Origin of the sequence: Variovorax sp. CF079, from assembly GCF_900101545.1 — a bacterium.
Classification (GTDB): domain Bacteria; phylum Pseudomonadota; class Gammaproteobacteria; order Burkholderiales; family Burkholderiaceae_C; genus Variovorax.
Genome location: NZ_FMZU01000004.1, coordinates 1 through 55,646 on the forward strand (window position 1 = coordinate 1; position 55,646 = coordinate 55,646).

Below are 55,646 nucleotides of genomic sequence, written 5' to 3' on the forward strand. Positions count from 1 at the left end.
ATGCCGCCGCAGCGCACGCGCACCTGCAGCTGGCCGAGGCCGAGTTCGGGGGTGTCGACTTCTTCGACGCGCAAATCGCCGGGGGCGTGGATGACGAGTGCTTCCATGTGAATTCTCCTTGGCGGGTTCAGAGCGTGGCCGTCACGCCGCCGTCGACGTACAGGATGTGGCCATTGACGAAGTTGGAGGCATCGCTTGCGAGGAACACCGCCGCGCCGACCAGGTCCTCCACGTCGCCCCAGCGGCGCGAAGGCGTGCGCCCGACCAGCCAGGCGGTGAATTCTTCGTTCTTGACCAAGGCATCGGTCAGCTCGGTCTTGAAATAGCCCGGCCCCAGGCCGTTGACCTGGATGCCGTGCTGGCCCCAGTCGATCGCCATGCCCTTGGTCAGCATCTTCACTGCGCCCTTGCTGGCGGTGTAGGGCGCGATGCCGGGGCGGCCGAGCTCGCTTTGTACCGAGCAGATGTTGATGATCTTGCCGCGCTGTCGCGGGATCATCCGGCGCGCCACCGCCTGGCCGACCAGGAACACGCTGTCGACGTTGGTCTTCATCAGCTCGTGCCAGTGCGCTTCCTCGAACTGGTCGAGCGGGCCGCGGCGCTGCATGCCGGCGTTGTTGACGAGGATGTCGATGGCGCCGATGTCGGCCTCGATGCGTTCGATGGCCGCGCCCACCGCCTCGCCCGAGGTGACGTCGAAGGCGGCGGTGAAGACGCTGAAGCCTTCCTCGCGCAGCCGTGCCGCGGCCTGTTCGAGCTTGTCGGCGCTGCGCGCGTTGAGGATCACGCGCGCGCCGGCGCCCGCCAGTCCGCGCGCCAGCGCGTAGCCGATGCCGGCGCTGGAGCCGGTGATGAGGGCGGTGCGCCCGCTGAGGTCGAAGCTTTTGAGGACGGGATTCAAGGCGGTGTCTCCATCAAGGTGCGTGTGTTGCGTGGCTGAGTAGCGCAGTATCGCTTCGCCGATCGCGAATGAGCGCAACGGTACGCAAGCCCGCCGGTCGCGACCAAGACGAGATCGCTCTGGCTGTATAGCAAAAGCTTATGCGGGGCGCGCAGGCCCATAAGCGGATGCGACACCCCTAGAGCAAAGCCGTCTTGGCTTCCGCGCCGGGACAGGCCTACCGTTGCGAATATCGCCACCGAAGAGGAAATCCCGTGAGCCCGTCCCGCATCTCGACGCGCATCCGCCGCATCAAGCCGTCCCCGAGCAGCGCCGCTGCAGATCGTTTTGCCGAGTTGCGCAGGGAGGGCCGGGACATCATCAACCTGGCGATCGGCGAGCCCGATTTCGACACGCCGGCCCACATCCGGCAGGCCGGCTGCGAGGCGATCGAGCGCGGCGAGACGCGCTACACCCCGGTCGCCGGCACCCTGGCCCTGCGCGAGGCGATTGCGGCCAAGCTCCAGCGCGAGAACGGCCTCGCCTACAGCCCGCGCGAGATCATCGTCACCTGCGGCGCGAAGCATGCGCTCTTCAATGCGCTGTCGGTCACGGTGGAGGAGGGGCACGAGGTGATCGTGCCCGCGCCGTTCTGGGTGTCTTACCCGGACATCGTGCTGGCCTGCGACGGCACGCCGGTGATCGTGGCCTGCCGCGAGGAGGACGACTTCCGCCTCACGCCCGAGGCGCTCGAGGCGGCGATCACGCCGGCTACGCGCTGGCTGGTCTTCAACTCGCCGACCAATCCGACCGGCACCACCTACACCGGCGCCCAGCTGCGCGCGCTGGCCGACGTGCTGCTGCGCCACCCGCAGGTGATGGTGCTGACCGACGACATCTACGAGCACATCCGCTTCGACGACGTGCCGCCACGGCACCTGCTGGCCATCGAGCCGGCGCTGCGCGATCGCACCCTGGTGGTCAACGGGGTGTCCAAGACCTATGCGATGACCGGCTGGCGCATCGGCTATGCGGCCGGCCCCGCCGACATCATCGCGGCGCTGGACATGTTGCAGTCCCAGTCCACCAGCGGCGTCTCGTCGGTGAGCCAGGCGGCGGCCGTGGTGGCGCTGAATGCCGAGCCCACCTTCCTGCCGGAATGGGTGGCGACCTACCGCAAGCGGCGCGATACGGCATTGCGAATGCTCAACGCCATTCCCGGCATCCGCGCCCGCGCGCCCGGCGGGGCCTTCTACCTCTACCCGCACTGCGGCGGGCTGATCGGCAAGCGCACGCCCGAAGGCAAGACGCTGGCGACCGACAACGACGTGGTGATCCACCTGCTGGAGGCCGGCGGCGTGATGGTGCTCGCGGGCACGGCCTATGGGATGTCGCCCTACTTCCGCATGTCGACCGCCACCAGCGTCGAGCAGATCGAAGAGGGCTGCCGGCGCATCGCCCGCGCCGTTGCGCGGCTGAGCTGATGCCGCGCCCCATCAAGAACGCTTATACGTGAAGACGCATGACGTATTGGCCCGCCGGCAAGGGCCTTCCTATCATTCTTCCAACCCCTTTTCATTGATTGGAGCACTGCGATGAGCTGCCACCCCACGACAACGACGAACATGCGCGCCGCGGCCTGGATGGCGCTCGTCGCGCTCTCCGGTCTTTGCGCCTTCACGTCCGCGCGCGCACAGGGCGCCGACACCTTCAAGATTGGCATCATCAGCCCCATGAGCGGCCCGAACGCGCGCTACGGCGCCTTCGCCAACAAGGGCGCCGCGCTCGCCGCCAAGGAGATCAATGCCGCCGGCGGCGTGCTCGGCAAGAAGATCGAACTGGTGAGCGGCGACAGCCAGTGCGTGCCGGCCGAAGGCGTGGCGGCCACGCAGCGCATGATCAGCCTGGAGAAGACGGCGATCATCATCGGCGACGTCTGCAGTTCGGTGACCCTGGCGATGCAGCCGATGGTGGAGGAGTCGAAGGTGCTGCTGGTCAACGCGGCATCGTCCAACCCCGACATCACCCACAAGGCCGGCGTCGGCGGCTTCAAGTGGACCTTCCGCAACTACCCGACCGACGAGGTGCGCGCGGCCACCGTGCTCGAGTACGCCGCCAAGACCAAGGGTTTCAAGAAATACGCTGTGCTCTCGGTGGACAGCGACTACGGCCGCGGCGCCATCAAGTTCACCAAGCGCTACCTGCCGAAGTACGAGGGCGCGGAGATCCTCAGCGAGGACTACTACAAGGATTCGGAGACCGACTTCCGCTCGGTGCTCAGCAAGATCCGCCGCTCCGGCGCGCAGGCCATCATCCTCTACGGACAGGCCGACACCACGCCGATCATCGCGCGCCAGATGCTCGAGCTGGGCTTGGCCGGCAAGGTGGCGCTGGTGGGCAACGGCGAGTTCAACACCAAGGAGACCATCGCCGCGGCGCCCAAGGTCATGAACGGCGCGGTCGAGGCGGCGGCCTGGCTGCCCGAGGTGCCGGCGCCGCGCAGCCTCAAGTTCGTCGACGACTACCAGAAGGCCCATGGCGGCGAGATGCCGAACAACCACGCCTACACCCACTACGACACGCTGCAGCTGATCGCGCAGGCCATCAAGAGCGCCAACAGCCTGAAGGGCGAGGACGTGCGCAATGCGCTCGCCAAGATCAAGTACGACAGCCCGATGGGCATCGTCACCTTCGACGATCACAACCAGGCCGTGCTGCCGATGGTGCTGCTGGAGATCACCGACGGCAAGCCGGCCATCAAGGGAACGATCACCACCAAGATCGACTACGCGGTCAAGTGAAGCGCCGACTTCATCCGCCCGCCGGGACACCCACGTGAGTTCCTTCATCCTCGAGCAGATCGTCAACGGCATCATCACCGGGTCGGTGTACGCGCTGGTCGCCGCCGGCATGACGATGATCTTCGGCGTGCTGCGGGCCATCAATTTCGCCCACGGCGAGTACTACATGCTGGGCACCTTCGCGGCCTGGTGGGTCATGTCGAAGCTGATGGCCGACTACAGCCTGGCCATCGTCGGCGGCGTGGCCATCGTGTCGCTGATCGCGGTGCTGATCGGCCGCAGCGTGATGCAGCGGCTCATCGGCCAGCCTTTCCAGGCCGGCGTGCTGGCCACGCTGGGCCTGTCGCTGATCCTGCAGAACGTCGTCATCCTGGCCTTCGGCGGCGGCTACAAGGTGTTCTCGGGCGGCTGGATCGAGCCGATCGAGCTCGGCGACTTCGGCATGTCGCAGCAGCGCGTGATCCTGGTGGTGGTCACGCTCGCCGTGTTCGCAGCGCTCGAGTGGATGGTGCGCAGCACGCGCCTGGGCCGCTCGATCCGCGCGGTGTCGCAGAACATCGAGTGCTGCCAGGTCAACGGCATCGACGTCGAGCAGGTGGTGCGCCGCACCTTCCTGATCGGCGTCGCCATCGCCGCGCTCTCGGGCATCCTGACCGGCCCGATCAACGTCAGCATCTACGGCGGCATGGGCGAGTCGATCACGCTCAAGACCTTTGCCGTGATCGTGATGGGCGGCATGGGCAACGTGCGCGGCACCCTGATCGCCGGCTGCCTGCTCGGCGTGGTCGAGAGCCTGGTGGCCGGCTTCATCGGCCTGCAGTACCGCGACTCGGTCGGCTTCGTCGCGCTGCTCCTGATGCTCATGCTGCGGCCGCACGGCCTGTTCAGCAGCAAAGCCCGCTTCTGAGCCCATGAGCTTCTGAGATTCACGAATGGAACGGACGACGATGTCAATCACCACGCTGGATACGCCCCGCCTGCCGGCCGCACGGCTGGCCACGGTGAACTGGAGCGCCTGCGCGCTGGCGATGGCGGCATTGCTGGCGGCGCCGCTCTTCCTGGGCGACTACTACCTGCACGCGATGGTGCTCGCGATGATCTTCCTCTTGCCTGCCTTGGGCCTGAACCTGATCCTCGGCTACACCGGCATGCTGTCGCTGGCGCAGGGCGTTTTCTTCGGCCTCGGCGCCTACGGATCGGCGCTGATGTCGATCCACTTCGGCACGCCTTTCCTCGTGAACTTCCTGTGCGCCGGCCTGCTCGCCGGGCTGGTCGCGCTGCCGCTCGGCATCCCGGCGCTGAGGCTGCGCGACACCTCCTTCGTGATGTGCACGCTCGGCATGGTGGTGATCGCGCAGGTCGTGTCGAAGAACTGGGTCGAGCTCACGCGCGGCGACATGGGCCTGTCGGGCGTGCCGCGGCCGACGCTGGGCTTCGGCGATGTGGCACTCACCATCGTCAGGGCGCCCGAGTACTTCTATCTCGTGCTGGTGCTCGCCGCGCTGGCGGTGGCTGCCTTCGTCGCGCTGATCCGCTCGCCGGCCGGCCGCTGCATGGTGGCGATCCGCGACAACGAGACGCTGGCCGAATCGCTGGGCGTGCCGACCTGGACCTACAAGCTGATCGTGTTCATGCTGAGCGCGGTGTTCGCCGGCCTCGGCGGCAGCCTCTACGCGCACTTCTCGACAGTGGTCAGCCCGCTGGTGTTCCAGGCCTACTACTCCAACACCATTCTCATCATCGTGCTGGGCGGCGGTGTCGGGAAGGTGCCGGGCGCGATCATCGGCAGCTTCGTCTTCGTGGCCGTCTCGGAGGCGCTGCGGATCACGCCCGAGCTGCGCATGGTGATCTACGGCTTCGTGCTGCTGGGGCTGGTGTTCCTGTTCCCGCAGGGGCTGGCACCGCTGTTCCATGGCGCGGCCGAGCGCATCGCGCGCATCGGCCAGGGCGGCCGCAAGGAGCAGCGCGATGTCCGCTGAACACGCCATGCTGCGCATCGAAGGGCTGCGCAAGAACTACGGCGCGGTGGCTGCGCTGCAAGGCGTGGACATCGAGGTCCGGCGCGGCGAGGTGATGGGCCTGATCGGGCCCAACGGCTCCGGCAAGTCGACTCTGTTCGACTGCTGCACCGGCCTGCAGAAGAGCGACGCCGGCCGCGTGCTGCTGAAGGGCGTGGACATCACGGGCTGGCCGATGAACCGGATCGCGCGCGAAGGCCGGTTCCTCCGCAGCTTCCAGAAGACGGTGGTCTTCCCGACGCTGGATTCGGAAGAGAACCTGGTGCTCGCGGGCCAGATGTCGCGCTTCCCCAGCGTGCTGTCCACCTTCTGGATCGGGCCGGCCGCGCAGCGGCGCGTAAAGGCGCTGCGCGAACGCGCCCGGGAGCTGATCGAGGTCTCTGGCCTCTCGCGCGTGGCGCACCAGCCGGCCGGCCACATGTCCGGCGGCCAGCAGAAGCTGCTGCAGTTCGCTTCGATGCTGATGCCCGAGCCCGAGCTGATCCTGCTCGACGAGCCGCTGGCCGGCATCAACCCGGTGCTGATCGAGAAGGTGATCCAGTGCATCGAGCACGCCAACCAGACGCTGGGCGTGACCTTCGTCGTCATCGAGCACAACACCGACGTGCTGATGAACCTGAGCCATCGCGTGGTGGTGCTGCACCAGGGCGCCAAGCTGGCCGACGACACACCCGAAGCCGTCGTGCGCAACCCGGAGGTCATCGAGGCCTACCTCGGAGGCTGACATGGGAGACCCGACCATGGAACTCGAAATCGACAAGCTGTATGCCGGCTACGGCCACCTGGACATCCTGCACGGGGTGGACCTCAAGATCCGCCACGGCGAATTCATCGCGCTGCTCGGGCCCAATGGGGCCGGCAAATCGACGCTGCTGAAGTCGCTGTTCGGCATGACCACGCACAAGGGCGGCGCGATCCGCTGGAAGGGCAAGGACATCGCCGGCCTGCGGCCGCAACAGATGCTCGCGCACGGCATTGCCTACGTGCCGCAGGGGCGCTGCAATTTCCAGCTGATGACCATCGACGAGAACCTGGAGATGGCGGCCTACACCCTCAAGGACGGCGACCTGAAGGGCGAGCGCGAGTACGTCTACGACCTGTTCCCGATCCTGCGCAAGCGCCGCAACGAGCTTGCCGGAAACATGTCCGGCGGCGAGCAGCAGCTGCTGGAGATGGCGATGGCGGTGCTGCGCCGGCCCGAGATCCTGCTGGTGGACGAGCCCTCGGTGGGCCTCTCGCCGCAGGCGATCACGCTGGTCTTCAACGAGCTCAAGCGCCTGCATCAGGGCGGCCGAACCATCCTGCTGGTCGAGCAGAACACCCGCAAGGCGATGCAGGCGGCCGAGCGCGCCGTGGTGCTTCGCCTGGGCAAGGTGATCTGGGACAGCCCGGTCGGCGAACTGAGCAACGCGGACCTCGGCGAACTGTTCATGACGGGCCGTCGCGCGTCGGACGCGGCGCCGGCCTGAGCGCCGACATCCACCGAACATTCAAGGAGCTGAAAAGCATGAAACTGGCATTCGACACCGGCGGCACCTTCACCGACTTCGCCATGACGGACGACGACGGCACGATCCTGCTGCACAAGGTGCTGAGCACGCCGGACGCCCCCGCGCGCGCCGTGCTGCAGGGCGTGGACGAGCTGCTGGCCAAGGTGCGCGCGAACCACGCGGGCAGGGCGGACACGCGCGGCACGCTGCAGATCCTCGGCGCGACCACGGTCGTCACCAACGCCGTGCTCGAACGCCGGGGCGTGAACACCGCGTTCATCACCACCGACGGCTTCCAGGACATGCTGCGCATTCGCACGGAGGGCCGCTACGACCTGTACGACCTGCGCATCCAGTACCCCGAACCGCTGGTGTCGCGCGAGCTGTGCTTCGGCGTGGTCGAGCGCATCGCCGCCGACGGCACCGTGATCACGGCGCTCGACGTGGAGGGCGTGCGCGCCATCGGCCGCACGCTGGTGGAGCGCAAGGTCGACTCGGTGGCCGTGTGCCTGCTGCACGCCTACAAGTACGCGCAGCACGAGCGGCGCGTGGCCGAACTGCTGGCCGAGGTGGCGCCGAAGATCTCGGTGTCGCTGTCGTCGACGGTCTGCCCCGAGGTGCGCGAGTACGACCGCGCGTCGACCACCGTCGCCAACGCCTACACGCGGCCGATGATGGTCGGGCACGTGAGCCACCTCGAACGCGAGCTCTCGCAGCGTGGCATCGACGGCCAGTTGCTGTGGATGACATCGAGCGGCGGCGTGGTGCCGAGCTCGGCCGCCTCCCGCACGCCGGTGCGCCTGATCGAGTCGGGTCCGGCGGCCGGCGCGGTCGCCGCCGCCGACTATGCGCGCCGGGCCGGCGAACCGAGCGTGCTGTCCTTCGACATGGGCGGCACCACCGCCAAGCTGTGCCTGATCCCGAACGGCCAGCCGATGGTGGCCAACGAACTCGAAGTGGCGCGCCACGCGCGCTTCCGCAAGGGCAGCGGCTTCCCGCTCAAGATCCAGTCGATCCACATGATCGAGATCGGCGCCGGCGGCGGCAGCATCGCGGCACGCAACCGGCTCGGCCTGCTGGGGGTCGGCCCGCGCAGCGCCGCGGCCGCGCCCGGCCCGGCCTGCTATGGCCGCGGCGGCACCGAGCCGACCGTGACCGATGCCGATCTGCTGCTCGGCTACCTCGACGAGAAGTCCTTCCTCGGCGGCGACTTCGCGCTCGACCGCCCGGCGGCAGAGGCCGCGATGGCGCGCCTGGCGAAGGAGCTCGACATCACCCCGCAGCGCTGCGCCTGGGGCATCCACGACATGGTCAACGAGAGCATGGCCGAGGCCGCCTCGATGCAGGCCACCGACAGCGGCGTGGACCCGCGTGCGCTGCCCTTGATCGCCTTCGGCGGCGCCGGCCCGGTGCATGCCTACGGCGTGGCGCGCAAGCTCGGCATCCGCAAGGTGATCTGCCCGCTGGGCGCGGGCGTCACCTCGGCCATCGGCCTGCTCGGCGCGCCGGTGGCCGCCGATCTCTCGACCAGCCTGCCGATGCGGCTGTCGGCCTGGGACCCGAAGGCGGTCGACGCGCTCAAGGCCGCGCTCCAGGCGCAGGGCCGCGAGGTGGTGCTGGCCAGCCAGGTGCCGGCCGACCGCATCAGCTTCTCCTATACCGTCGACATGCGCCACGTGGGCCAGGGCTACGAAATTTCGGTGCCGCTGCCCGAACTGGACCCGGCCGACCCGGCTTTCCTGAAGGAGCTGCTGGCGCGCTTCCACGCCAACTACGTCGCGCTGTACGGCCGCGCCGTCGCCGGCACCGATGCCGAGGTCATCACCTGGCGCATCCGCGCGAGCGGCCCGAAACACGAGGTGTCGCTCGCCGGGCTGCGCGGCGAAGCCGGCGCCGTGCGCGATCCGCGCAAGGGCACGCGGCCGGTGTTCTTCTCCGAACTCGGCAAGTACGCCCTGACCCCGGTCTACGACCAGTACGCGCTGCTGCCCGGCGTGCCGGTCGTTGGGCCGGCCATCATCGAGCAGCGCGAATCGACCGTGGTGATGGGGCCGAACGCCTCCGCCTCGCTCGACGCCGAGCACAACCTGATCATGCTTTTGTCCTGAAGGGACCCGTCATGTCCATGCTGAAACCCGACTTCAACGACCCGATCACGCTGCAGGTGATGTGGGACCGCCTGGTCTTCATCGCCGACCAGGCCGACATCGCGCTCGGCCGCACCGCCTTCTCGCCGATCGTGCGCGAGAACCACGACTACGTCACCGTGCTGCTCGATGCCAAGGGCCGCGCGCTGGCCCAGTGCACCTGGTCGATCCCGGTGTTCATCACCACGTTGCCGATGGCGGCGCAGAACTATTTCCTGCCGGCCTTTCCGCCCGAATCGCTGGAGCCGGGCGACGTGATCGCCACCAACGACCCGGTGATCGGCACCGGCCACCTGCCGGACATGGTGATGCTCACGCCGATCTTCCGCAACGGCAAGATCGTGGCCTATGCCGGCAGCATCGCCCACCTGCCCGACATCGGCGGCCGCCCGCAGTCGCCGGACTCGACCGACATGTTCGAGGAGGGCATCCGCATCCCGATGCTCAAGCTCTTCAAGGCCGGCAAGCCCAACACCGACGTGTTCGCGGTGATCGAGGCCAGCGTGCGCCTGCCGCACGAGGTGCGCGGCGACATCCAGAGCATGGTGGCGGCCAACGAGGTGATGTGCCGCGAACTGAGCCGCTTCATGGACGAGTACGGCCTGGACGATTGCAACGAACTCGGCGAGGCGATCTTCAGCCGCTCCGAGCGCTTCATGCGTCAGGCCATCGCGGCCTGGCCCAACGGCAGCTACAAGGCCGAGATGACCATCGACGGCTTCGAGAGCGACGTGAAGCTGTGCGTCAGCGTCGAGGTGGGCGACGATGCCATCCACGTCGACTACACCGGCACCTCGCCGGAAGTGGCCCGCGGCATCAACGTGGTGCCGCACTACCGCGTCGCGCACAGCGTCTACGCGCTCAAGTGCCTGCTCGATCCGGACACGCCCAACAACGAGGGCTGCATGATCCCGCTGACCGACTCGGCGCCCGCGGGCTCGATCCTCAACCCGCGGCCGCATGCCGCCGGCGCGGCGCGCAACCTGGTGGGCCACGTGATCCCGAGCCTGATCTTCAAGGCGCTGCAGAACGTGGTGCCCGAGGGCGCCATGGGCGACAGCGGCGGCGCGCCGATCTGGGGCATCAACTGCCAGGGCCAGCGCTCCGACGGCAGCGCCTACGGCAGCGCCCAGAACTTCCACGGCGGGCAGGGCGGGCGTTCGTCGATGGACGGGCTGGACACGCTGAGCTTCCCGTCGAACTGCCGTGTCACGCCGATCGAGATGTACGAGATGGCGGTGCCGATCCTGACCGAGCGCAAGGAGCTGATCCCCGATTCGGGCGGCCCAGGCAAGTTCCGCGGCGGCCTCGGCCAGCGCGGCGTGATGCGCAACCTGTCGGACCGCGAGATGAACATCTACCTGAGCACCGAGCACGTGAAGCACCCCTGCCTGGGCGTGCTGGGCGGCCAGGCCGGCCGCAACGGCGCGGTGATGCACGACGGGCGCCACGTGTTTCCGAAGGGCCGGCTCGTGCTCGGCCCGGGCGAGCGGCTGATGATCGAGCTGCCGGGCGGCGGCGGCTGGGGCGATGCCCAGCAGCGCTCGCGCGAACTGGTGGAGGACGACCTGCGACAGGGCCTGATCAGCGCCGCGGGCGCACTCGCCGACTACGGCTACGAAGCGCTGGCCCCGACAACGCCGGCCAAGGCGGTGGCGTGATGGCCGGCACCGGACTCTCCGGCAAGGTCGCGCTGGTCACCGGCGGCGGCTCCGGCATCGGCCGTTCCACGGCGCTGATGCTCGCGGCCGAGGGCGCGCGCGTGGTGGTGATGGGCCGCCGCAAGGAGCCGCTGGACGCGGTGGTGGCCGAGATCCGCGCCGCCGGCGGCGAGGCCTGGGCGCGCCAGGCCGATCTGCAGGAACGCGAGCAACTGCAGGCGCTGGTGCGCTGGACCGAGGCCGAAGTCGGCCCGGTCGACATCCTGGTCAACAACGCCGGCCTCACCAGCCGCGTGCGCAACATCCGCTGGATCGAGCCGGACGACTGGGAGTCGGCCATCTCGGTCAACCTGACCGCCGTCTACGTGCTGATCCAGGCCGTGCTGCCCGGCATGCTGGCCGCGGGCGCAGGCACCATCGTCACCGTCTCCTCGCTGGCGGCGGTGCGGCCCAACCTGCTCGGCGGCGCCCCCTACGGTGCGGCGAAGGCGGCGGTGAGCAACCTGATGGGCTTCATGCACGCCACCTTCCGCAACAACAACATCCGCTCCACCACCATCCTGCCCGGCGAGGTGAACACGCCGATCATGGACACCCGCGTGCGCCCGCCCAGCGCCGCCGAGCGCGCCGCGATGGTGGCGCCCGAGGACGTGGCGCGCGCCATCCTGCTGGCCTGCACGCTGCCGCAGGGCACCACCATCGAGCAGCTGGTCATCAGCCCCACGCTGGCGCGCGACCAGGGCCCCGACGTCGAGATCAGCCGCTGGCTCGGCGCGCCCGACGGCACGCCCGGCAAACCCTGAACGAGAGACAACGCGATGAGCACTTCGTCATCATTGAAGGAACGCCTGGCACGCGGCGATTCCGTGCTGATGGTCAACCCCAACCACATCTCGCCCACGCTGTGCGAGAAGCTGGTGCGCTCGGGCGCCGACTCGGTCTTCATCGACTGCGAGCACGGCCTGGCCGGCTTCGAGGACATCCACCACATGGCCAAGGCCGCGCGCTACGCCGGTGGCTTCGGCATCGTGCGGCCGCAGAACCAGGAGCGCTCGACCATCACGCGCTGCCTCAACGCCGGCGCCGACGGCGTGATGGTGCCGCTGATCCACACCGCCGAGATCGCGCGCCAGGTGGTGCACACCTTCCGCTACGCCTGCCCGGACGACCATGAGGCCCGGCTGCTGATCGGCATGGTCGAGTCGGTCGAAGCGGTGCGCAATCTCGACGAGATCCTCGCGGTGGAAGGCATCGACGTGTTCTTCGTCGGCCCCGGCGATCTGTCGCAGTCGATGGGCTATTCGCCTGCAGTGGCGGCGGGAAAGCGCCGGGCGCAACCGGTGCTGGACCTGGTGGACCAGACGCTGCAGCGCATTCGCGCCGCCGGCAAGGTGGCCGGCACGCTGGTCGTGCGGCACGACGTCGCGCATCTGGTGTCGGTCGGCGCGCAGTTGCTCTACTACCATGCCGATCCCTTCGTCGCCGAAGGCGTGGGCGTGATGCGGCAGCTCAGCGCGCCGCTCGCTGCAGAAGCGCACTGAGGTTCAGCGCGGCGTCGCGTCGAGCTCTGGCGCGCGAATGCCGACCAGGCGGCCGTCGGCGAACAGGTCGTCGATTTGCCGCTTGAGGATGTCGAGCACCGCGCGCGCCTGGTCGGACATCGGCAGGTGATCCGGCACGCACAGCGACACCGTGGCCTGCAGGCCGGGCTCGACGATCCGGCGAATGACCAGCTGCGCCGCGATGCTCGTCGCATGCGCCGAGGCCGACGGCAGGATCGTGGCGCCGACGCCGGCCTCGATCGCCTGGCGCAGGGTCGCGGCCGACTCGATCTCGGCCGTGATGCGCGGCACCACGCCGATGCGCGCGAAAGCCTCGTCGATCAGCCGGCGTAGGAAGTGCGTGCGGCTGGGCAAGAGCAGGTCCATGTCGGCCAGTGAACGCAGGGCGACAGTCTCATCGCTGCCCGGCGGCAATTGCATCTCCGGCGGCGCGATCAGACACAGCTCCTCCGTGAACAGGGGCTGCAGCGTGACGCCCTTGATCGGGCCGGCCGCATAGATGACGGCCATGTCCATGCGCCCGGTCATCACCATCTCGCTGAGCACCAGGCCGAAGTTGTCGTTGATGAAGAGACTCACGTCGGGATATTCGCGCCGCACCGCCTGCAACAGGGGCATCGAGAGAATCGACGCCGTGCTGTAGGTGGCCAGCCCCACCGACACGGCGCCGGCGATGAAGCTGGCGTCACTGCGGCTCGTGAGCTCGCGCTCCACCTGCTCGAGATGGCTGAGGATGATCTGCGCATGCCGGTAGAGCTCGCTGCCGGCGCGCGTCGGCGTGACCCCGGCGTTCGAGCGGTTGAGCAGCCGGTGCTTGAAATGCTCCTCGAGCGAGGCGATGTGCTGGCTCAGCGCGGGCTGGGCGACGCGCAGCTGGTGCGCCGCGGCGGACAGGCTCTTCGCATCCACCGCCGTCACGAAGCTCCTGAGCGTCTTGAAGTTCACCGTCATTGCCGGCTGATCGTAACCCCGGTTGACGCGACCAATCGGTGGCTCGATGCTTGCTTGGCTCCGTCCCGAGAGCATCAACGAGGCCCCCGTGAATCTCAGGCGTTTGAAGTATTTCGTGAAGATCGTCGACGTCGGCAGCCTGACGCAGGCCTCGGAGGTGCTCCACGTCGCCCAACCGGCGCTGAGCCAGCAGCTGGCGACGCTGGAAGGCGAGTTCAAGCAACAGCTGCTGCTGCGCACGCAGAAGGGCGTCATGCCCACCGAGGCCGGCAAGGCGCTGTACCGCCATGCGCAGATCATCCTGCGGCAGTTCGACCAGGCGCAGGCCGACGTGCTCAACGCCGGTCAGAGCCTGTCGGGCCAGGTGTCGGTCGGGATGGCCCCGGGCACCGCGGCCTCCGCACTGGCCTTGCCGCTGCTCCGGGCCGTGCAGGGACGCCATCCGCAGATCGTGCTCCACATCAACGAGAACTTCGGCACCACGCTGTGCGACGTGGTGCGCAGCGGCCGCATGGACATGGCCGTGCTGTACGGCGGCGGGCGCGTCGTGCAGGGCCTCTCCTTCGATCCGCTGCTGACCGAGGACCTGTTCGTCGTGGCGCCCGAGGGACTGCTGCGCAGGGGGGGCGAGGTGGCGCTGGCCGACCTGGACGGCATCGACCTGCTACTGCCGTGCGCGAACAACCAGCTGCGCAGGTACGTGGACCAGGCTTTCGCAGCGGCGCAGATGGTGCCGCGCGTCGTGGCCGAGATGGAATCCTCGAACACGCTGGCGGCCGCGGTCGCCTCCGGCGTGGGCGCGACGATCCTGCCGGTGTCGGCCGCGCGCGGGGTCGCCGCGACCGCCGACGTGCACCTGCACCGGATCGTCTCACCGCCGATCGAGGTGCCGCTGGCCTTGTGCGCGTCCGATCATCTGCCGCTTTCCGAGCCGGCGCAGGTGGTCAAGGCCATCCTGCTCGAACTGGTCGGCCAGCTCGAACTCGAAGTCGGCCTGCATACCTTGCATTGACGGCCCGCTCGTTTTCAGTTGGGGCAGCGGGCTTCCAGCGCGTCGATGAAGGAACGGTCCCATCGACCCTCCTTCATGGCCCGTATCGTCTCGGCTTCGGTCTCCAGGTGCGCGCGTGCCTTCTCGATCAACAGCTCGGCCTCGTCCGGCGCGAAGGCCATCAGGCCATCCTGGTCGCCGACCACGATGTCGCCGGGGTTGACCACCATGCCGCCGACGGACACCGGCACGTTGATCTCGCCCGGGCCGTCCTTGTACGGGCCGCGATGGGTGACGCCGCGTGCGTAGACCGGGAACTCGCGCGCCCGGATTTCGGCCACGTCGCGGATCGCCCCGTCGACCACCACGCCCACGACGCCGATGTGGGCGGCGTAGAAGGACAGGATGCCGCCGACCACCGCGTTGTTGAGGATGCCCCCGGCATCGATCACCAGCACGTCGCCGGGACGGCAGAACTCGAGGGCGCGCAAATACGTCAGGTTGTCGCCGCCACGCGAGCGCGCCGTGACGGCCGTGCCTGCCATGGTCCGGGCGACGGGGCGGTGATAGGGGTTCAGGCCCGTGGTGCCGATGTTGCGGTGCATGTTGTCGCTCAGCGCCGCGACGGGCATCTCGCGCAGCGCGGCCAGGATCTTCGGATCGACCTGCGCGGCCGAGGGGTTCTTGCGGATGGCTTTGTATGGCATGGGTGTGTCCTTGGTGGCGGCGATGGTTCGTGCGCTCAGCGCAGTTCGGCCACCGCGCGGGCGATGCGCGTGCAGCCTTCTTCCAGTGTTTCGATCGAGGTGGCGATGGACAGGCGGAAGTAGGGCGAGAGCCCATAGGCGGTGCCGGCGACCGTGGCCACGCCCGCGCTTTCCAGCAGGTACATCACGACGTCGCCGTCTTCGTTCAGTTGCTTGCCTGCAGGCGTGGTCTTGCCGATCAGGCCGGCGCAATGGATGTAGAGGTAGAAGGCGCCGGGCGGCGTGGCGCAGCTCAGGCCGGGGATTGCGTTGACGAGCGCGAGCGTGCGGTCGCGCCGCTCCTTGTAGACCGCCACGCTCTCGGCCACGAAGCTTTGATCGCTGTTGAGCGCCGCCGCGGCGGCTGCCTGGCTGATCGAGCAGCAGTTGCCGGCGGACTGCGAGAGCAGGGTGTCCATCGCCGTGATCAGATCGGCCGGGCCCGCGGCCCAGCCGATGCGCCAGCCGGTCATCGCATAGGTCTTGGAGACGCCGTTGACGGCCAGCGTGCGCTCGCGCAAGGAGGGCTCGGTCGCCAGGATGTGCGGCGTCGAGCGGCCGTCGAAGCGGATGTGCTCGTAGATGTCGTCGGTCATCACCATCACGTGCGGATGGCGCATGAGGACATCCGCCAGCGCGCGGTATTCGTCGGCCGTGTAGCTGGCGCCCGTGGGATTGCTCGGCGAGTTGATCAGGAGCCAGCGCGTGCGCGGCGTGATGGCAGCCTCGAGCTGGGCGGGCGTGAGCTTGAAGCCGTGGGCCTCCGGGCAGGCGACGATGACGGGCTTGCCTTCGCAGGCCAGCACCATGTCGGGGTAGGACACCCAGTAGGGCGCGGGGATGATCACTTCGTCGCCCGGTTCCAGCGTGATGGCGAAGGCGTTGTAGATCGCGCTCTTGGCGCCGCTGGTGACGATGATTTCGTTCAATGCATACGAGAGGCCGTTCTCGCGCTCCAGCTTGGCGACGATGGCCTGGCGCAGCTCGACCGTGCCGGCCATCAGCGTGTAGCGCGTCGCGCCCTTGTCCATGGCTTCGGCGGCGGCGCGCCGGATATGCAGCGGGGTGTCGAAGTCGGGTTCACCCACCACCAGGTTGACGATCGATTTGCCCTGGCGGCGCAGCTCGTTGGCGCGGTCCGCGGCGGAGGTGCTGGGCGAAGGCTTGATGCGCCGTACGCGGGCGGCGATGCGGGAGGTGGTCACGGATCTTCCTTGGGTGCGGGATGTACGGACCCAACGGTACGCACATCGCTCCACCTCGGCCAAGATGAGATCGCTCTGGTTCGATAGGCTGAGCTTATGGTGACTCCTGTCTGGTCCCCTCTCTCTCTGGGAGAGGGTTAGGGTGAGGGCATCGTGCCTGTCCATCGGCACGGGCGTCTCGACCGTCCGGTGCCCTCACCCCCGCCCTCTCCCAGAGGGAGAGGGAGCAAGACACGCTCGCCTCCGCACCCCGGACACATCGCATCTAGGCGCCCCTGCGCCCCAGTGCTAGGCTCAGCTTTTGCTTGGAGACAAGGCGTGAACCTCCGACGCCTCAAATACTTCGTGAAGATCGTGGACATCGGCAGCCTGACGCAGGCGGCCGAGGTGCTCTTCATTGCGCAACCAGCGCTGAGCCAGCAGCTCGCCACGCTCGAAGGCGAGGTGCGGCAGCAATTGCTGGTGCGCACCAAGCGCGGCGTGACGCCCACCGAGGCCGGCAAGGTGCTGTATCGCCATGCCCAGATCATCCTGCGGCAGTGCGAGCAGGCCCGCGTCGACATGGAGGCCGCCGGCGAGGGCCTGTCGGGCCAGGTGTCGGTGGGGCTCGCGCCCGGCACCGCAGCCTCCGCGCTGTCGCTGCCGCTGCTGCGCACCGTGCGCGCCCGGCATCCCGGCATCCTGCTCTACCTCAACGAGAACTACGGCACCACGCTGAGCGAACTCATCATGAACGGCCGCATGGATCTGGCCGTGCTCTATGGCGACAAGGCCATCCACGGGCTGTCCTTCCTGCCGCTGCTGAAGGAATCCCTGTTCCTGGTGGGGCCGGCTTCCATGCCGGCGCCGGCCGAGCCCGTGCGGCTGGCCGACCTGCGCGAGATCGAACTGTTCTTGCCGCGCCCCTATAACGTGGTGCGCAAGCTGGTCGATGCGGCCTTCGTGCGCGCCGGCATGGTGCCGCGCGTGGTGGCCGAGATCGAATCGGCCTTCACCCTGACCGCCGCCATCGCCGACGGACTGGGCGCCACCATCCTGCCGGCATCGATGGCGCGCGAGGTCGTGGCGGCCTGCGGCGCCTGGCAGTTCCGCATCGTCGATCCGGTGATCGAGGCGCCGCTCGCGCTCTGTCAGTCGGACCACCTGCCTCTTTCCGAACCGGCGCAAGCGGTGAAGGACATCCTGCTCGAGCTCGTCGTCGACCTTGCCGGCACCGTCGCCTCGACGCCCGAACCCGAGCTGAGCGCCTTGTCATAAGCCGCCCTTATTGCGGCACAGCCAATCCGTCTTGGGCTTTGTGCCCGCGGCCCGCTACCTTTCATGCCTGCCGTCACGCGTTCGTCGAACGCGTCGGTCACCCAGGATGTTCCGTCGCCCAAGACGGCCCGGCATGAATCAGGAACAGATCAAGACGCTCATCGACGCGCTGGCCGCATCGGACCTGTGCGAGCTGGAGTACAGCGAGAACGGAAGCACGCTGCGGCTGGTGAAGCAGTCGGCGCTGGCGGCGACGCCGCGCCGGCGAGCAGCGATCGCGGCGCACGATGCGCCCATTGCGGCGCCAGCGTCGGCCGAATGCCTCGCGCCGCTCTACGGCGTGGTGCACCTTCAGCCGACGCCCGGCGAGCCGCCCTTCGTGCAGGCCGGTCAAACCGTTAAGGCGGGCCAGACGCTGTGCGTGATCGAGGCCATGAAGGTCTTCAACGAGGTGCGCGCCGAACGCGACGCCACGGTGCAGGCGGTGCTGGTGCGCTCGGGACAGGAAGTCGAAGCCGGCCAGGCGCTGTTCCGCTTCGACGGCGTATAGGGGACCATGGCCATGTTCGACACCGTGCTCATCGCCAATCGGGGAGAGATCGCCCTGCGCATCCAGCGCGCCTGCCGCGGCCTCGGGCTCCGGACCGTGGCGGCGTATTCCGAAGCCGACCGCGAGGCGAGCTATGTGGCGCAGGCCGACCAGGCCCTGTGCATCGGCCCCGCCGCGCCCGGGCAGAGCTACCTGAACCCCTCCGCGATCCTGTTCGCCGCCGAAGTCAGCGGCGCGCAGGCCATCCATCCGGGTTACGGTTTCCTGTCGGAGAACGCCGGCTTCGCCGAACGTGTCGAGCAGGCCGGCCTCGTCTTCATCGGCCCGAGCGCCGCCTGCATCCGCACCATGGGCGACAAGGTCGCGGCCAAGCGCGCGATGCGGCGCGCCGGCGTGCCCTGCGTGCCCGGCCCCGACGGCAGCCTGCCGGAGGACCCGGAGGAGGTCCTCGCCCTGGCGCGCGAGATCGGCTTCCCGGTGATCGTGAAGGCCGCGGGCGGCGGCGGCGGTCGCGGCATGCGCGTGGTGCACGACGAAGCCGCCCTGCCGGAGGCGATGTCGCTCACGCGCGAGGAGGCGCGCCGCGCCTTCGGCAACCCCGAGGTCTACATCGAGAAGTTCCTGCTGCATCCGCGCCATGTCGAGATCCAGGTGCTGGCCGACAGCCATGGCAATGCGCTATGGCTCGGCAGCCGCGACTGCTCGCTGCAGCGCCGCCACCAGAAGGTGATCGAGGAGGCGCCGGCCATCGGCATCGACGAGGCGCTGCTGGGCGAGGTCGGCGAGCGCTGCGCCGCGGCCTGCCGGCAGATCGGCTACTGCGGCGTCGGCACCTTCGAGTTCCTGTACGAGCAGGGCGCCTTTTACTTCATCGAGATGAACACCCGCCTCCAGGTGGAGCACCCCGTGACCGAGATGACCACCGGCATCGACATCGTGCAGCAGCAGTTGCGCGTGGCGCGCGGCGAGCGCCTGGGCTTCACGCAGGCCGACGTCCGTTGTGAAGGGCATGCCATCGAGTGCCGTATCAATGCCGAGAACCCCGATACCTTCGCGCCCTCGCCGGGGCGCATCAGCGGCTGGCAGCTGCCAGGCGGCTTCGGCGTGCGCGTGGACTCGCATGCCGGTGCCGGCTACCGCGTGCCGCCGTACTACGACTCGATGATCGCCAAGCTGATCGTGCAGGGCAGCACGCGCGCCGATGCGCTCGACCGCATGCGCCTGGCGCTGGCCGAGATGCGCGTCGAGGGCATCTCGACCAACGTGCCGCTGCACCGCGAGATCCTGCGCGACCAGGGCTTCGCCGCCGGCGGCGTGGACATCCACCACCTCGAGCGCTGGCTGCAGCGAAGGAGCCTCGCGTGATCGCACCGACCGCATCCGTCAGCCTGCTGGGCACCACGGCGCTGCTCTTCGAGGCACCCGGCGAGCTCGCGCTACCCTCGCAGCAGCGCATCTGGGCCCTCGCGCGAGAGGCGCAGGCCTGGCCGGAGGTGCGCGAGGCGGTGCCGGGCATGAACAACCTCATGCTCACCTTCGAGCGAGCGCCGCGCAACACAGCTGCCCTGGAAGCGCTGGAGGCCCGCTTGCACGCCGCCTGGGACGCGGCGGAGGCCCTGCCGCTCGAAGGGCGCGTGGTCGAGCTCCCGGTGGTCTACGGCGGCGAGGGCGGCCCCCACATGGCCGACGTGGTGGCACACACCGGGCTCAGCGTGGAAGAGATCGTCGAGCGCCACAGCACGCCGGTCTATCCGGTGTACGCGCTCGGCAGCCATCCGGGCTACTGCTACCTGGGCGGCATGGACCCGCGCATCGCCACGCCGCGGCGCAAGGTGCCGGTGCTGAGCATTCCGGGCGGCGCGGTGTCGATCGGTGGCGTGCAGACCGGCGTGTCGGCCTCGGCCGGCCCGAGCGGCTGGAACACGATCGGCAGCACCGCCATGACCTTCTTCGATCCGTCGCAGGACCCGCCGGCGAGGCTGCAGCCGGGCGACATGATCCGCTTCCGGGTCCAGGGGGTGATCCGATGATCGAAGTGCTCTCGTCCGCCGCGCTGGCCACCGTGCAGGACATGGGGCGCACCGGCAGCCTGCGCTGGGGCGTGGGCACCTCCGGGGCCATGGACAAGCTGGCGCTGGCGGCCGGCAACCTGCTGCTGGGCAACGGGCCCGATGCGGCCGCCATCGAGGTGCCGGTGTTTCCTTTCAAGCTGCGCTTCGACCAGGACTGCGCCTTCGCGCTGACCGGCGCCGACTGCGCGGCGCGGCTCGACGAAGCGCCGCTCCTGCCCTGGTGGGTGCACCAGGCGCGCGCGGGGCAGACGCTCACGCTGGGCCTGCCGCAGGGCGGCAGGCATCGCGGCAGCCGCGCCATGCTGTGCCTGGCCGGTGGCGTGGACGTGCCCGAGGTCCTGGGCTCGCGCAGCACCCAGCTGCGCGGCGCCTTCGGCGGACACGAGGGCCGCGCGCTGCGCCGCGGCGATGCGCTGCGCGCGGTGGGCGAGGGGCAGTCCTGCCAGACCGGCTTCGGCCTCGTGCCGCCGGCATTGAGCCTGCCGCTGCAGGTGGACGGCCTGCCCGCAGTGCGGGTGTTGCCTGCCGCCGAATACCTGGGCTTCGAGGAGGCCTCGCGCGCCGCCTTCTGGGCCGGCGAATGGAAGATCACGGCCCAGAGCGACCGCTACGGCTATCGCCTCGACGGCGAGGCGCTGCGGCCGATCGCGCCGATGGAGATGCGCTCGCACGGCATCGTGCCCGGCGTGATCCAGGTGCCGCACAGTGGGCAGCCCATCATCCAGATGCGCGATGCCCAGCCCTCGGGTGGCTACCCCAAGTTCGGCACCGTGATCGAGGCCGATCTCTGGCGACTCGGCCAGGCGCCGATCGGCAGCCGCATCCGCTTCGTCGAAAGCAGCTGGGACGAGGCAGTGGCCGCGCTGGACGAGATCGAGGCCTGGCTCGACAGGGTGCGGCGCATGGTGGACCTCCACCGCAGCGCGCCGCGCATGAACTGACATGAAGAGCCCTGCGCAAGTCCGGGAGCTCGCCGCCTGGCTGGCCGCCACCGACATCGGCCTGCTGGAGCTGCGCACGCCCGACGGCGTGCTGCGGCTGGGGCGTGGGGGTGGGCCCGGAAGCGGGATCGTGCAGCTGGGTGCGCAGGAGGAGGGAACGCCGCCGGCGCCGCCGTCATGCGTGGCTGCCGCGCCCAGTGTGGGCAACTTCCTGCACGCCCATCCGCTGCATGCCGCGCCCTTGGCGCGCCCCGGCGAACGCGTGTCCGCGGGACAGCCCGTGGGTTTGATGCAGATCGGCCCGCTGCTGCTGCCGGTGCATGCACCGCAGTCCGGCGTGCTGATCGCCTTCCTGGTGCCCGACGGCCAGCCTGTGGGCTGGGGCACCCTGCTGGTCGAACTGCAGGCCGACGAATGAGGAGTACATCGCGATGGACATCGATCTGAACGCCGACCTGGGCGAGGGCTTCGGCCCCTGGCGCATGGGCGAGGACGAGGCGCTGCTGGAGATCGTCTCCTCCGCCAACGTGGCCTGCGGCTTCCATGCCGGCGACCCGGTCATCATGGACCGCACGGTGCGCATGGCCCGCGACCGGGGCGTGGACGTGGGGGCGCATGTGGGTTTTCCCGACCTGCTCGGCTTCGGGCGCCGCCCGATGCAGATCGATGTCGCGGAGCTCGCCACCTACATCACCTACCAGCTGGGCGCGCTCGCGGGCATGGCGCGCTCGGCCGGCCACCGGATGACGCACATGAGCTTCCATGGCGCGTTGGGCAACATGGCGGCCGCCGACGCGGCGCTGGCCGGCCCGCTGGTGCGCGCGGTGGCGGACTTCGACCCCGGCCTGATCATCAGCTCGTCTGCCAGCCGCGCCATCGAGGACGCGGCCGAGCGCTGCGGGCTGCGCGTGGCGCGGACCTTCCTGGCCGACCGCGCCTGCGACGACGAGGGCCTGCTGGTGCCGCGCAAGCTGCCCGGCGCCGTCATCCACGAGCCCGAGGCCGTGCTGGCGCGCGTGCGCCAGCTGCTGGAGGAGGGCACGGTCACCAGCCATGGCGGGCGCAGGATCCCGATGAACGTCCGCTCCATCCTCGTGCACGGCGATACGCCCGGTGCGGTGGAGCTGGCGCGGGCCGTACGCGGCGTGGTCGAGGCGGCGGGGCGCGTGCTGCCGATCTCGCGCCAGATGGCGCCCTGAAGCCGGGCGGTCAAAAAAGCGACATAAGGACGGCTTATCTCTACACAGCCATTCCGTCTTGGCGCCCCGAGGTCGCGCTGGATACAGTGAATTCGTCATAACGAAAGAAGCCAAAGATGCCTTTCTCCGACTACAAGACCGCGCTGGTGACGGGAGCCTCCTCGGGCATCGGCGCCGCGGTCGTCGAGCGCCTCTGCAAGGAAGGCCTGCAGGTCCACGCGCTCGCGCGCAGCGCCGGCAAGCTGGCCGAACTGGCCGCGCGCACGGGCTGCATCCCGCACGCCATCGACGTGAGCGACCTCGAGGGCGTCACCCGGCTGGCGCAGGAGATCCCCTTCGACGTGCTGGTCAACAATGCCGGCGTCGACAGGCCCGGCTCGATCCTGAAGGCCGACGCCGAGGGCATCGACCTGCTGGTCGACGTCAACCTGCGCGCCGTGCTGCACCTGTGCCGGCTGGTCGTGCCGGGCATGGCCGCGCGCGACCGCGGCCACGTGATCAACATCAGCTCGATCGCCGGGGCCTACAACTTCGGCGGCAACAGCACTTACCACGCGACCAAGGCCGCGGTGAGCATGCTGTCGCGCCAGTTGCGCATCGATGTCTTCGGCAAGCGCGTGCGCGTCACCGAGATCTGCCCGGGGCGGGTGGCCACCGACATCTTCGCGCACGTGCACGGCAACCCGGAGGAAATGCACAAGCGCTTCATCGAGGGCTTCGAGCTGCCGCGGGCCGAGGACATTGCCGACGCCATTGCCTTCGCCATCGCCGCGCCGGTCGCGGTGAACGTGGGCCACATGGAGATCACGCCGACGCTGCAGGTGCCCGGCGGGCTCTCCACCGCGCGCCCGGAAGCGCCGCAGGCCTGAGAACCACGGAAAACAAAGGAACGGCACATGAAGGACTTCGACCTGCTGGCCGTCCTGCTGAAGCCGGAGTTCGGCGCGATGCTGCTGCACGGCGTGGAGATGACGCTGAAGATTGCGGCCGGCTCCTGGCTGCTCGCGATGAGCCTGGCCATCGTGCTGCTGACCGTGCGCCTGACGCCCAGCCGTATCGCCGAGCGCGTGGTCGCGGTCTATGTCTCCTACCACCGCAACGTGCCGACGCTGGTGCAGCTGATGCTCTGGTACTTCGGCATCTTCAGCCTGCTGCCCCAGTTTCTGCAGAACTGGCTGTCCGAGCACAACGCGGAGGCCATCCTCTCGATCGTCGCGCTCGGGCTGTGCCAGGCGGCCTACTTCAGCGAGGACCTGCGATCGGGCCTGCGTTCCATCCCGGCGGGCCAAGCCGAGGCCGCACGGGCGCTCGGCCACAGCTACATCGGCTCGATGCGCCACGTCATGCTGCCGCAGGCGATCCGCAACGCCATCCCCGCGCTGGTCAATCACAGCGTGTCGCTGTTCAAGAACAGCAGCCTGGCCATGGCGATCGGCGTGGCCGAGCTGACGCACGCGGTCAAGGAAGTGGAGAGCCAGAGCTTCCGCGCCTTCGAGGCCTACAGCGTGGCCACGGTGCTCTATCTCGGCTTCTCGCTGCTCATCATGGCCGCGGGCGGCTGGGTGGCGCGGCACTACCGCATCGTCGGAGCGAGGTGAGAGATGTTGAGCATCTTCGAGATCCTGCGCGACAACTGGCTGCTGCTGCTCATCGGCCAGTATCCCAACGGCCCCATGGGCGGCATCGTCGCCACGCTGGTCCTGTCGGTGCTGGGCATCGTGCTGGCCTTCCCGCTGTCGGTGCTGATGGCGCTGGCGCGGCTGTCGCCGTGGGCGGTGCTGCGCTGGCCGGCGACGGTGCTGGTCTACGTCGTGCGCGGCGTGCCGCTCCTGATGGTGATCCTGTGGGTCTACTTCCTCGTGCCGCTTTTGATCGGCCGCGAGATCTCGGGCTTCACCACCATGCTGTGCACGCTGGTGATCTACGAGGGCGCCTACCTGTCGGAGGTGGTGCGCGCCGGCATCCAGGCCCTGCCCAAGGGACAGACCGAGGCGGCGCGCGCGCTCGGCCACAGCCACTTGGGAACGATGTGGTACGTGATCCTGCCGCAGGCGCTCTACAACATGCTGCCGAGCATGCTGAGCCAGTTCATCTCCACCATCAAGGAAACGACGCTGGGCTACGTGATCAACGTGAACGAGCTCACCTTCGCGGCCAACCAGATCAACAACCAGCTGCTGACCAAGCCCTTCCAGGTCTTCTTCATCCTGGCGATGACCTACTACGTGGTCTGCTTCAGCCTCACGCAGCTGGCGCAGTGGCTGGAGCGGCGCATTGCCCACAAGCGGCTCGGCGCGGCGGTGGCCCCGCTGTCGCCCGAGGGCGCCTCGCTGCCGCCGCCGGTGGCGGCCAATCCCTGACAAGGCCGCGCACGACGGTCGGACAAACGCAAAGGAGACAGAACCATGCCCACCCCAACGAACGCAGACGTTCCCATGATCCTGTTTTCCAACATCAACAAGTGGTACGGCGACTACCAGGCGCTCGCCGACGTCAACGCCGAAGTCAAGAAAGGCGAGGTGGTGGTGGTCTGCGGGCCTTCCGGTTCCGGCAAGTCGACGCTGATCCGCACCGTCAACCGGCTCGAGGAGATCAAGTCGGGCCAGTTGCTGTTCGACGGCCACGACATCCACGCGCCGATGAGCAGCGTGGCGCTCAACAAGTTGCGCAGCCGCATCGGCTTCGTGTTCCAGAGCTTCAACCTGTTCCCGCACCTCTCGGTGCTGGAGAACATCATGCTGTCGCCGATGCGCGTGCTCGGCGTCAAGCGCGCCGCCGCGCGGACCAAGGCGGTGCAGCTGCTGGAGCGCGTGGGCCTGGCCGCCAAGGCCGGCGCCTATCCGGCGCAGCTCTCGGGCGGCCAGCAGCAGCGGGTGGCGATCGCGCGCGCCCTGGCCATGGAGCCGCCGGCCATGCTCTTCGACGAGCCCACCAGTGCGCTGGACCCCGAGATGGTGGGCGAGGTGCTGTCGGTGATGCGCGGCCTGGCCAACGACGGCATGACCATGATGTGCGTCACGCACGAGATGAGTTTCGCCCGCGAGGTCGCGGACTGCATCTGGTTCATGGATGCCGGCCGGATCCTCGAGAAGGCCGAGCCCGAGACTTTCTTCAGCAGCCCCCAGCATCCGCGCGCGCAGCGCTTCCTGTCCGACCTGCGCGCGCACTAGGCGTTTCCCATCCCAGCCCTCACCAGGAGTTCATCATGTCGAAGAAGACCGTCTTCCGTCTCGCCGCCATCGCTTGTTGCCTTGGCGCCCTTTCCGTCCTGGCGCATGCCGACCAGTGGGACGACATCAACCAGCGCAAGGAACTTAAGTGCGGCACCTTCGCCGATGTGCCGCCCTTTGCCGCGCCCGATCCCAAGACGCGCGAGATGGTGGGCTTCGATGTCGATCTGTGCAACGCGCTGGCCAAGCAACTGGGCCTGAGCGCCAAGGTCACGCCGCTGTCGGTCGAAGCCCGCGTGCCCGAGGTCAAGCTCGGCCGCGTCGACGTGACGGTGGCGAACCTGGCCTACACCAAGAGCCGCGGCGAGCAGATCCAGTTCAGCGATCCGTACTACGTGGCCAAGGAAATGCTGGCCGTGAAAGCCTCCGACCCCGGCACCACCAAGGCCGACTTCAAGGGCAAGCGCCTGAGCTCCACCAAGGGCTCGACCTCGGAGCTGTCGATCAAGATGAACGGCTCCGAGCCGGTGACCTTCCAGGACACGGGCTCGGCCTTCATGGCCGTGCAGCAGAACAAGTCGGTGGGGATGGTGGCCAACACCATGACCATCACCAAGCTCGTCAACCAGTCGAAGACCTCGGGGGTCGAGCTCAAGATGATCAAGGAGCCGATGGTGCTGCAGCCGATCGGCGTCGGCATGAAGAAGGACGAGCCGGTGCTGCTGGCCAAGGTCAATGCGGCGCTGGTGGCGCTGGACAAGGCCGGCGAGATCGACAAGATCTGGGCCAAGTGGCTCGGCCCGAACACCGAATACAAGATGACGCGCGAAGAAAAGGTGATGCCGCTGTCCGAACTCAAGTTCGAGCTGCTGCCCTGAAGGTCCGCGCCTGTCAGGCCGCCGCCGGCCGCAGCAGCGCAACGAACTCCGCCGCGGCCGGCGACAGGCTGTGCGCCCGCCGCGTGATCAGGTAGATCGGCGGCACGCGGATCGGCAGTTTCACCGGCAGCACGCGCAGCACGCCCAGCCGCGCGTAGTGCGCCGCCTGCGACGCCGGCATCACGGCGGCCATGTCCGAGTGTTCCAAGAGCGCCGTCATCGCGATCGGCGATGCGGTCTCGGTGATGCGCAGCCGCTGCTGGATGCCCGCCTCGCGCAAGGCCGCCTCGAAGCGCCCGCGCTGCGGCGAGCCCGGCGGCTGCAGCAGCCAGGGCCAGTCGACCAGCTCGCGCAGCGCCAGCGACTTGCGCTTGAACAGCGGATGCGCCTTGCGCACCACCACCACCTGCGGCTCGCCGAGCAGCGGCACGCAGTCGAAGGCTTCGGCGCTGTGGTCTTCGGTGAGCCGGCCCAGCATCAGGTCGACCTCGCCGCGCGCAAGCTGGCGCAGCATCACGTCGCTGGTGTCGACCACCACGCTCACCGCCACGCGCTCGTGCTTCTTCTGGTAGGCCACCAGCGTGGGCGCCAGCAGCTCGGGCACCGCGCCCGGCACGCTGCCCACGCGCAACGCGCCGCTGAGCCCGGAGCGCAAAGCCTCCACTTCTTCGCACACCGCGCCGAAATCCGTCAGCACCCAGCGCGCATGACGCGCCAGCGCCTCGCCATACGGCGTGGGCGTCATGCCGCGCGCGACGCGGGTGAAGAGCGGCACCGCGAAGGTCTCTTCCAGTTGTTGCAAGAGCTTGGTGGCCGCCGGCTGGCTGATGTTCATCGCCGCGGCCGCGCGGCCCAGGTGGCGGTGCTGGTCGAGCAGCGCCAGCAGCACCCATTGCCGCGTGCGCAAGCGCAGCAGCAGGCGCCAGGGCGGGAGATCGGGGCCGGGCTGAGTCATATACGGCGGTATATGAATTCTTCAGAACATTCGATTGGATTGGAATGGCGAACATCCCTAAGCTGGGGACCAAAGATCGGAGACACGCCCATGCCAATCCTGTTGTCCTGGCGCCTTGCGGCGCTCTGCCTGATCGCCGTGCCGCTCGCGGCATCCGCGCAGGCCGTCTACCCCGACAAGCCCCTGCGCATCATGGTCGGCGCCTCGCCCGGCGGCGGCACCGACATCCTCGCGCGCCTGCTCGCCGACAAGTTCGGCGCCTCGCTCAAGCAGCCGGTGGTGGTCGAGAACCGGCCCGGCGCCTCCAACACCATCGCGGCCGAACTCACGGCGCGGGCCGTCGCAGACGGCAGCACGCTGCTGCTGGCCACCAACACCGGCCAGGCGGTGGCGCCGCACCTGCTCAAGCTCAAGTACGACCCGTTGAAGGACCTGCAGCCCGTCGGCCTGGTGGCCGTGATGCCCAACGTGCTGGTGGTGCCTTCGACCTCGCCCTACCGGGACGTGAAGGAGCTCATCGCCGCGATGCGCGCCAAGCCCGGCGGCCTGCGCTATGCGTCCTCGGGCATCGGCAGCACGCAGCACGTGGGCGGCGAAGCCTTTGCGCTGGCCACCGGCACCAAGGCCATCCACGTGCCGTACCGCGGCAGCTCGCAGGCGCACGTCGACATCATCGGCGGACAGGTGGAGATGATGTTCGACAGCACCTCCTCGGCCATGCAGCAGATCAAGGCCGGCAAGTTCCGCGCGCTCGCGGTGGCCGCGGCCAGGCGCACGCCCGAACTGCCGGAGGTGCCCACGCTGGCCGAGGCGGGCGTGCAGGGCGCCGACGTCAACACCTGGTACGGCCTCTTTGTCACCGCCGGCACGCCGCGCGCGGCGGTGGAGCGGCTCAACGCCGAGCTGGCCCAGAGCCTGCGCATGAGCGACGTGCAGGAGCGCATCAAGGGCCTGGGCGGCGAGATTACGGCCATGGGCATCGAGCCTTTCGCCGAGATGAACCGCAGCGAGTTCGAGCGCTACGGCAAGCTGGTCAAGGACACCGGCATGCGCGCCGATTGACTTAAGAGAAAAGGATGTCGATGAAACCCCGAATCGCAGTGCTGCCCGGCGACCCGAGCGGCATCGGCCCCGAGATGACGGTCAAGCTGCTGCGCCGTGCGCAGAACCTCGAAGCTGCCGAGCTGCTGCTGATCGCCGATCCGCTGGTGCTTGAAAGCGGCGAACGCATCGCAGGAGGAGGCACCGCGCTCGACCCCTTGAGGCTGGAAAGCCTGGACGCGCTGCGCTTCGAGCCCGGCCGCCCCAGCCTGCTGGTGCAGAACACCATGGCCGGCAAGCCGCCGGTGCTGGGCGAGTCGAACGCGCATTCGGGCAAGGCCTCTTTCGAGGCCATGCAACTGGCCACCGAAGCCGTGCGCCGCGGCGCGGTCGACGGCATCGTCTTCGCGCCGCTCAACAAGCATTCGCTGCGCCTGGGCGGCCTCGCGCACGAGGACGAGCTGCGCTACATGCAGGAGCGCTTCGATGTGCCGGGCTTCGTCTGCGAGTTCAACATCACCGGCAGCCTGTGGACCTCGCGCGTGACCTCGCATGTGCCGCTGAAGGAGGTCGCGGCCCTCATCACCGGGCAGGCCGTGCAGGACGCCGTGCACATCATCTGCGGCGCGCTCGTCAGTGCCGGCGTGCCCGCGCCGCGCATCGCGGTCTCGGGCCTCAATCCGCATGCCGGCGACGGCGGCTCCATCGGCCGCGAGGAGATCGAGATCATCGAGCCGGCCGTGCGCGCGCTGAAGGCGCAGGGCATCGACGCGCGCGGCCCCTATTCGCCCGACACCGTCTTCATCGGCGCGCGCCGCGGCGACTTCGACGCCGTCGTCTCGATGTACCACGACCAGGGCCAGATCGCGATGAAGCTCCTGGGCTTCGAACAGGGCGTGACGCTGCACGGCGGGCTGCCGGTGCCGGTGGCGACCTCGGCGAGCGGCAGCGCCTTCGACATCGCAGGCAAGGGCGTGGCGAATGTCGAAGGCTTGCAAAAAGCCTTCGAGCTCTGCGTTCGGATGGCCGGCAGGGCAGGGTAAGTTAAGGCTGAGCGCGCGGAAGTTGAGCGCGCGGAACTCAATGCGAGGCCGAGAGTGCCTCTGAAAGACCGCGCAACAGTGATGCGCCATCTCCCTGCCATGCGCTGCCGTGCATGCATGCGAGCGTGCGGGGCTCCTGCTTCGCGAGCCCGGCCAGCAAAGCGGCCGTCTGCGGTGCATGCGCGTAATAGTCCATCTGGCGTCGAAACGCCTCGCTGGGGCCAAGGATGTCGCTATCGACCAGCGCCCGCTCGCTGTTGCCCGGCTGCGTGAGGAGGTCGCCGCAGAAGAAGGTGCGCGTGTGCGTATCCATCATCAGCCCGCACTCCCAGCCGTGCGGGAGATGAGGCGTGTCGAACCAGCGCATCGTGTGCGTGCCGAGCGCGAGTTCTTCGCCATCGGCGAGCGCGCGCGGCGGGCGGTCGGCCATGTCACCCATCGAGACCATGGCCGCGATGCTGCCGCACAGGGGCACGGCCTGCGGCGCTGCGGCCAGAAACAGGTTCAGCGCGCCGCACTCGTCCGCCTCGACATGGGACAGCCCGATGTAGCGCAGGCGCTCGACCGGCATCACGCTTGCGATGGCTTCGCTCACCAGCGGGAAAAGCTGGCGCAGGCCGGAGTGGAACAGCAGCGGCTGGTCGTCGACCACCAGGTATTGGTTGAAGCTGAACAGGTTGCCGTCGGGCAGCGGCACCGGCGTGTTGATGCGGAAGATGCCCGAGGCGATTTCCTGCACGTTGGTGCCGGCCTGCGGATTCGTGATCATGCGCGTCTCCTGTGGGTTGTGGGGCTGCAACTCGACGGGCAGGATGCGGCCTCTAGCTGACCTCTAGCTGCCATCGGCCTTTGCACGCGCAACGACCGCTTCGCCCACCTGTCGTCCAATCTCCCAGCCGGACGTGATGTCGCTGCGGAAATGGATCCCCGCCCATAGGCGCGATTCTCCGAATTCCTGTACCCAGCCGTCGTACCGCGCGCGCTCGCGGGGAAACAGGTAGGTCAGAACGACAGTCGGTGCCTTGACGAGCGTAGCCGCATTGGACGGATAGGTCGGGAATGGCGGGGTCGGAATCACTGTGGTTATCGCCGCGTCGAACTGATTCGGGCGCGCTGTCCAGTAGTGGAACTTGGCGTCCTGCGAGGCGATCCAGCCCTCGTAGTGCGCGACGTGCACCAGCGTGTACGCACGCGCGGCACGTGGCGCACTCGCGTGCGCTCCGTCCTCCGCCAACCGGCGCCCCACCTCTTCGCTCAATCGAAACGCGACGCCCGGCTGCCCCAACTGTCCGAACTGCCAATAGCTCACCTTGCTGTTCGTGAACGGCGTGCGCTTGAAGCCCTTGACTTCGGCAAGCTCCGCGGCGCGTTCAGGCGAGTCGTGCGCTGGAGGCGGCCCGGGGCGAAACTGGCTCGGAGAATTGAGAACGAAGAGCTTCCAACCCACTTCGTCGACACCCACGGGGTTGGTTCCCTTCCACAGACCGGGTCCAGTGGGTACGGGGCCGGCCCATTTGCCGCCGTCGAGCTTCATTCGCTCGATGACGCGTGCGGCGACGGCACGCCCGAGCTCCAGTCCCGCCTTGGTATCACTCGGAAAAGCCGCCCCCGCCATGACACGTGAGCGAGCGGCCTCCTCTGCCGCGCTGGTTATACGCTGCGCTTCTTTCGGATAGATATGCGCAAGAACTGCGGCAGCGGCACCTGCTGCCACGGAGTGCTCGCACGGATACGAGGGATTGCGGGGCGTGGCCACGGAAGCTGGAAACAGTCTGTCGATCTCACCAGGACGTTGACGGTTGTATGTGTACTTGGTGTCCCAAGCCGCGATCATCGCGTCATTGATCGCGATGTTCATCATTGCAAACGCCCGCTGCACGGCTCCACCCGGGATTGGATTGGCCCCCGAGACGTCGATCAGCATTTCGTTCCATCGATGAGACGGCGACCAGAAGTCCCAGTACCGGATCCGCTCCTGGGCCGCGGAGTCCCGCTGCGCTGCAAATGTCCGCAGCTGCTCCAGCTCGGCGGCAGTTGCGGCAGCGTTCGGCGGAGGCTGCAGTCGGAGTTCCTGTCCGGAGGTCAATACCCACGTACGCCACGCGCCGGCACCTCGGTCGGCGAGCGGACCGGATGACTTGTCTGGCGGTGGGACGCTGGTTGCGCAAGCCGTCGCAAGCGCAAGCAACAAAGCAGAAACAGCGAACCTGGTACGCATGGGAGTCTCCTGTGCGAACCACGATCAGGTGAGTCGGACCCGCCGCGTGACTTGCCCGTTGCTTTCCCAGTAGGTGCGTTTCTTGGCGATGCGGGGATCCTCCATCGCTGGTTGGACATTCCCCTGGGTATCGACAGCACGTGAAGTGATGGCGTGTTCTCCTGGCGTCGCATTCGCCCACTCCAGGGACCAGAGCTTCCACGCAAAATCGGCTTGCTCACTCCGGTCCATGGTTGCTGCGACCCAGGGTCCCGCGTCGATCTGCACCTCCACGCGCGCTACGGATGGGCCCCACGCTGCACCGACGATGCGATATTTGCCGTTTCTGCCGGTGACCTTGGCCGGTACAGACTTGAGCAGGGCCCGACCCACGGACGTTTCCGTCCAGACGGTTTCCTGATTGCGCTGCTCTTCGCGGATCGTCACGTAGTCACGCGCCATGAAGCGGCCCATGAAGCGGGTGTCCCATATCTCGATGCGCTTCAGCCATTTGACGTTCGCAATGCCATACCAGCCAGGAGCGATAAGCCGCACGGGGAACCCGTGGGGCTGCGGAAGCGCTGCGCCGTTCATCTCATAGCAGAGCAGGTTGTTCGGGTTCATCGCATCGACCAGCGACATGCTGCGGGCAAAGTGCTGCGGCATCTTGGCCTGGCGGACTTCCTCCTCACCCGCGTCGCTCCCAACGAAGACGACTTCCATCCCTCGATTCAGCACCCCGGCTTCCTTGAGCAGTGGGGCGAGCGGCGTCCCCGCCCACCTGGCGGTGCCAATTCCGCTGATGAACCACGGGAACCCATGATTCCCGGAGCATTCGAGTGTGAAGACGACCTCTTTCCGAGGTCGGGCCTTGAGCGCGGGGAGCGTCAAGGTCTTGGGCTGCTTGACGAGCCCGGTGATCTCGAGGGCCCACGCCTTCTCGTCGATGACCGGCTTGTTGTAGTGCGCCACACGAAAGAACTTGTCGGTGGGCGTCAAAAAGGAACTCAGCTCTTCCCACTGGGGCAGATTCTCGACAACACCGCCACTCGGGTTCGATGGCGGTTGATCCAGCCAGGGAATGACCTCCTCGCCCGGCCGGGCCGGGAAGGCCTGGGCAAGCAAGTGGGAATGCAGCAGCGCCAGACCGGCGAGCGCCGCACCGCCTTGCCGCATCAACTGTCGTCGTGCCATGTCTTTTGCATCCATTGCAGGTCTCCTTGATATAGAAGTGGAACCTGCATCGAACTTGATCTGGACTTCGTTGAGCATGGCAACTCCTTGGATCCGGGACTCGCGGCGCGAACCACCACGACTTCGAATAATCGGCGGCGCTTCCCGGAAATGCAAGAAACGGGAAGGCCTGGTCGACGAATGGTCCAAGCCTTGCGCGCCACCCGGTGGCGCGCGAGATGTCACGGCTTCTTGCTGAGCTCCATCACCATGCGGGTGAGCAGGTAGAAGCGCGGCACCACGCTCTCGACCTCGGCATATTCGTCCGGCGTATGAATGCCACCGCCAACGATCCCGAAGCCATCGAGCGTGGGAACGCCGACATCGGCGGCCAGGCTCGCGTCGGCGGCGCCGCCGGAGCCCTCGATGGTGAGCTTCTTGCCGATTTCGGCGTAAATCGATTCGGCCGTTTTGACCAGTGCGTCGGACTGCGGCGTGCGCGGCATCGGCGGCAGGCCGCGCGACAGCATCGTCTTGACCTGCGTGTCGGCGATCAGCTTGCTTTGCGAGACGCGGGCCAGGTCGCGCTCGATGCGATCGAACTCTTCGCGCGTCACCGCCCGCACGTCGCCCCTGGCAGATGCGTTCTCGGGGATCACGTTGGTGGCGCCGTTGGCTGTCAGCACGGTGAAGTTGATCGTGGTGAGCTTTTCCGCATCGCCCAGCTTGCCGAGCTGCAAGACCTGATGGGCCACCTCCATGGCAGCGTTGCGACCTGCGTCCGGCGCCACGCCGGCATGGGCCGCGCGCCCCTTGACCTCCACCGTGGCCGTGGCGCTGCCCTTGCGCCACACCACCAGGCCGTCCGCCGGTCGGCCGGGCTCCAGGTTAAGGGTGACATCGTGTTCCCTGGCTACGCGGCGGATCAGCGCCGTGGTGTCGAGCGAACCCACCTCTTCGTTGGTGTCTATCAGGAAGGTGATGCGGCCGTAGTCCTTGAAGTTCATCGCTTTCAGGATCTTGATCGCGTACAGCCCCGCGACCACGCCGCCCTTGTTGTCCATCACGCCGGGGCCGTAGGCGCGGCCGTCCTTGATGTAGAAGGGCTTGGCCTTCGCCGTGCCGTCGGCGAACACCGTGTCAATGTGCGCCATCAGCAGGATCTTGCGGGTGCCGGTGCCCTCGAAGGTCGCGACCACGTTGGTTCCGGGATGCGGCGTAGCCGGAAAGGTCTCGATCTTGCCGCCGAGCTTTTGCAACTCTTCGACCACCACACCCCGCACCTTCTCGAGGCCTGCGGTGTTGGCCGAGCCGGAGTCGATGTTGACGAGGCGTTCAAGCAGCAACAGCGCTTCGTCCTTGTAGCCTGCAGATCGGTCGAGAACTTCCTTGTGGGGCTGGGCATGAAGCGTGGACACCAGCATTGCCGCGCCGAGCCCCAACAAAAAACGAGGCAGCCAACGTGCCGCAGGCGCACAGGTGGTCGATGCGAATGTCATCAGGAAATCCTTCGTTGAACAGAGACGCGGGAGTCTAGGCCAGGTTTTCTCCGAGACCAGCCGTCTGAGCTATGCGGTCCGATCTTTCACAGCCCTGACCGCTCGGCGATAGATCAAGACCATGGAAACCAGACCAAAAAAAGACGCCATGGTCGAGGCCAGCGCGATCGTAAACAGTACCCCTGGCACTGCATCGTCCGTGGCAAGGAGCGCGAGAACCAGACAGGCTGCCCACAGTGCACCCCAGCGCAGGATGTAGATGTCCATGTACGTTTTCAGCCAGACGTAGTTCCGGCTCCTGATCGCCGCACGCTCAGGCGCACTTGCATGGGCCGGAGTCGGCTCCAAAGCGGAAGTCGGCGACCAGAACCGGATCCAGACAGAGCCGGCATTGGCGTTTTCCTTGGAGGGTGTCATCAGGCCTCCAGCCTAACCCTTCTCGCAAACCCTCTGCGCGCGAAGCAGGTCGAAGACGGCAACGAGGAAACGTTCTACGTCGCGTACGGCTCAACCACGGAATCAGGCGGGAGGCCATCGGTAGCCCACCAGGTTCTCCTTGGGCCTGGACGTGATCCGAACGGCATTTCCGACGTTGCCGCCCAGGCAAAGAATGTAGGTCGCGGTTTGGCCCAGGTAGAGGCACGAATAGGCCTGCCCGCGCGACGGGGACGCATCACTTTCCGGGCGCTTGAAGATCGCCACGGCGCCTTGCTTGGGTTCCTTCAGCTCGCTCCCCCACGTCAGCCACGCGATATTGCGACCATCATCCACGCCGGGAACGCCCGACGCTTTCATCACCCAGTTGAGGAAGAGCGCGCTCCAAGGAAGCATCGTGTCGTCAGTGACATTCTTGGAATGAGGTGAGGAATGGATGTATTCAAGAATGCGTGGATTGGACTCGGGCCCTGGGATCTCTGACTGGCCCAGTTCGGCCAAGGCAAGCTTCAACCAGGGCGGTGCCGGTATCGCCGCGGTCCCGACCGACAACGGCGCTTCGATCTCCTTCGCCGCGCTCTTCAGATTCGCCGAATCCTTCTTCACCTCTTCGCTGGCCGCGCCTCCGGACTTTGCAGCAGCGGTCTTGGCCATGGCGTCTGCAATGGCGACCAGCGTCTCGGCAGTCACCTTGATTTCAGTGCCCGGCGTAGGCTGTGGCTTGCCTCGAAACCAGCCGGAGGCCGTGGTCCAGATCGTGTCGACGTTCTTGACGAACGCGGCCGTTCCAGCGACGACGGTCACGACGATGGCGATCCAGGATGCCAGCTTCTTGAAGCTCAAACGGCGTTGTGAATCCGTGCCATCGGTCAGCACAGCGGTCGATAGCGAGTCCTTGTCACTGGTTCCCATCGCACCTCCTCGGAGTTGCCCGAGATTTTGCCGCAGGGGGCTGATCACTCGTCCATCCCTTTGGCTAGATCGACAGACATAGTCCTTCAGGCCGCTTCGTCAGATTCTGCGTGAGATGCAGAATTTGCCGCGAACCAGTCCCCGTCACTCGCGAAAGGGCATCCCATGCTCACCGACCTTCAACTCGCGCAGATCATGCTCCACGCTTCGCAGAAGAAGCGCCTCCTGTACGTCGACCCCCTGAACGCGGCGATGGAGGAATTCGAGATCAACAATCTGCGACGAACATCCGCATTCATCGCGCAACTGGCGCACGAGTCGGGCGAGTTCAACTTCATGGAGGAGATCTGGGGGCCAACGCCGGCGCAGAAGCGCTACGAGCCGCCGAGCGACCTGGCAAGGACGCTCGGCAACACGCAGCCCGGTGATGGCAAGCGCTTCAAGGGCCGTGGCCCGATTCAGTTGACTGGCCGCGCCAACTACCAGAAGTTCGGCGATCTGCTCGGGGTCGACCTCGTCGGCCAGCCCGAGCTGGCCGCCGCGCCGGAGCTGGCGTTCAAGACGGCGGGGCTGTACTGGAAGCGCAAAGGGCTCAACGAGCTCGCCGATGCGGACAACTTCACCGAGATCACGCGCAGGATCAACGGCGGCCAGAACGGCGCGGCTGAAAGGGTTCGCTTCTACGAGCGGGCCAAGCTGGTGCTGGCCCCCTCCTTTCCGGCCGCGAGCGCCAGACATGCCAAGGCAAAGACCGCGAAGACGTTCGCGGAGCCGGCCGATGCATTGATGCGCGGCGCTGAGTCAATCCAGCTGGAGCCGCCGCCGCCGGCCTTTGTGCCGCCGCCTTCCGAATCGCTCGCAGTGCGGCCGGACACGCTCGACTTCCGCGACCTGATGTACACGCCCACGCTCATCGAGGTGCCGACCCACATTCCGCTGGGCGAGTACCTGGAGCACAAGGTGCCGATCCTGAACCAGGGCAGCGAAGGCGCGTGCACCGGCTTCGGCCTGGCGACCGTCGCGAACTATCTGCTCCAGCGCAGGCGGGTGGTGCCTGACAGCGTTCCCGTCAGCCCGCGCATGCTGTACGACCTGGCGCGCCGCTACGACGAGTGGCCCGGCGAGAACTACAGCGGCTCGAGCGCGCGCGGCGCGATGAAGGGCTGGCACAAGCACGGCATTTGCTCCGAGGAGCTATATCCCTACCAGCCCGGCAAGGTCGACCGCCGGGGCATGACCGAGCAGCGCGTGGCAGACGGCGTCCGCCGGCCGCTGGGCGCCTATTTCCGCGTCAACCACAAAGACCTGGTCGCCATGCACGCGGCCATCGCCGAGGTCGGCGTGCTCTATGCGACGGCCACGGTCCACGAGGGATGGGGCAGCGTAGGGGCCGACGGCCTGATCGTGCAGTCGGAGGTGATCACGGGCGGCCATGCCTTCGCCATCGTGGCCTATGACGATCAAGGTTTTTGGCTGCAGAACTCCTGGGGTCCGACATGGGGCCTGCGCGGCTTTGCGCGGGTCACCTATGACGATTGGATCGCCAACGGCACCGATGTGTGGGTGGCCCGCCTGGGGGCGCCGGTGACGCTGCGCGCGAAGCAATCGGCCGCCGCCACGCATTCGGCCACCGCCAACCAGAGCGTGGCCTATTCCTTCGCAGACCTGCGGCCTCATATCGTGAGCGTCGGCAATGACGGGGAGCTGAAGGCGGGCGGCGACTACGGCTCGACGCCCGACGAGCTCAGTCACATCTTCGAGCAGGACATCCCGGCGGCGACCCATGGTTGGAAAAAGCTGCGGGTCCTTCTGTATGCCCATGGCGGGCTGGTGAGCGAACAGGCCGCGGTGCAGCGCCTCGCGGAATACCGACCGGAGCTGTTGAAGGCTGAGGTCTACCCGCTGGCCTTCATCTGGCGCACCGACTACTGGACCACCTTCTCGAACATCCTCAAGGATGCGGTGAGCCGTCGACGGCCAGAAGGCGCGCTGGACGCCACCAAGGACTTCATGCTGGATCGGCTCGACGACGCGCTGGAGCCGCTCGCCCGCGTCTTGAGCGGCAAGGCCGCCTGGAGCGAGATGAAGGAGAACGCCTTGCGCGCCGCCAGCCAGGGCTGTGCCTCGACCTTGGTCGTCGATCACCTGAAGAAGCTGGCGAAAAAGGCCGAGAAGAACGGCCAGGCCCTCGAGATCCATCTCGTGGGCCACAGCGCGGGCTCGATCCTGCACGCGCCGATCGTCAAGCTCCTGGCTGCGCGCGGCCTGCCGATCGAGACCTGCACCCTGTGGGCGCCGGCCTGCACGGTCGAACTCTTCAAGGAGTTCTACGTGCCGGCGATGGAATCAAAGGCGCTCCGCAAGCTGACGGTGTATGCGCTCAAGGACAAGACCGAGCGTGATGACGACTGCGCCAAGATCTACAACAAGTCCTTGCTCTACCTGGTCTCGAATGCCTTCGAGGGCCAGGCGCGCATCCCGTTCTTTCGCGATGGCGTGCCGATCCTCGGGATGGAGAAAGCCTTTGATCCCGCCTTGCGCAAGATCTTCAATGCCCACGGCGCCGAACTCGTGCTCACGCCCAACACCGAGCCCGACGATTCGCTGAGCGCATCGGAGGCCATGCACCACGGCGACTTCGACGACGACAAGAAGACAGTCATGTCCACCTTCAGGCGCATTGCGGCAGGTGCCGGCAAGGCGCAGGCGAAGCTCGCGGTGAAGCTCCCGGACATGGCGATCCCGATTCGCAGCGCCAAGCCGATGTTCCCGCACACCGAATCGGCGCTGCGCGATCGGCGCATGCAGATCGACCAGCGCACTCGGGAGAGGGTGTAGCGGCGTGCGCGAGGTGCCCGACGGTTGGCGAGGGCAGGCCACTTCGGCGCTTGCGACTCGCACCGGGGCCGCCGCCTTCAGGCTCCCCAGCCGGGAGGAGGCGATGCATCGCTGCTGCGCGTACAACCGGCGCATCGAGCCCACCTCAGGAGATAGGCCATGGCCACCACCAACTCCATCGATGGCGACATCGTGAAGCGAGCGATCGTGCAGATCAAGGAGGAGATCAAGCGCAAGCGCGAGCGCATCCGGACGATGCCGGCACTGATCCAGAAGCTCAGGGACGAACTCGCGACGCTCGAGAGCGAACTCGAAACCGACCTTGCCCAGCTCAAGGCCTTCGAGGAGCAGTCCTCGGCGACCTGCGGGCATATCTCGGTCGACGCGGCACCGCCATTGCAAGGAGCGCGCTGGTTGTGGGGCCTCCTGCCCGACCTCAGGCGCCCGACGCTCCCGCACGCGCCCACTGCACTGCCGCCACCGTGAATGAGAGCGCAGCCAGCACCCCCATCACCGTGCGCAGGTGGTTCCACCGAACCCAGGGCCCCACATAGGCCGGCCACTGCACCGCGGCAACCGCTGCAGACGCCTCGGCCCGCGCCAGCGTGTTGTTCATGGGCACATTGAAGACCATCGTCACCCCGAAGGTCCCGATCAGATAGGCCGCTGCGCCCACGACCAGCCACCAGGTGGCCGCATCGTTCGCATGCAGCAGCGCCCGCAGCACCAGCACCGCGCACAGCAGCGCGGTGCCGGCGAACACCCCGAGAAACACCGGGTTCTGGATCGTCACGTTGATGTTCTGCATCGCGGCCATCCCCTGCTCGGGCGGCAGCTGCAACAGCGCCTTCATCACCGAGGTCGAGAAGGCGAAGAGCAGGCCGGCGATGACGGCCGAGCCGACGGCGGCGAGCACTGTAAGGGGGAGCATGAGTGCGTTCAGGGTTGCCATGTGGTTTGCCTTCTGCAGTGCGTTCCTGGAATTGCAAAGGTCGCTATTGGGCCCTGGCGGTGCGTGAAATTCAATCACGTGTCGTCCCGGCCTCGTGCTCCATCGTCCAGGTTGCGACACCGCGCGCATGTCGCCAATCTCCAAGACGTGCGCTGCGCGCCTGCCCGACACTGGCCACGCCCCTCGAGACTCCCCCATGCATAGCCCTTCCTCCGCCATCCTCGCCCAGGCCAGCGCCATAGACGCGCCGATCGCGCGGCAAGGCTACGTCGACGCCTTTCGCGGCCTCCTGATCGCGCACATGGCGCTGGACCACGCCTCACTGATGTTCAACGCCGGCCGGGCCGGCGAAGAACTGGCCGCGGCCGCGGCGCCCGTGCCCGGCGACCTGCTGCAGTTCCTGACGCGCTTCACGGGCGTGCCGGTCGCGCCCGCCTTCTTCTTCATGGCCGGCTTCATGGTGGCGCTGACCAGCGCTGCGCGCGAGCAGCGCGGCCTGCCGCATGCCGAGGTGACGCGGCGGCTGATCCTGCGCGGCCTGGTGCTGATCGCGGTGGACGCGCTCGTCATGGGCCTGCCGCGCGCCGCCATGGGCTTCTATTCCTTCGTGGTGCTCAGTTCGATCGGCGCGGCCATCATCATCCTCGCGCTCGTGCGCGACGCGCCGGGCAAGCTGCTGCTGGCGGCGGCGATCGCGGTGCTGGCGCTGCACCCGCTGCTCGAAGTGTCGGCGCTGCCGCTGCCCTTGCGGGCGGTGCTCTACGAGCCGGTTCGAAGCGGCGCGTTTCGTTCGCTTTACCCGGTGATCCCCTGGGCCGCGATCGCCGTCGTGGGCTTCGTCGCGGGCCGCGATGCGCTGCACCGCCTGCAGCCGGCGCGGTTCTGGCTGGGGCTGGCCGGCGTCTGCCTGGCGCTGTTTCTCGCGATCCGCCTGGCTGCCGGCTATGGCAATGCCTACGCGTACACGAAGGTCGCCAGCCTGGCGTTCTGGAACTTCGCCAAGTACCCGCCGGACCTGCCCTTCCTCGCCTGGTCTTTCGCCGCGATCTTCGCGGGCCTGGCCGTGCTGTGGTGGGTCACGCGCAGCGGTCTACCCGTTTGGCTGCGCCCGTTCGTGGTCTTCGGCCGGGTGCCGTTCTTCTTCTACGTCGTCCATTTCTACGTGCTGGGTCTGGCCGCGGCCGTCGTGCACACGAAGTGGGGATTGGCGCAAACCTATCTGATCTGGCTGCTGCTGCTGGCCCTCATGCTTTGGCCCTGCGCCTGGTACTACCGCAAGAAGCGGGACCGGCCGAACTGGGTCACACGCTACGTCTGACCCTCGCCAGCGCTACTGCCGCGCCGCATCGGCCGTCTGCGCCTCGGCATCCCGAAGCCAGTTGTCGATCAGGGTGTAGGACACCGCCAGCATGACCGGCCCCACGAAGATGCCGACCAGCCCGAAGCCGAGCAGCCCGCCGATGACGCCCGCGAAGATCAGCACCAGCGGCAGGTCGGCGCCGCGCCGGATCAAGAGCGGGCGAAGGAAGTTGTCCATCGTGCCGACGATCACCGTCCACACCAGCAGGAAGATGCCCCAGCCGGTCGATCCGCTCCAGAAGACCCAGATCACCGCCGGCGCCAGCACCAGCGTCGGGCCGACCTGCACGATGCACAGCATGAACATCACGGCCGTGAGCAGGGCCGCGAATGGCACGCCCGCAATTGCAAGGCCGATGCCGCCCGCCACCGCCTGGACGAAGGCCGTCACGCCCACGCCCAGCGCCACGCCGCGGATCGCCTTGCCGGCCAGCACCACCGCGTCTTCCCCGCGCTGGCCGCCGAGCTTGAGGCCGAAGCGCCGGACCACCGCCGCCGCCGATTCGCCGCCCGCATACATCATCCCGGCGATGACGACCGTGAGCAGGAACTGCAGGGTCAGCGCACCCACGACGCCGGCCTGCGCGAACAGCCATCCCGTGACCTGCCGGATATAGGGCGTGACCTTCGCCTCCAACCCCGCCACACCCGATGCCACGAGTTCATTCCAGGCCGTGGCGAGCCTCGGCCCGACGATGGGCAGGCGCTCCACCCAGCCGGGCAACTGGGGCGGGCCCCGGCTGATCAGCAACCTGATCCATGCGACGACTTCCTCCGCATTGGCGGCGATGGTCGAGATCGCCAGCGTGAGCGGCAGCACGAACAGCAGCAGCAGGATCAGCACCATCGCGGCCACCGCCAGGCTGCGACGCCTCCACAGCCGCGCCTGGATCCAGAGGAAGGCCGGCCAGGTCGCCACCACGACCATCGCGGCCCAGATCGTCGCGCCCAGGAAGGGGCGGAGGATCCAGAGCGAGGAGCCGATGAGCAGCACCAGGGTCAGGACGCCGAAGGTGGTTTTGGCGAGGTCGGGGCGGGGTTCGGACATGGTGGGGGTTGGGTGAGGGGAAGTGCGCCTATTCTCCTGGCAGCCAAAAAATGGCATGCTGCCTTCCTTCGTTCGCCTGGAGGCAATCCCATGGCTGCTCGTTCCATAGCGTCGCTGTCGCTCGGCTTCGGCTTGGTGTCGATCCCCGTCAAGCTGTATTCGGCGACGGAGAGCTCGGCGACCATCCGCTTCAACCTGCTGTCGAAGGACGGCTCGCGCGTGAAGCAGCAATACATCTCCGAGAAGGACCAGACGGTCGTGCCGCGCACCGAAATGGTCAAGGGCTACGAGTTCGAGAAGGACCGCTACGTCATCTTCAAGCCCGAGGAGCTCAAGGCGCTGGAGGAGGGCGGCAGCCACGTGATCGACATCGTGTCCTTCATTCCCGAGCAGGCGGTCGACCCGCTCTACTATGACAAGGCCTACTTCCTCGCGCCCGACAAGCGCGGCGGCAAGCCCTACAACCTGCTGAAGGCCGCCATGCAGCAGAGCGGGCGCTGCGCGCTGGCACGCTGGGCCTGGAAGTCCAAGCAGTACGTGGTGCAGGTGCGCGCCAACGACGACGGCCTGGTGCTGCAGCAGCTGCTCTTTGCCGACGAGGTCCGGTCGATGAAAGACCTGGAGATCGAGCAGCTCCCGCCGCCCTCGGCCGCCGAGCTCAAGCTGGCGCTGCAGCTCATCGAGCAGATCTCTGCCGACGACTACGAGCCCACGCTCTTCGAGGACGAAGAGAAGAAGCGCATCCTGGTCGCGATCGACGCCAAGATCGCCGGCCAGGAAGTGGTGGCGGTCGAGCATCCGGAAGATGCTGCCGCCGGCGCTCAGGTCATCGATCTCACCGAAATGCTGCGCGCGAGCCTCGGCCGCGCCGTCAAGCCCGGCGCGAAGCAGCCCGCACCCGCAGTCGAAAGCAAGGGCGCAAAGCGTGCTCCCCGGGCGGCAAAGGTGGCCGAGGCCGCGCCGCCGGCGCGCGCGCGCATGAAGAAGTGACGAACAGCGCACCGCTCGAAAGCACGCACCCCTACACCTTGCGCGGCGTCCGGCAGATGCTGGGCCTGTCCCGGCATGCCGTCTCGAAGCTGATCGAACTCGGCTTCGTCGACCCGTCGCGCGGACCCGGGCGCGCCTTGCGCTTTTCGTTTCGCGACGTCGTGCTGCTGCGCTCGGCGCACGACCTGCGCGTGGCGCGCATTCCCACGCGGCAGATCCTGCGCTCGCTGCGGCGACTGCGCGACACGCTGCCGCCCGAAGTGCCCGTGAGCGGCCTGCGCATCACGGCCGCCGGCGACCGCATCACGGTGCGCGAAGAGAACGCGCAATGGGAGCCCGACACGGGCCAGCTCGTGATGGACTTCAGTGTGGCGCCGTCGACCGGCTCGGTGAGCTTCATCTCCCAGCGCGCCGCCGAGCCGGCGACGCCCGAGTCCGACGACCTCGAAGACCTGTTCGAAACGGCGGAAGAGCTGGAAGCCTCCGACCCCACCGCCGCCGAAGACACCTACCGCCTCATCCTCGAGCAGGACCCGACCCACGCCCACGCCTACCTGAACCTCGGCTTCATGCTGTGCGAGGCCGGCCGCAGCCGCGAGGCCGTGGCGCTCTACGACGAGGGCCTCGCGCACTGCCCCGACGACCCGCTGATGCACTACAACCGCGCCGTCGCGCTCGAAGACCTCGGCCGCGTGGCCGCCGCGCTCGCGAGCTACGAGGAATGCCTGCGCCTGCAGCCCGACTTTGCCGACGCGCACCAGAACGCCGGGCTGCTCTATGCACATGCCGGACAGAAGCAGATGGCCATCCGCCACTTCAGCGCATTCCGGCGGCTGCAACCGCGGGCCTAGCCGGCGGCGACCGCGATGGCCCGCGCCGATCCGCTCAAGAAATACAAGGCCAAGCGCAACTTCGCGCTCACGCCGGAACCGGCGGAGGGCGGAGCCGAAAGCACCCACGCGCGACAGTTCGTCGTGCAGAAGCACTGGGCCACACGCCTGCACTACGACGTGCGTCTCGAGCTCGACGGCGCGATGAAGAGCTGGGCCGTGCCCAAGGGCCCGAGCTACGACCGTCAAGTGAAGCGCATGGCCGTGCACGTCGAGGACCACCCGATCTCGTACAACAGCTTCGAAGGCACCATCCCGCCGAAGCAGTACGGCGCCGGCAAGGTCGTCATCTGGGACAAGGGCACCTGGACGCCGATCGGCGACCCGCACGAGGGCTACCGTGACGGCGACCTCAAGTTCGAGCTGCACGGCTACAAGCTGCGCGGCAAGTGGGTGCTGGTGCGCATCAAGAGCAAGGAAGAAAAGCAGAACGCCTGGCTGCTCATCAAGGAACGCGATGCCTACGAGCGCCCTTCGGCCGAGTTCAGCGTCGTCGACGAGTTCCCGGACAGCGTGGCCGACCTGCCGATGCCCAAGCCGGAATCGGCCGCACCCGCGCGCGCACCGGCAAAGAAGCGCGCCGGTGCGCGCGGCATGCCCGCGGGCGCGGTCAAGGCAGAGATACCGCAGAAGTTGTCGCCGCTGCTGGCCACGCTGGTCGATGCGCCGCCCGCCCGGCCGAGCGAGTGGGTCTACGAGATCAAGTTCGACGGCTACCGCATGTTGGCGCGCATCGATGCAGACGGTGGCGGCGTGCGGCTCATCACGCGCAACGGCCACGACTGGAGCAGCCGCCTGCCGCACCTGGTGCAGGCGCTGGAGCGCATGAAGCTCAAACCCGGCTGGCTCGACGGCGAGATCGTCGTGCTCGCCGAATCCGGCCGGACCGACTTCCAGGCGCTGCAGAACGCCTTCGAGAGCGCCAGGACGCAGGGCATCGAGTTCTTTTTGTTCGACGTGCCGTACTACGACGGCCACGACCTGCGCGGCGTGCCGCTGATCGAGCGGCGCGAGTTCCTGCGCGCGCTGCTCGCCGAGGCGCCGGGCGGCATCCGCCTGAGCGAAGCCTTCGATGCGGCGCCGAAGGACATCATCGCCTCGGCCTGCAAGCTCGGGCTCGAAGGCATCATCGGCAAGCGCAAGCAGAGCGGCTACAGCTCGCGCCGTTCGACGGACTGGATCAAGCTCAAGTGCAGCCAGCGGCAGGAGTTCGTCATCGGCGGCTACACCGACCCGAAGGGCTCGCGCATCGGCATCGGCTCGCTGCTGCTCGGTGTTCACGACGACAAGGGCGATCTGGTGTACGCGGGCAAGGTCGGCACCGGCTTCAACGACCGCTCGCTCGCGGACATGTTGACGCGCCTGCAGACGATCGAGATCGACCAGCGCCCCTTCAAGAACAGGACCGAAGACGAACGCAACGCCCACTGGGTCAAGCCCATGCTGGTGGCGGAGGTCACGTACTCGGAGTGGACCGCCGGCGGCCACATCCGGCATGGCGTGTTCGAGGCGCTGCGCGCCGACAAGCCGGCCAGGGCCATCGTGCGCGAGAAGCCCGTGCACCTGGTGGACGCCGATGTCGAGCAGCAGCAGCAGCCCATCGCGCACACGCTGCCGCCGAAGCTCAAGGTTACCCACCCGGAGCGCGTGATCGACCCGAAGAGCGGCGTGACGAAGATCGAGCTGGTGCGCTTCTACGGCCTGATCGCGCCGCTGATGATGGAGCACCTCAAGGGCCGGCCGGTGTCGATCGTGCGCGCGCCCACCGGCATCACGGGCGAGCTGTTCTTCCAGAAGCACCTGGACAAGGGCAGCATGGAAGGCATCCGGCAACTCGACCCCGCCATCTGGCCGGGCCATGAACAGATGATCGAAGTCGCGACGCCCGAAGGCTTGCTGTCGGCCGCGCAGATGAACGTCATCGAGTTCCACACCTGGAATGCCGTGAAGACCGCGACTGGCAAACCCGACCGCATGACCTTCGACCTCGACCCGGGCGAGGGCGTCGGCTGGCCGGCGGTGCAGCAAGGCGCCGAGGTCGTGCGCGTGTTCCTCAACGAACTGGGCCTGGAGTCTTTCTGCAAGACCAGCGGCGGCAAGGGCCTGCACGTGGTGGTGCCGCTGCGCAAGCATCACGACTGGGACACGGTGAAGGATTTTTCGGAAGCCATCGTGCGCCACCTGGCCCGCACCTTGCCGAAGATGTTCGTCGCCAAGAGCGGCCCGCGCAACCGCGTGGGCAAGATCTTCATCGACTATTTGCGCAACGGCTTCGGCGCCACGACCGTCTGCGCCTGGTCCGCCCGCGCGCGGCCGGGGCTCGGGGTGTCGGTGCCCGTCGAGTGGGCGGAGGTGCAGCACCTGACGAGCGGGGCGCAATGGACGGTGCGGAACATCCATACGCGGCTGGACAAGGGGAACGAGCCCTGGAAGGACTATGCGAAGTCGGCGCAGGGGATTGGGCCGGCGATGAAGATGCTGGGGTTTCGGGGATGAGGGGCCTTGCTCCCTCTCCCTCCGGGAGAGGGCTGGGGTGAGGGCACGCGACCCGTGAGCGCGTCGATCGGCTCGCCCGGGGCTCGTCGACCACGATAGGCAGGGCGTTCAACTCGGAGCAGAATGCTTCCGGGAGCGGACCTTCGACGGCAATGTCTGCTGACCCAAGCATCTCCATTCGGGAGCACCGCGAGCGACTTCAACGGAGGACGCAATGCGAACGGCTCATTGGCTGATGACGGCAGTCCTTGGACTGCTGCTTGCGGGCTGTGCGGGCATCAGAACCGCTCCGACACCGGAAGCGCGACAGGCTTTGGCTCCAACCGGCAAGCTTCGCGTTGGACTCCAGCTTGGCAATCCCTTGAACGTGGTGCGGGACTCCGTGTCGGGTGAGATGAAGGGGGTCGGATTCGACCTCGGAAAAGAGATGGCCCGGCGCATAGAGGTTCCGTTTGAGCCGGTGCTGTACCCATCGATCGGAGCCCTTCACGACGGCGGGAGATCCGGGGCTTGGGACGTCGCCCAATTTGGGTTCAGTCCCGAGCGGGCGAAGGAGTGGGATTTCAGCGCGCTGCACCTGGAGGTCGAATTCGGCTACCTCATCCCTGGCGGTTCTTCGATCTCAACAATGGCTGATGTGGATCGCCCCGGGACTCGAGTTGCCGTGCAGGAGAAGTCCGGACCCGATGTCTTTTTTACTCGCACGCTGAAGAATGCTGTGGTTGTCCGAGCATCAAGCAACCCTGGCGCATTGGAGGCGCTGAAATCCGGGAGAGCGGACGTCATGGGCAGCATCAAGCCGATCCTGTTCGAGATGTCGAATCAATTGCCTGGTTCTCGAGTCCTCGACGGTCGACCTGGCATCGATCCGCACGCTATGGCGATGCCGAAGGGACGGGAGCTTGGAGCGGCATACACGCGCCAGTTCGTTGAGGACGCGAAGTCCGAGGGTCTGGTCAAAGCCGCGATTGAGAGAGCCGGTTTACGCGGCGTGATTGTCGCTCCGCTCAAATGATGCTCTCTAGCCGCGGCTCCGCGCCCGGCATCAGCCGGATCGGCTCCGAGCGCTCTTCCTGTTGCCCTCGGTGCGCGGGGTATCCGTACCCGCCGAGGCACTGCCACCGTTCGCCTGATCGACCCACTGCAAAGCGTCGACATACGACATGAAGCGGTGGAGGTACTCCGGCGACAGTTCACGCATCAACATGAGCGATCGATGCACGAGGTGACGCGAGTTGAGGGGGCCGGCGTTCTGCGGCACCGTCGCCAGCGACTGCGTCAGCCGTCGATCGGCGCTGAGCCTCGACCAGGTGTTTCTGAAATAGCTGAGCGTCTTCGAGTCGAGCGCCGCGCCGTCCCCACGCGATGACGACGCATGCCGGCCGATGTGGTCGACGAGCTCCGCGAGCGCCCCGCGATGGGGTTGGCCTTCCTGCGTCGTGGTGCTGTCCGCGCGTGGAGCCCTTTCGAGATCCTCGTCATACGCCGCAAGCAGCTTGGCCATCCTGTCGTCCAGGATGCGACGCGCATCGCCGCCGTGCGCAGCCGCCCGCCTGGCCAGCGCTTCGATAAATCGAAAGCGGACGGGATCGAAGCGATGATCGCCACGCTCGCGCCGTGCATCGATCATCGCGCCGGTTGCGCATGTCCCCTCGCTACTCACGGGACTTCATGCTTGCATTTGACGGTCTCGGCGTGGGCGCCATTTCCACGCGCCGATTCCTGGATCGTCCGTCGGCATCGGCATTCGACGCCACCGCCTGCTCGGAACCGAAGGCTGCGGCAAATACCGAGGACGACGGGATGCCTTCCTCGATCAAGGCCCGGGTCACCGTCAAGGCCCGCTGAGCCGACAGCTCCCAGTTGTCGGCGAACTGGCGGTTGCCCCCCCGCACCTGCCGGTCGTCGGTGAAGCCGCTCACCATCAGGATATCGTCGCGGCCCTGGAGGTAGGCGGCCAGCGGTGCGCTCAGGCTCCTCAACAGTTGCCGGCCTTCGGGCTGCAACTCGGCGGAGTTGACGGCGAACAGCACGCTGCCGCTGATGCCGATGCGCCCGTTGTTCAGCGTCACCCGGCCCGCCGCCAGCGGCCCCGCGAGGGCCTGCTCGAGGGCCTGCAGTCGCTGCGCTGCAGCCTGCCGCTGCCGGACCTCGGCTTCCAGCTTCGTCGTGAGGTCCAGCTGCATGCCGACCACGCACACCAGGATCAGCACGAAGGCGCCCAGCAGCCCCGACATCAGATCGCCGAACACGGCCCATACCGGCACCGTCGGCTCCAGGCCGGCGTCGACGTCCTCCGTCATCACGCTTCGCTGCCCACCGGTGCCCGGCTGCTGGCGAGCTGCTGCAGATCCTCGACGATCTGCTTCTGCGACATGATGCTCAGGTCGATGACTTCTCTGGCCTGCGCCACGTAGTAGTCCAGCTGCTCGTCACTGCGCGCGATGGACTTGCCGAGCGCACCTTCGATGCGCTGCAGATGGGCCACCAGCTTGTCGTTCGATTGGCTGAACAGCTGCACCGCGAAACCGAATGCCTCGCCCAGGCTCGCCACCTCGACGGCACTGCCGGTGATCTGTGCGGCGACGTCGGCCATCTTCCCGGTTTCCGCGTCGACCTTTTCCGTGAAGCGCGTGCCGACACGGTCCAGCAGATCCGCCGACGCAGCGACCAGCGCGTCGATCGCCGAGCGCTGTTCGGTGGAGGCATGGTTCACGCTGTCGAGCAGGGTCTGCAGCGTTTCCAGAATGCGGCCGCGTTCCTCCAGCATCGTGTTGTCGCGCGCCATGCTGTCGGAAAGCTTCTGGCGCAGTTCGGCAATCACCTCGGCTGCGGCCCGGGGGGCTTCCGAGGCGGCATGCACGAGTTGGGCGATCTCGGCGATCGTGTTGCTCGCGTGCGCTTCCGTCCGGGCCGATATCTCTTCGGCGGTCTGCGCCAGCGTCTTGCAGAGCTGCTGCTGCTGGCTCTCGCTGCGCGCGCCCGCCTGCTGCCATTCCTGCTGCAGCGACACGGCCATTGCCTCGAGCGCATCGGTCCAGGCCGCCAGCCGCTGCTGGTCGCGCGACGCCATCTCCGCCTGCAGGTCGGCCTGCGCCTGGGCCACAGTGCGCAGCTGTGAAGCCGTATGCTGTTCCAAGCGGGTCGACAGCCCTTCCAGTTGCCGCTGCACGCCGTGCTCGATGGTGCCGTGCAAGGAGGTCGCCTCGCGCGCGATCCCGGCCATCGTGGCTTCGACGACCGGCTGGATTGTCGCGCCGGCAACGCGGGCACTCTGGGTCAGGCTCTCCTTCAACGAGCGGTCGACGGAGGAGGCCAGGCTTGCATACGCGGCCTCGGCCTTGCTGTGGAAGCTGTCCTGGCTGGAGAGCAGGCGCTCGTTCAAGGCCTGGCTCTGCCGCTCCATCGTCGCCATCATGGCCTGCAGCCGATCGACCAGCTCGGGCATCGCCTGGCCCTGTCGCTGCAGCAGCTTGAAGGACTCCTCGCGCTGATGGGCCAGGGAGAAGGCACGCAAGGTGGTCGCGATGCGCGTGTCGAGCAGCTGCGCGGCCTGCAGCCTGTCGCGCCGGCACAAGGCGGAGACGAGGCCCAGCATCGCGGACGCGGCCACGCCCGCAACGGACGTGCCGAAGGCCAGCCCCAGCCCCTTGACCGGGGCGGCCAGGGAGGAGCGGATGGCCTGCAGGTCCGACGCGCTCTCCAGCGCGATCCCGGTGCCGTTCAGCGTGACCACCATGCCGAGAAAGGTGCCCAGCATCCCCAGCAGCACCAGCAGCCCCGCGAGGTATGGCGTCAGGGCCGGGCCGGGCAAGCCGACGCGCTCACCCTCGATGCGCAGGCGCACCGCGTTCCGCAAGGAAGGATGCAGCTGGTCGAGCCAATGGCCCAGGCTCGCCGGGGGATCGGGCATGTCCGCCAAGGCGCGTGCCAGGGTGGACGTGGCCTGGTGGAAGCGGTGCAGTTCCAGCGCGCCCATCAGGTAGAACGCGCCGACGAGCAGCGTGATCACCAGCGCCAACGGGTTCGAGCCGATGTACCCGGCGCCGACCCAACACACGGCGGCCAAGCCCACGAAAAAAGCGAAGTGTTGAAGAAATCTAGTCATTCACTCTTGCGAAGGGCTTCGAGCAGCCCTTCGACCGGTTGCAATCGAATATCCAGCTCGGCAAGCAACACGCTTTGCATGTCCTTGCAGAAAACGTTTGACCAGCCTTCGGGCTGGGCCCCGCTGTCGGCCTGGCGCAAGCGCCCGAAATGCTTTTCGAGCAACCCGGGCACGGTCGACAGCAAGCGCTGCTCGTGCGCACCCAGCGCCTGTTCCATGACGGCATCCACGGCAGCAAGCCGGGCCATGGCGGGCGACCTGGCCGCCAGCTTCGCCCGCAGACGACCGCGCAAGGGCTCGATGGCCGCCTCGATCGCCTGTTGTCTGGCGAGGTAGCGCCGACGGTATGCGGAGAAGTCGGCCCCGAGTGCGCTGTCTGCGGCGATGGCTTTCGCCAACGCGGCTCGCACGCGGGTGCATTCGGCTTCCTCGGCGCGTGCGGAAGCGCGCGCGCCGGATGGCGCAGTCGCCGCACCGCCATTCAACGCCGCGGACAGCGAGATGGCGTCGGTCCAACGGAGCCATTCACCCAATCGATCCGCGAAGCCTTGCTTGGATTCGGGAACGTCGGTGTCGGTCAGTTGAGCGAGCAAGCGAATGAGCGCCGATCCGGTGAAACCTGTACGCCGTGACACTTGCACCATACCGCCAGAAGGAAAAGCCCGGCAGTCTACACCGCGCACTCACGCCCGACGGGCTGGCCGAGTCGCCTCTGTAACGAGACGTCACCAGCCTGCGCCGCCGCCCAGCAGGGCGCGCCTGGCCAGCAGAAAGGTCGCCGCATTCCAGCTCTGCCCGGCCATCCCCATCGGCGCCAGCGTGCGGCCGTGGAACCACTCGGTGAAACGCCAGTCGCCGAGCTCGTTCACGCGCGCCAGTCGAGCGAGCTCCTGCCAAGCCATTGAGTGCAGGCCCACCCGGGCGAGCGCCATCACCCAGAAGCCGCCGACGAAGGGCCAGATGCCGCCGTTGTGGTACTGGTGCACCATGTTCTGCTGATGGCGCGCCATATACGGCCGCCACAGCGCATGCTGACGCGACAGCGGATGCAGCACCACACGCACAGGGTAGGGATCGCAGGCACGCGCCGCGCTGATGGTCTTGACGATGCGGCGTGCCATGGAGGAATCGGCCAGCCCGCTCTGTATGGCCAGCACGTTGCCGAACACATCCCCCTCGTCGCCGACGACCGAGAGATTGACGAAGCTGAGGTACAGGCCCGGGTCGCGCCGGCCGCGGCGCGCATAGTGCCGCAGCAGTCGGGCGCGATGGTACTCGGGCAGGTTGCGCTGGAACGGATTGAACAGGTGGTTGAAGTGGTACTGCGTCGCCTCGGCCTCGTCCACTGCGTAGCGACGCTTGACCTCGTACCAAAGCGCGTTGGTGTACAGCACGTAACCCGAGCGCGGCATGATGTCGGCCCAGTCGCTGGCCTCGTTCTGTTGCAGCAGCCGAAAGTGCTGGTGTTCCTGCGCCAGCAGCCAGCCGAGCGCGCGGCCTGCCTCGCGGCCCCAGTGCGAGCGACCGACGCGGCCATGGCGGCGCACATGATCCACCGCGATCAGCCACCACAAGGTGGCGTCGATGCAGCCCAGGTACCAGAAGTCGGCATCGCGGCCTTCCGGGTCGACGTATTTGGGGATCTGCCCATTGGCCGCCTGCTGTGCCGCGAGCGCGTCGAGGCTGGCCACCGCTCCCTGCTCCAGCGCCGGCACACCACTGCCGCACATCGCCATCACGCAGATCGCGGCGTCGCGCCCGAAGATGCGCGTGTAGCGCCGCGCCTCGGCCGCCTCGGTACGGCTCGCGGCCAGGATGCCGTGCGGTGTCAGGTTGCGTTGCAGAAGTTCGAGTGAAGCCTGGGAGCAGGTGTCGATCAGCGCGAGCGTGGGGGCGTCTAGGTTCTTCATGGGGGCGTAGGGGGCGGTGGGGCGCCGCTTGGCAGCGGAAGCTGCCGTTGACTTTGAACGAATCCCCTCCCGTTTCTGGCGAAGATCGCGACGCGGCAGCAGTCAGTCGATCCAGGGACCACCAAGCATTGCTTGGATATACGCCGCGACCTTCACCAGGTCCTCGTCAGACATCGGGATCGGGGGTGCGTCGACAAGGTGCTCGGCGACCAGGTGCAGCTTTGCCGATGCGTTGGGCTGCTCCTGGAGCAGAACCGCGATCGCCGCGGTTTGGGCGACAGCTCGCAACTCGAGCGAACGCAGTCGCGCGTTGACTTCTTCCATTTCCATTTTGTCCCTCCTCCCCGGGGTCCAAGTTGAGGAATCTGGATTCTGCTTCGAAAAAGGGCGGGCACGTCAACGGGTCCGCATCCGGTACTGCCTCAGCCCGCCCCATCCGCTGCGACAGAGCTTTCGCATGCAATGGCTGCGGACGCGCGTTCTTGAAGGGCAAGTTCAGAGTCCCGAATCCGCCGGAGGACAGACCTTAGCTCGTTCTCCTCCACATGGGTCAGCTCAAGCGCCAGGCTCCCGAACTCAGCTTGGTAGCAGGGCAACATCAACGCCGCTGTGAGCGCGTGGACGTCATTGCTGCGTGCAATGTACTCATTGCACGCAGCAATGCTTCGATAGATTTCGAGCGCCCGTGCTACTCGGCCGGAAGCTTGCTTGCTTGTCTTACTGGTCATCGCCGGCTCCTTGTGGCGCGCCTCGGATGGCGCCGCAAGACAACTCTATTCACTCGGGAGCGCAGCGCGGAGTAACAAGATCGTCGTGAATCTGACCGCTGCACCCGTGGCGTGCGATGGCGATGAGGACTCCTGAATTGGCGCATCGCCCCATGCACGGCCTATCCATGCTCGTGGGACTTTGACGCCTTCTGCTCCGGGACAGTCACGGCGATCGTTTCGCTGGCAAGGATCTTGTGACTCGGATCGGCAAGTTCGATCAGCATCTTGTGCACGCCAGGCTTCAAACCCACCACGATGATGGGATCGCCGCTCGTGTGGGCCCAGGTGCCGGGCCGATCGTCGACTGTCACGTGAAGGTGGCCGACACGGGGCGATACCTCGGCGGCGCTCTTGCCGAAGACCGGGATGATCCGCAGGTTCTCGGTCCGTTGCTGAACGATAACGACGCCCCGAGCCAGAGGCTCGGCCAACGGCGGATACACAACGAGTTTTGGCGGCGGTTCCGATTCGAGCGGAATGACAGCCGCGGGACGGCCGATATCCGTGGCAGTTTGCGTGGCGGTTTGGGCCCAGGCTGCGACGCAGAAAACAGCGGCGGCAGCGGCGACGGCAAGGTGTCTGAAAGCAGATGGCATGGCGTTTTCTTTCGCAGAGGGTTGGTTGACGACGGCCGAATTTTCAGTGGGGAACTGAGCCTCCGGAGCGCAGAACGTATGCCTCTGTATCGGCACGAGAAATCAACACAGTACGTTTCATCTTGGGTTTGCGCGCCGCCCACGCGCCATGCGCCGCACGCCGGCAGTCGTTCTGTACGCGACTGTGTCTGACAGGCCCGAGAACAAATGCAAATCGACGGCCGCTCGACACATCGCAGATGCGAGCGCCGTCTCCAATGCACTCTTCAACTTTTTGAAAGCCAGCCATGAAGACCTATTTCGCCATCGCATCGCCAGTGCGGCGCTTGTCAGCCTGTTCGTGTTCTCGTCCCCTGCCTACGCCCACATGCCGCAGGCGCAGCCGCCGGGAATCGCGCGCACCGATCTCCAGCGGCACGATCTCACCGCGCCGGGACGCGAGGTCGTCCAGGTGCGCGTCGATTTCGCCCCCGGGGTGGTGGCCCCCAAGCACAGCCATCCGGGCGAAGAGATCGCCTATGCCATCGAAGGCTTGCTGGAGTGCCAGCTCGAGGGCAAGCCGCCGGTGACGCTCAAGGCCGTGACGTCCTGTTCATCCCGGCCGGAGCGAACCACACGGTGACGAACGTCGGCAGCGGCAACGCGGCGGAGCTCGCCACGTATATCGTCGAAAAAGGGAAGCCGCTCGTCGTGCTGGAGAAGTGAGAGACCAGCTTCGGGCCCCTTGTTGTCCGTCGACCTCCGCATCTGAACTTTCGCTCCGCAGTGCGAAACCGGCCGTTACCGGCAAGATGCTGGGCTTCGACAGTCGGGCCAAGCAGACCTTCGACCCTGAGGCGCGAACCTACTGCCCTACGACCGACCAGCCCGCTTGTTGGTTCGTCTTGTCGTTTTCGTACTCCCACCGCGTGCCGCAGGCGTCACAACGGTAGCTGGTGATGGTGACCGTGTGACCGCCGCTATCGCCATCGCTGCGCTCCGCCTTGCGACTGGACATCTGAACGAGTTCGGCATGCCCGGGCGCGCGGCGCCAGTTGCGCTGGATTGCGGCGCACGAGGCGCAGAGCACCAGCTTCTTCAGTTCGTCTCGTCGGTTGGATGCGTTCGTCATACGGCTTCTGCCTTCTCTCTATCGGGTCGACCATTCAATCTGCCCATGCTAGCAACATGACAGATTCCACTGGCCAGTCCGTCAGGGGCTCTCCCTTCGCATTTGCCCATGCGGCGCCGAGGACTTAGCACGCGTCCGAAAAGTGCGACGCAAAAAGATGAGGTGACCCTCCGAACAGTGCTTGAAAGACGCTCTCCGAGGTGCTCGGCGACTAAATTCCGTCTCAGAATTCGGACGCAAGTTCTTGAGCGGCCTGCAGGTGCTTTTTCTCGTAAGCCCGGACTTCGACCTGGCCGAATATTGAGACGTGGTGGCTCAATGGCGCTCCTAGGATGGGGCCATCGCATCAATCGACGTTACACGGTGATCACGCGTTCCGTGCGCCAGTCGCCCCGTTTCGGGGCACAGATTGATGAACCGAGGAAACCATGTCAGCCACTCTCGAACTCGACTCCACCCGCCAGGAGTTTCCCGTCACCAAGCGGATGCTCTACCTGGACTCCGCGCACCAGACGCCGATGGCGACTTGCGTCCGCCAGGCGCTCGCGGAATTTCTCGCCGAAGGCAACGAAATGGCCGGGCCGAAGCCGGTATGGATGCGCCGCGTGGAGCGCGCTCGTGAGGACGTTGCTGCGCTGCTCAACGCGTCGCCCGGCGAGATCGCCTTCACCAAGAACACGTCTGAAGGACTGAACATCGCCGCCAATGCCGTTCCGCTCGCGAGCGGGGACACGGTCCTCATGCTCGAAGGCGACCATCCGAACAACGCCTATGCCTGGCTCAACCTCAAGCGCAAGGGCGTAA

General features: G+C 67.3%; 56 protein-coding genes (1 of these 56 running past the window's edge). 34 read left to right on the plus strand and 22 right to left on the minus strand.

Features of this window, described 5'->3' with window-relative positions; translation table 11 throughout:
- Positions 1 to 127: 127 nt before the first annotated feature.
- Complete coding sequence (locus BLS74_RS05935; protein ID WP_093103729.1) at positions 128 to 901, minus strand: glucose 1-dehydrogenase; 774 nt, start codon at positions 899 to 901, stop codon at positions 128 to 130.
- A 254-nt stretch (positions 902 to 1,155) separates the two neighbouring features.
- Between BLS74_RS05935 and BLS74_RS05940 the strand changes: the two genes are divergently transcribed.
- The 10 genes from BLS74_RS05940 to BLS74_RS05985 all read left to right on the plus strand — a co-directional run bounded on the left by BLS74_RS05940 (position 1,156) and on the right by BLS74_RS05985 (position 12,538).
- Positions 1,156 to 2,364, plus strand: a complete 1,209-nt coding sequence (locus BLS74_RS05940; protein WP_093103731.1) for an aspartate transaminase — start codon at positions 1,156 to 1,158, stop codon at positions 2,362 to 2,364.
- Between the two features lie 111 nt (positions 2,365 to 2,475).
- Positions 2,476 to 3,681: an ABC transporter substrate-binding protein gene (locus BLS74_RS05945; protein ID WP_212733643.1), complete on the plus strand. Its 1,206-nt coding sequence runs from the start codon at positions 2,476 to 2,478 to the stop codon at positions 3,679 to 3,681.
- A 34-nt stretch (positions 3,682 to 3,715) separates the two neighbouring features.
- On the plus strand, positions 3,716 to 4,588 hold the full coding sequence (locus BLS74_RS05950; RefSeq protein ID WP_093103732.1) for a branched-chain amino acid ABC transporter permease: 873 nt from the start codon (positions 3,716 to 3,718) through the stop codon (positions 4,586 to 4,588).
- A gap of 40 nt (positions 4,589 to 4,628) precedes the next feature.
- Positions 4,629 to 5,660 (plus strand): branched-chain amino acid ABC transporter permease, encoded by a 1,032-nt coding sequence (locus BLS74_RS05955; RefSeq protein WP_244503775.1) that lies wholly within the window; start codon positions 4,629 to 4,631, stop codon positions 5,658 to 5,660.
- Entirely contained in the window at positions 5,650 to 6,423 is a 774-nt protein-coding gene (locus tag BLS74_RS05960) for an ABC transporter ATP-binding protein (RefSeq protein ID WP_093103735.1), read from the plus strand. Before BLS74_RS05955 ends, BLS74_RS05960 begins: the two co-directional genes overlap by 11 nt.
- A gap of 16 nt (positions 6,424 to 6,439) precedes the next feature.
- On the plus strand, positions 6,440 to 7,168 hold the full coding sequence (locus tag BLS74_RS05965) for a branched-chain amino acid ABC transporter ATP-binding protein (RefSeq protein ID WP_093103737.1): 729 nt from the start codon (positions 6,440 to 6,442) through the stop codon (positions 7,166 to 7,168).
- A 38-nt stretch (positions 7,169 to 7,206) separates the two neighbouring features.
- Positions 7,207 to 9,297 carry a hydantoinase/oxoprolinase family protein gene (locus BLS74_RS05970; protein ID WP_093103738.1) on the plus strand — a complete coding sequence of 697 codons (2,091 nt, stop codon included), beginning with the start codon at positions 7,207 to 7,209 and terminating at the stop codon, positions 9,295 to 9,297.
- An 11-nt stretch (positions 9,298 to 9,308) separates the two neighbouring features.
- Positions 9,309 to 10,997 carry a hydantoinase B/oxoprolinase family protein gene (locus tag BLS74_RS05975; protein ID WP_093103740.1) on the plus strand — a complete coding sequence of 563 codons (1,689 nt, stop codon included), beginning with the start codon at positions 9,309 to 9,311 and terminating at the stop codon, positions 10,995 to 10,997.
- Positions 10,997 to 11,800 carry an SDR family oxidoreductase gene (locus BLS74_RS05980; RefSeq protein ID WP_093103741.1) on the plus strand — a complete coding sequence of 268 codons (804 nt, stop codon included), beginning with the start codon at positions 10,997 to 10,999 and terminating at the stop codon, positions 11,798 to 11,800. Before BLS74_RS05975 ends, BLS74_RS05980 begins: the two co-directional genes overlap by 1 nt.
- A 15-nt stretch (positions 11,801 to 11,815) precedes the next feature.
- Positions 11,816 to 12,538 (plus strand): HpcH/HpaI aldolase family protein, encoded by a 723-nt coding sequence (locus tag BLS74_RS05985; protein ID WP_093103743.1) that lies wholly within the window; start codon positions 11,816 to 11,818, stop codon positions 12,536 to 12,538.
- Positions 12,539 to 12,541: 3 nt separating this feature from the next.
- On the opposite strand, the gene BLS74_RS05990 is transcribed toward BLS74_RS05985, so the two are convergent.
- On the minus strand, positions 12,542 to 13,510 hold the full coding sequence (locus BLS74_RS05990; protein WP_093103744.1) for a LysR substrate-binding domain-containing protein: 969 nt from the start codon (positions 13,508 to 13,510) through the stop codon (positions 12,542 to 12,544).
- An 88-nt stretch (positions 13,511 to 13,598) separates the two neighbouring features.
- Here BLS74_RS05990 and nac (BLS74_RS05995) point away from each other — a divergent pair, with 88 nt between their 5' ends.
- Positions 13,599 to 14,522, plus strand: a complete 924-nt coding sequence (gene nac / locus BLS74_RS05995) for a nitrogen assimilation transcriptional regulator NAC (RefSeq protein ID WP_093103746.1) — start codon at positions 13,599 to 13,601, stop codon at positions 14,520 to 14,522.
- A gap of 14 nt (positions 14,523 to 14,536) precedes the next feature.
- Here the strand turns inward: nac (BLS74_RS05995) and BLS74_RS06000 are convergent, their stop codons facing one another.
- Together BLS74_RS06000 and BLS74_RS06005 are read right to left on the minus strand one after the other, a co-directional pair.
- On the minus strand, positions 14,537 to 15,208 hold the full coding sequence (locus tag BLS74_RS06000; RefSeq protein ID WP_093103747.1) for an RraA family protein: 672 nt from the start codon (positions 15,206 to 15,208) through the stop codon (positions 14,537 to 14,539).
- A 35-nt stretch (positions 15,209 to 15,243) separates the two neighbouring features.
- Positions 15,244 to 16,452 carry an aspartate transaminase gene (locus tag BLS74_RS06005; RefSeq protein WP_093103749.1) on the minus strand — a complete coding sequence of 403 codons (1,209 nt, stop codon included), beginning with the start codon at positions 16,450 to 16,452 and terminating at the stop codon, positions 15,244 to 15,246.
- Positions 16,453 to 16,770: 318 nt separating this feature from the next.
- Between BLS74_RS06005 and nac (BLS74_RS06010) the strand changes: the two genes are divergently transcribed.
- From nac (BLS74_RS06010) to BLS74_RS06065, 12 genes are all read left to right on the plus strand, one after another.
- A complete protein-coding gene (gene nac, locus BLS74_RS06010; RefSeq protein ID WP_170855518.1) occupies positions 16,771 to 17,709 on the plus strand; it encodes a nitrogen assimilation transcriptional regulator NAC in 939 nt (312 codons plus the stop codon).
- Between the two features lie 133 nt (positions 17,710 to 17,842).
- Entirely contained in the window at positions 17,843 to 18,259 is a 417-nt protein-coding gene (locus BLS74_RS06015; protein ID WP_093103752.1) for an acetyl-CoA carboxylase biotin carboxyl carrier protein, read from the plus strand.
- Positions 18,260 to 18,271: 12 nt separating this feature from the next.
- Entirely contained in the window at positions 18,272 to 19,624 is a 1,353-nt protein-coding gene (accC, locus tag BLS74_RS06020) for an acetyl-CoA carboxylase biotin carboxylase subunit (RefSeq protein ID WP_093104155.1), read from the plus strand.
- Positions 19,621 to 20,289 (plus strand): 5-oxoprolinase subunit PxpB, encoded by a 669-nt coding sequence (gene pxpB, locus BLS74_RS06025; RefSeq protein WP_093103754.1) that lies wholly within the window; start codon positions 19,621 to 19,623, stop codon positions 20,287 to 20,289. Before accC ends, pxpB begins: the two co-directional genes overlap by 4 nt.
- On the plus strand, positions 20,286 to 21,272 hold the full coding sequence (locus BLS74_RS06030) for a 5-oxoprolinase subunit C family protein (RefSeq protein WP_093103755.1): 987 nt from the start codon (positions 20,286 to 20,288) through the stop codon (positions 21,270 to 21,272). The genes pxpB and BLS74_RS06030 overlap by 4 nt, the downstream gene beginning before the upstream one ends.
- A gap of 1 nt (position 21,273) precedes the next feature.
- Positions 21,274 to 21,690, plus strand: coding sequence for an acetyl-CoA carboxylase biotin carboxyl carrier protein (locus BLS74_RS06035; protein ID WP_093103757.1), 417 nt, complete (start codon positions 21,274 to 21,276; stop codon positions 21,688 to 21,690).
- A gap of 13 nt (positions 21,691 to 21,703) precedes the next feature.
- Positions 21,704 to 22,471 (plus strand): LamB/YcsF family protein, encoded by a 768-nt coding sequence (locus BLS74_RS06040; protein WP_093103758.1) that lies wholly within the window; start codon positions 21,704 to 21,706, stop codon positions 22,469 to 22,471.
- Positions 22,472 to 22,587: 116 nt separating this feature from the next.
- Positions 22,588 to 23,340: an SDR family oxidoreductase gene (locus BLS74_RS06045; protein WP_093103760.1), complete on the plus strand. Its 753-nt coding sequence runs from the start codon at positions 22,588 to 22,590 to the stop codon at positions 23,338 to 23,340.
- Positions 23,341 to 23,367: 27 nt separating this feature from the next.
- Positions 23,368 to 24,069 carry an amino acid ABC transporter permease gene (locus BLS74_RS06050; RefSeq protein ID WP_093103761.1) on the plus strand — a complete coding sequence of 234 codons (702 nt, stop codon included), beginning with the start codon at positions 23,368 to 23,370 and terminating at the stop codon, positions 24,067 to 24,069.
- 3 nt (positions 24,070 to 24,072) lie between these two features.
- The gene (locus BLS74_RS06055; protein ID WP_093103763.1) at positions 24,073 to 24,831 is read left to right on the plus strand and encodes an amino acid ABC transporter permease; all 759 of its coding nucleotides are present in this window, start codon (positions 24,073 to 24,075) and stop codon (positions 24,829 to 24,831) included.
- Positions 24,832 to 24,906: 75 nt separating this feature from the next.
- Positions 24,907 to 25,641, plus strand: a complete 735-nt coding sequence (locus tag BLS74_RS06060; protein WP_093103764.1) for an amino acid ABC transporter ATP-binding protein — start codon at positions 24,907 to 24,909, stop codon at positions 25,639 to 25,641.
- Positions 25,642 to 25,676: 35 nt separating this feature from the next.
- On the plus strand, positions 25,677 to 26,519 hold the full coding sequence (locus BLS74_RS06065; protein ID WP_093103765.1) for an ABC transporter substrate-binding protein: 843 nt from the start codon (positions 25,677 to 25,679) through the stop codon (positions 26,517 to 26,519).
- Positions 26,520 to 26,532: 13 nt separating this feature from the next.
- On the opposite strand, the gene BLS74_RS06070 is transcribed toward BLS74_RS06065, so the two are convergent.
- Positions 26,533 to 27,474, minus strand: coding sequence for a LysR family transcriptional regulator (locus BLS74_RS06070; protein WP_170855519.1), 942 nt, complete (start codon positions 27,472 to 27,474; stop codon positions 26,533 to 26,535).
- 90 nt (positions 27,475 to 27,564) lie between these two features.
- Here BLS74_RS06070 and BLS74_RS06075 point away from each other — a divergent pair, with 90 nt between their 5' ends.
- Entirely contained in the window at positions 27,565 to 28,536 is a 972-nt protein-coding gene (locus tag BLS74_RS06075; protein ID WP_093103767.1) for a Bug family tripartite tricarboxylate transporter substrate binding protein, read from the plus strand.
- Positions 28,537 to 28,556: 20 nt separating this feature from the next.
- Positions 28,557 to 29,558, plus strand: a complete 1,002-nt coding sequence (locus BLS74_RS06080; protein ID WP_244503776.1) for a 4-hydroxythreonine-4-phosphate dehydrogenase PdxA — start codon at positions 28,557 to 28,559, stop codon at positions 29,556 to 29,558.
- A gap of 37 nt (positions 29,559 to 29,595) precedes the next feature.
- Here the strand turns inward: BLS74_RS06080 and BLS74_RS06085 are convergent, their stop codons facing one another.
- From BLS74_RS06085 to BLS74_RS06110, 6 genes are all read right to left on the minus strand, one after another.
- On the minus strand, positions 29,596 to 30,327 hold the full coding sequence (locus tag BLS74_RS06085) for an oxygen-binding di-iron domain-containing protein (RefSeq protein ID WP_093103770.1): 732 nt from the start codon (positions 30,325 to 30,327) through the stop codon (positions 29,596 to 29,598).
- A 63-nt stretch (positions 30,328 to 30,390) separates the two neighbouring features.
- Positions 30,391 to 31,482, minus strand: coding sequence for a vanadium-dependent haloperoxidase (locus BLS74_RS06090; protein ID WP_170855520.1), 1,092 nt, complete (start codon positions 31,480 to 31,482; stop codon positions 30,391 to 30,393).
- A 318-nt stretch (positions 31,483 to 31,800) separates the two neighbouring features.
- Positions 31,801 to 33,027 (minus strand): sulfite oxidase, encoded by a 1,227-nt coding sequence (locus tag BLS74_RS06095; protein WP_212733644.1) that lies wholly within the window; start codon positions 33,025 to 33,027, stop codon positions 31,801 to 31,803.
- Between the two features lie 143 nt (positions 33,028 to 33,170).
- Complete coding sequence (locus tag BLS74_RS06100; RefSeq protein ID WP_093103774.1) at positions 33,171 to 34,352, minus strand: glutamate carboxypeptidase; 1,182 nt, start codon at positions 34,350 to 34,352, stop codon at positions 33,171 to 33,173.
- 144 nt (positions 34,353 to 34,496) lie between these two features.
- On the minus strand, positions 34,497 to 34,844 hold the full coding sequence (locus tag BLS74_RS06105) for a hypothetical protein (RefSeq protein WP_093103776.1): 348 nt from the start codon (positions 34,842 to 34,844) through the stop codon (positions 34,497 to 34,499).
- 102 nt (positions 34,845 to 34,946) lie between these two features.
- A complete protein-coding gene (locus BLS74_RS06110) occupies positions 34,947 to 35,774 on the minus strand; it encodes a TIGR02594 family protein (protein ID WP_093103777.1) in 828 nt (275 codons plus the stop codon).
- Positions 35,775 to 35,939: 165 nt separating this feature from the next.
- Here BLS74_RS06110 and BLS74_RS06120 point away from each other — a divergent pair, with 165 nt between their 5' ends.
- Both BLS74_RS06120 and BLS74_RS06125 read left to right on the plus strand, forming a co-directional pair.
- On the plus strand, positions 35,940 to 38,612 hold the full coding sequence (locus tag BLS74_RS06120) for a C1 family peptidase (protein ID WP_212733645.1): 2,673 nt from the start codon (positions 35,940 to 35,942) through the stop codon (positions 38,610 to 38,612).
- A gap of 159 nt (positions 38,613 to 38,771) precedes the next feature.
- On the plus strand, positions 38,772 to 39,098 hold the full coding sequence (locus tag BLS74_RS06125) for a DUF4200 domain-containing protein (protein WP_093103779.1): 327 nt from the start codon (positions 38,772 to 38,774) through the stop codon (positions 39,096 to 39,098).
- On the opposite strand, the gene BLS74_RS06130 is transcribed toward BLS74_RS06125, so the two are convergent.
- A complete protein-coding gene (locus BLS74_RS06130; protein WP_093103780.1) occupies positions 39,049 to 39,564 on the minus strand; it encodes an anthrone oxygenase family protein in 516 nt (171 codons plus the stop codon). The two genes, BLS74_RS06125 and BLS74_RS06130, sit on opposite strands and share 50 nt — an antisense overlap.
- Before the next feature lie 196 nt (positions 39,565 to 39,760).
- Between BLS74_RS06130 and BLS74_RS06135 the strand changes: the two genes are divergently transcribed.
- On the plus strand, positions 39,761 to 40,882 hold the full coding sequence (locus BLS74_RS06135; protein WP_170855522.1) for a heparan-alpha-glucosaminide N-acetyltransferase domain-containing protein: 1,122 nt from the start codon (positions 39,761 to 39,763) through the stop codon (positions 40,880 to 40,882).
- 12 nt (positions 40,883 to 40,894) lie between these two features.
- Here BLS74_RS06135 and ydiK read toward each other — a convergent pair whose 3' ends face one another.
- Complete coding sequence (ydiK, locus tag BLS74_RS06140) at positions 40,895 to 41,971, minus strand: AI-2E family transporter YdiK (RefSeq protein WP_093103783.1); 1,077 nt, start codon at positions 41,969 to 41,971, stop codon at positions 40,895 to 40,897.
- A gap of 90 nt (positions 41,972 to 42,061) precedes the next feature.
- Here ydiK and BLS74_RS06145 point away from each other — a divergent pair, with 90 nt between their 5' ends.
- The 4 genes from BLS74_RS06145 (at position 42,062) to BLS74_RS06160 (ending at position 47,362) form a co-directional block, all read left to right on the plus strand.
- A complete protein-coding gene (locus BLS74_RS06145) occupies positions 42,062 to 42,961 on the plus strand; it encodes a non-homologous end joining protein Ku (protein WP_093103785.1) in 900 nt (299 codons plus the stop codon).
- Positions 42,958 to 43,812 carry a tetratricopeptide repeat protein gene (locus BLS74_RS06150; RefSeq protein WP_093103786.1) on the plus strand — a complete coding sequence of 285 codons (855 nt, stop codon included), beginning with the start codon at positions 42,958 to 42,960 and terminating at the stop codon, positions 43,810 to 43,812. Before BLS74_RS06145 ends, BLS74_RS06150 begins: the two co-directional genes overlap by 4 nt.
- Positions 43,813 to 43,827: 15 nt before the next feature.
- The gene (gene ligD, locus BLS74_RS06155; RefSeq protein ID WP_093103788.1) at positions 43,828 to 46,347 is read left to right on the plus strand and encodes a DNA ligase D; all 2,520 of its coding nucleotides are present in this window, start codon (positions 43,828 to 43,830) and stop codon (positions 46,345 to 46,347) included.
- A 235-nt stretch (positions 46,348 to 46,582) separates the two neighbouring features.
- On the plus strand, positions 46,583 to 47,362 hold the full coding sequence (locus BLS74_RS06160) for a transporter substrate-binding domain-containing protein (RefSeq protein WP_244503777.1): 780 nt from the start codon (positions 46,583 to 46,585) through the stop codon (positions 47,360 to 47,362).
- Between the two features lie 30 nt (positions 47,363 to 47,392).
- Here BLS74_RS06160 and BLS74_RS06165 read toward each other — a convergent pair whose 3' ends face one another.
- From BLS74_RS06165 to BLS74_RS06200, 8 genes are all read right to left on the minus strand, one after another.
- Positions 47,393 to 47,977 carry a DUF2894 domain-containing protein gene (locus BLS74_RS06165; protein WP_093103791.1) on the minus strand — a complete coding sequence of 195 codons (585 nt, stop codon included), beginning with the start codon at positions 47,975 to 47,977 and terminating at the stop codon, positions 47,393 to 47,395.
- 25 nt (positions 47,978 to 48,002) lie between these two features.
- On the minus strand, positions 48,003 to 48,650 hold the full coding sequence (locus tag BLS74_RS06170) for an OmpA family protein (protein WP_093103792.1): 648 nt from the start codon (positions 48,648 to 48,650) through the stop codon (positions 48,003 to 48,005).
- Positions 48,650 to 50,455 carry a hypothetical protein gene (locus tag BLS74_RS06175; RefSeq protein WP_093103794.1) on the minus strand — a complete coding sequence of 602 codons (1,806 nt, stop codon included), beginning with the start codon at positions 50,453 to 50,455 and terminating at the stop codon, positions 48,650 to 48,652. The genes BLS74_RS06170 and BLS74_RS06175 overlap by 1 nt, the downstream gene beginning before the upstream one ends.
- On the minus strand, positions 50,452 to 51,099 hold the full coding sequence (locus BLS74_RS06180) for a DUF3348 domain-containing protein (protein WP_093103795.1): 648 nt from the start codon (positions 51,097 to 51,099) through the stop codon (positions 50,452 to 50,454). Before BLS74_RS06180 ends, BLS74_RS06175 begins: the two co-directional genes overlap by 4 nt.
- 81 nt (positions 51,100 to 51,180) lie before the next feature.
- Positions 51,181 to 52,365, minus strand: coding sequence for an amylo-alpha-1,6-glucosidase (locus BLS74_RS06185; protein WP_093103797.1), 1,185 nt, complete (start codon positions 52,363 to 52,365; stop codon positions 51,181 to 51,183).
- A gap of 102 nt (positions 52,366 to 52,467) precedes the next feature.
- Positions 52,468 to 52,695, minus strand: a complete 228-nt coding sequence (locus BLS74_RS06190; RefSeq protein ID WP_093103798.1) for a hypothetical protein — start codon at positions 52,693 to 52,695, stop codon at positions 52,468 to 52,470.
- 92 nt (positions 52,696 to 52,787) lie between these two features.
- On the minus strand, positions 52,788 to 53,093 hold the full coding sequence (locus BLS74_RS06195) for a hypothetical protein (protein ID WP_244503778.1): 306 nt from the start codon (positions 53,091 to 53,093) through the stop codon (positions 52,788 to 52,790).
- A gap of 161 nt (positions 53,094 to 53,254) precedes the next feature.
- Entirely contained in the window at positions 53,255 to 53,731 is a 477-nt protein-coding gene (locus BLS74_RS06200) for a DUF6130 family protein (RefSeq protein WP_093103800.1), read from the minus strand.
- A 148-nt stretch (positions 53,732 to 53,879) separates the two neighbouring features.
- Here BLS74_RS06200 and BLS74_RS06205 point away from each other — a divergent pair, with 148 nt between their 5' ends.
- Positions 53,880 to 54,353 (plus strand): cupin domain-containing protein, encoded by a 474-nt coding sequence (locus tag BLS74_RS06205; protein WP_244503779.1) that lies wholly within the window; start codon positions 53,880 to 53,882, stop codon positions 54,351 to 54,353.
- 222 nt (positions 54,354 to 54,575) lie between these two features.
- Here BLS74_RS06205 and BLS74_RS06210 read toward each other — a convergent pair whose 3' ends face one another.
- Entirely contained in the window at positions 54,576 to 54,842 is a 267-nt protein-coding gene (locus tag BLS74_RS06210; protein ID WP_093103801.1) for a hypothetical protein, read from the minus strand.
- A gap of 428 nt (positions 54,843 to 55,270) precedes the next feature.
- Here BLS74_RS06210 and BLS74_RS06215 point away from each other — a divergent pair, with 428 nt between their 5' ends.
- A protein-coding gene (locus BLS74_RS06215; protein WP_093103803.1) for an aminotransferase class V-fold PLP-dependent enzyme crosses the window boundary here: on the plus strand, positions 55,271 to 55,646 show its 5' portion. 803 nt of this gene lie beyond the right edge of the window; only the first 376 of its 1,179 coding nucleotides appear in the window; its start codon is at positions 55,271 to 55,273; its stop codon lies beyond the right edge, outside the window.

Coding starts and splice junctions, on each gene's coding strand:
- BLS74_RS05945 (WP_212733643.1), top strand. CDS start 2,476: ATGAGCTGCCACCCCACGACAACGACGAACATGCGCGCCGCGGCCTGG.
- BLS74_RS05955 (WP_244503775.1), top strand. CDS start 4,629: ATGTCAATCACCACGCTGGATACGCCCCGCCTGCCGGCCGCACGGCTG.
- BLS74_RS05960 (WP_093103735.1), top strand. CDS start 5,650: ATGTCCGCTGAACACGCCATGCTGCGCATCGAAGGGCTGCGCAAGAAC.
- BLS74_RS05965 (WP_093103737.1), top strand. CDS start 6,440: ATGGAACTCGAAATCGACAAGCTGTATGCCGGCTACGGCCACCTGGAC.
- BLS74_RS05970 (WP_093103738.1), top strand. CDS start 7,207: ATGAAACTGGCATTCGACACCGGCGGCACCTTCACCGACTTCGCCATG.
- BLS74_RS05975 (WP_093103740.1), top strand. CDS start 9,309: ATGTCCATGCTGAAACCCGACTTCAACGACCCGATCACGCTGCAGGTG.
- BLS74_RS05980 (WP_093103741.1), top strand. CDS start 10,997: ATGGCCGGCACCGGACTCTCCGGCAAGGTCGCGCTGGTCACCGGCGGC.
- BLS74_RS05985 (WP_093103743.1), top strand. CDS start 11,816: ATGAGCACTTCGTCATCATTGAAGGAACGCCTGGCACGCGGCGATTCC.
- BLS74_RS05990 (WP_093103744.1), bottom strand. CDS start 13,510: ATGACGGTGAACTTCAAGACGCTCAGGAGCTTCGTGACGGCGGTGGAT.
- BLS74_RS06000 (WP_093103747.1), bottom strand. CDS start 15,208: ATGCCATACAAAGCCATCCGCAAGAACCCCTCGGCCGCGCAGGTCGAT.
- BLS74_RS06015 (WP_093103752.1), top strand. CDS start 17,843: ATGAATCAGGAACAGATCAAGACGCTCATCGACGCGCTGGCCGCATCG.
- accC (WP_093104155.1), top strand. CDS start 18,272: ATGTTCGACACCGTGCTCATCGCCAATCGGGGAGAGATCGCCCTGCGC.
- BLS74_RS06030 (WP_093103755.1), top strand. CDS start 20,286: ATGATCGAAGTGCTCTCGTCCGCCGCGCTGGCCACCGTGCAGGACATG.
- BLS74_RS06035 (WP_093103757.1), top strand. CDS start 21,274: ATGAAGAGCCCTGCGCAAGTCCGGGAGCTCGCCGCCTGGCTGGCCGCC.
- BLS74_RS06040 (WP_093103758.1), top strand. CDS start 21,704: ATGGACATCGATCTGAACGCCGACCTGGGCGAGGGCTTCGGCCCCTGG.
- BLS74_RS06045 (WP_093103760.1), top strand. CDS start 22,588: ATGCCTTTCTCCGACTACAAGACCGCGCTGGTGACGGGAGCCTCCTCG.
- BLS74_RS06050 (WP_093103761.1), top strand. CDS start 23,368: ATGAAGGACTTCGACCTGCTGGCCGTCCTGCTGAAGCCGGAGTTCGGC.
- BLS74_RS06055 (WP_093103763.1), top strand. CDS start 24,073: ATGTTGAGCATCTTCGAGATCCTGCGCGACAACTGGCTGCTGCTGCTC.
- BLS74_RS06060 (WP_093103764.1), top strand. CDS start 24,907: ATGATCCTGTTTTCCAACATCAACAAGTGGTACGGCGACTACCAGGCG.
- BLS74_RS06065 (WP_093103765.1), top strand. CDS start 25,677: ATGTCGAAGAAGACCGTCTTCCGTCTCGCCGCCATCGCTTGTTGCCTT.
- BLS74_RS06070 (WP_170855519.1), bottom strand. CDS start 27,474: ATGACTCAGCCCGGCCCCGATCTCCCGCCCTGGCGCCTGCTGCTGCGC.
- BLS74_RS06075 (WP_093103767.1), top strand. CDS start 27,565: ATGCCAATCCTGTTGTCCTGGCGCCTTGCGGCGCTCTGCCTGATCGCC.
- BLS74_RS06080 (WP_244503776.1), top strand. CDS start 28,557: ATGAAACCCCGAATCGCAGTGCTGCCCGGCGACCCGAGCGGCATCGGC.
- BLS74_RS06085 (WP_093103770.1), bottom strand. CDS start 30,327: ATGATCACGAATCCGCAGGCCGGCACCAACGTGCAGGAAATCGCCTCG.
- BLS74_RS06090 (WP_170855520.1), bottom strand. CDS start 31,482: ATGCTGATCGACGTCTCGGGGGCCAATCCAATCCCGGGTGGAGCCGTG.
- BLS74_RS06095 (WP_212733644.1), bottom strand. CDS start 33,027: ATGCTCAACGAAGTCCAGATCAAGTTCGATGCAGGTTCCACTTCTATA.
- BLS74_RS06100 (WP_093103774.1), bottom strand. CDS start 34,352: ATGCTGGTGTCCACGCTTCATGCCCAGCCCCACAAGGAAGTTCTCGAC.
- BLS74_RS06105 (WP_093103776.1), bottom strand. CDS start 34,844: ATGACACCCTCCAAGGAAAACGCCAATGCCGGCTCTGTCTGGATCCGG.
- BLS74_RS06110 (WP_093103777.1), bottom strand. CDS start 35,774: ATGGGAACCAGTGACAAGGACTCGCTATCGACCGCTGTGCTGACCGAT.
- BLS74_RS06120 (WP_212733645.1), top strand. CDS start 35,940: ATGCTCACCGACCTTCAACTCGCGCAGATCATGCTCCACGCTTCGCAG.
- BLS74_RS06125 (WP_093103779.1), top strand. CDS start 38,772: ATGGCCACCACCAACTCCATCGATGGCGACATCGTGAAGCGAGCGATC.
- BLS74_RS06130 (WP_093103780.1), bottom strand. CDS start 39,564: ATGGCAACCCTGAACGCACTCATGCTCCCCCTTACAGTGCTCGCCGCC.
- BLS74_RS06135 (WP_170855522.1), top strand. CDS start 39,761: ATGCATAGCCCTTCCTCCGCCATCCTCGCCCAGGCCAGCGCCATAGAC.
- ydiK (WP_093103783.1), bottom strand. CDS start 41,971: ATGTCCGAACCCCGCCCCGACCTCGCCAAAACCACCTTCGGCGTCCTG.
- BLS74_RS06145 (WP_093103785.1), top strand. CDS start 42,062: ATGGCTGCTCGTTCCATAGCGTCGCTGTCGCTCGGCTTCGGCTTGGTG.
- ligD (WP_093103788.1), top strand. CDS start 43,828: ATGGCCCGCGCCGATCCGCTCAAGAAATACAAGGCCAAGCGCAACTTC.
- BLS74_RS06160 (WP_244503777.1), top strand. CDS start 46,583: ATGACGGCAGTCCTTGGACTGCTGCTTGCGGGCTGTGCGGGCATCAGA.
- BLS74_RS06165 (WP_093103791.1), bottom strand. CDS start 47,977: ATGATCGATGCACGGCGCGAGCGTGGCGATCATCGCTTCGATCCCGTC.
- BLS74_RS06170 (WP_093103792.1), bottom strand. CDS start 48,650: ATGACGGAGGACGTCGACGCCGGCCTGGAGCCGACGGTGCCGGTATGG.
- BLS74_RS06175 (WP_093103794.1), bottom strand. CDS start 50,455: ATGACTAGATTTCTTCAACACTTCGCTTTTTTCGTGGGCTTGGCCGCC.
- BLS74_RS06180 (WP_093103795.1), bottom strand. CDS start 51,099: ATGGTGCAAGTGTCACGGCGTACAGGTTTCACCGGATCGGCGCTCATT.
- BLS74_RS06185 (WP_093103797.1), bottom strand. CDS start 52,365: ATGAAGAACCTAGACGCCCCCACGCTCGCGCTGATCGACACCTGCTCC.
- BLS74_RS06190 (WP_093103798.1), bottom strand. CDS start 52,695: ATGGAAATGGAAGAAGTCAACGCGCGACTGCGTTCGCTCGAGTTGCGA.
- BLS74_RS06195 (WP_244503778.1), bottom strand. CDS start 53,093: ATGACCAGTAAGACAAGCAAGCAAGCTTCCGGCCGAGTAGCACGGGCG.
- BLS74_RS06200 (WP_093103800.1), bottom strand. CDS start 53,731: ATGCCATCTGCTTTCAGACACCTTGCCGTCGCCGCTGCCGCCGCTGTT.
- BLS74_RS06205 (WP_244503779.1), top strand. CDS start 53,880: ATGCGCCGCACGCCGGCAGTCGTTCTGTACGCGACTGTGTCTGACAGG.
- BLS74_RS06210 (WP_093103801.1), bottom strand. CDS start 54,842: ATGACGAACGCATCCAACCGACGAGACGAACTGAAGAAGCTGGTGCTC.